Raw genomic sequence first — 45,871 nt, 5'->3', positions numbered from 1 at the left:
CATGCGGTTTTCCGCCTGGTCAAACACCACGCTATGGTCGGATTCAAACACCTCGTTGCTGACTTCCATGCCGTCGTGCAGACCATACTGTTCGGCCATCTGCCGTCCGAGCGTGGTTTGGTCATCATGAAACGCGGGCAGGCAGTGCAGGAATTTCACCTGCGGATTGCCGGTCAGCGCCAGCATCGCGCTGTTAACCTGATAAGGACGCAGCAGGGCGATGCGCTCTTCCCACACCGATTTCGCTTCGCCCATCGATACCCAGACGTCGGTATAGATGAAATCAGCACCCTGCACGCCTTCGGCAATCTCTTCTGTCAGGGTGATTTTGCCGCCGGTGTGCTGCGCTGCCGCGCGGCACTGCGCCACCAGCTCCTCTTCTGGCCAGCAGCCTTTCGGTGCCACCAGCCGCAGATCCAGCCCCACCAGCGCTGCCGCTTCCAGCATGCTGTTGCCCATGTTGTTGCGCGCATCGCCAACGTACACCAGCGTCATCTCGCTCAGCGCTTTGCCCGGCAGATGCTCCTGCATAGTCAGCAGGTCAGCCAGCAGCTGCGTCGGATGGAACTCGGTGGTCAGGCCGTTCCACACCGGCACGCCGGCATATTCGGCCAGCGTCTCTACCAGCGCCTGACCGTAGCCGCGATACTGAATGCCGTCATACATACGTCCCAGTACGCGCGCGGTGTCTTTCATCGACTCTTTATGGCCGATCTGGCTGCCACTCGGGCCGAGATACGTCACGTTAGCGCCCTGATCGTAGGCGGCAACTTCGAAAGAGCATCGGGTACGGGTCGAGTCTTTTTCGAAGATGAGCGCGATGTTTTTGCCTTTCAGGTACTGGGTTTCGCTGGCGTTTTTCTTTGCCTGTTTTAATTCACTGGCGAGTGATAACAAACCGGTTATTTCGGCTGGGGTGAAATCCAGCAATCTCAGGAAATGTCTCGAATACAGCTGACTCATACTGCGCTCCGCATTACATCAATAATGAATTAAAATTCAATCTAACCGTATGAATATGCATTTTCAACCCCAGCGATAAGAAACTTTCTGTTTTGTGTAGTGGCGCGCGAGGCAGTGTGGGAAAATAATTGCATTCACTGCCACCATTTTGAGGACACGCCCATGGCATACGAAGCATTGCTGGAAGAACAGCGCGAAGAGACGCGCCTGATCATTGAAGAGTTGCTGGAAGACGGCAGCGATCCGGATGCGCTTTACACCATCGAGCATCATCTCTCCTGCAACAACTTCGACTCGCTGGAAAAGGCCGCGGTTGACGCGTTCAAGCTGGGCTATGAAGTCACCGAGCCGGAAGAGCTGGAGCTGGAAGACGGCAGCACCGTGATGTGCGTCGACATCCTGAGCGAATCGGCGCTGAAGCCGGAGCTGATTGACGCGCAGGTCGAGCAGCTGGTGAATCTGGTCAGGAAATACAACGTCGATTACGACGGCTGGGGCACTTACTTTGAAGATCCGGATGCCGAAGATGAAGACGACGGCGAAGAGATCGACGACGAAGACGATGACGGTGTACGTCACTAAGCCCTGACGGGCGGCACATGCCGCCCGGTAATTTTCCTGCCAGCAAAGAATCTCCGATGAATTACGCTTCGCTATTAGACCCCATTCACCAGTTTTTACAGTGCCGCACGCCGCAGGCGTGGATTGATGAAGCGCGCAAGCCGGAAAATCTTACGCTGCTGCTTACCGATCACATGGTATGCGAGTTGAAAGCGGCGCAGACCGCAGTGTGGCTGATCCGCAAATACGTCGCGGATAAACCCAGTGGCGACGCGATTCTGGCGTGGCTGCAGCCGTACGAAGATTTTATTTTCGGCGAGAATCACGACAGCGATTTTATCAATGCCCACAAGAATCTCAGCAAAAGCATTATTGTGCGCAATGAACTGCCGTGGGCTGATGAGATGGTGGAAAAGATGGTGCTGCTGATCAAAGAGGAGCTGCACCACTTTTATCAGGTGTGGGAAATCATGCAGGCGCGCGGTTTGCCCTATCGCAAGATCACCGCCAGCCGCTACGCCAAAGGGCTGCTGCGTGAAGTGACTACCCATGAACCGGATACGCTGGTGGATAAACTGATTTGCGGGGCGTATATCGAAGCGCGTTCCTGCGAGCGCTTCGCCAGCCTGGCGCCGTACCTAGATGCGCAGCTGGAGAAGTTTTACATCTCGCTGCTGCGTTCCGAAGCGCGCCACTATCAGGATTACCTGACGCTGGCGGCACAGATTTCACCGAAGGATATCGCGCCGCGCGTGCGGGCGATTGGGGCAGCAGAAGCGCGCTTGATCAGCGAACCGGACGCTGAGCTGCGCTTTCACAGCGGCGTGCCAGCATTTTGATTTGGTGCGCGCGGCGAAACTTCCTGACCCAGCCTTCAGGCGTTGTCTTACTACCCTCTTTAGCTTCGCATACCCTCTGTATAAAGACGCTGGGGGTAGTAATTAAGCAGTGAGTCATCAAGGGCTTATAAATACCATGGAAGCAGGAATGAATTTGCCCGATCAGATCTTCGCGGCGCGCTGATGGCCCCAGGTCAGGTAGTAGACATCATAAAAATCCACTTCTCCTTTCTGCTGCATCAGGCGATCGATGCCGCTGCGCACGCGCTCGGGCGTGCCCGGATTCTCCAGGATCTTGTCCAGCGCCTGCTGTGAGACCGGCTGCACGTAATACCACTCGCCGTTATAGCACACGCGCAAATCCAGCGTATCGATGTCCTCGAAGCGGTATTTCGGGTTGATGTCCAGCAACATCAGAAAACTCATCACCAGCACGAACACCGTGGCGAACCAGAAGGCCGGCCAGCCGAGCATCTCGGTCGAGAAAATCAGCGCCACGCACAGGCCGTAGCACAGGTACATCACGCCCCACAGCCCCGGATGGGTTTTCAGGAAGTTAAAGCTAAAACGCGGCAGATTATCGCGCCGCTCTTCGCGGTTGAGCGTGTCGATTTCATCGATCAGAATTTGTTTAATCGCGTCCATTATTCACCTCTGAATATCACTGCCTGCCAGTAAACCACATAAGAGTGAAGGGCGGCAGAGACAGATCAGCGGTGTTTTTTTATAACAGTTTTCCGCAACGCATCAGCTTACCTGCCCGACAATCTGCAGATTGGCATCGTCCGGCACCTCGTTATACGACAGCACATTCAGCCCGCTGGCGAACAGCCGGGCGTAGCGCGCAATCAGCGGCCGCAGCTGCGGCGTCACCAGCAGCACCTGCGTCAGGTTCTGCGCTTTCAGCTGTTCCATCATCACCGGCAGCGTGCTCTGCAGCTGGGTGAGAATGTTAGGGTCGACCGGGAAGCTGTCCAGCGCCACTTTGCCGCCCTGCTGCGCCTGATTGAGCGCTGCCAGCAGCAGGTTTTCCAGGCTGTTATCCAGCGTATAGGCCGACAGTGGTTTGTTGTCCGGCGCAATCGCCGCCACCATGGCGCGGCGCAGCGCGTAGCGCACATCGGAGGTCAGCAGGATCGGATCTTTGGTGATCGCCACGCTCTCCAGCAGCGTGGTGGCAATGGTGGTGATGTCCTTGAGCGATACCTGATCGTTGAGCAGCAGACGATACACCTTGAGCTGCAGACTGTAGTTCACCGCGGCGTTGAGATCCTCTGACAGCTTCGGCGCCACGCTCGCAAGCCGCTGATGCAGCTGAGTAATATCATCGTAGTTGAACAGCTCCGGCAGGTTTTCGCGCACCACTTTGTTGACGTGCGTGGCCACCACGCTGGCGCAGTCGACTACCTGATATCCCAGATTCAGCGCTTTGGCTTTCTGCTCCGGCAGGATCCAGGTCACCGCCATACCGTACGCGGGATCGGTATCCAGCAGGCCGTCGATCTCACCGTACTGATCCGGCGTCGGCAGCGCCATCAGGCGGTCGGCGTGCACTTCGCCCACCGCGGTGCGAACGCCGTTGATCTTGATGGCGTACTGCGACGGCTTTAAGTGGAAATCTTCACGCAGGGCGATCTCCGGCAGCAGCACGCCGCTGGTTTCCGACACCACCTGGCGCACACCGCGCATACGCTGAGTCAGCGGCGCGCCTTTGCCTTTATCCACCAGCGTGACCAGCTTGTAGCCCAGGTTAAGGCCGATGGGCTCGACCAGCGGAATATTGTCCCAGCTGATGGTCGGCTGTTCGTCCGGCTGCGCCAGCGCCTGATTGATCGCCTCCATGTCGACATGGCTTTGCGTCGGCTTCTCCACCACGCGGCTCTGACGCCACGCGGCGAATAGCAGCAGGGCGGTGAAGACGAGGAACACCATGTGCGGCATGCCCGGCACGATGGCCAGCACAAACATCACGCCCGCGGCGGTATACAGCGTGGCCGGTTTCGCCAGCAGCTGCGACTTCACTTCCTCGCCCATGTCAGCGCCGTCGCTGATGCGCGTCACGATGATCGCCGCCGCCGTCGACAGCAACAGCGACGGGATCTGCGCCACCAGACCGTCACCGATGGTCAGCAGCACATACTGTTCGAACGCCTGGCCGGCCGGTAAACCGTGTTTGAATACGCCGATCAGGATGCCGCCCAGCACGTTGATCAGCAGGATCATAATGCCGGCAACGGCGTCACCGCGCACAAACTTGGAGGCGCCGTCCATCGCGCCGTAGAAGTCCGCCTCGTTGGCCACATCCTGACGCCGTACGCGCGCCTGTTCCTGATTAATCAGCCCGGCGTTGAGATCGGCGTCGATCGCCATCTGTTTGCCCGGCAGCGCGTCGAGGGTGAAGCGCGCCGACACTTCAGAAATACGCTCGGCCCCTTTGGTCACTACCACAAAGTTGATCATGGGCGCCGTCACCGAAGACGAGCGTAAAGAGATCGTCGCGCAGCTTAACGGCACCTCGGTGTTTAACGGTTCCGGCTTTAATCCGTTCGATGTCGAAACCGGACGCGGCTCCGCCATTATTGGTGAAACGCTGGCGATTGCGCCGCCGACCGAGGGTGCCACCGTCAGTGACACCAGCGCGGAAAACAGCGACAACAACGCCAATCAGCCTAAGGAAGATCTGGACAGCGTGCTGTCGCGCTCCGACGCCGAGCTGGCGCAGCTGCGTCAGCAGATCCAGAGCATCATCAACAGCTATCACGCCCAGAACCTGCTGACGCTGGAAACCCTGCCGCAGGGGCTGCGTATCCTGATTCAGGATGACCAGGATCGCATGATGTTTCCGCGCGGCAGCGCGGTGCTGACACCGTTTTACCAGCGCCTGCTGACCGAACTCGGTCCGGTGTTTAACCGCATCGACAACAAAATCATGATCAGCGGCCACACCGACGCCGCGCAGTACAGCGGCAACGCGGCGTACAACAACTGGAATCTCTCCGGTGACCGTGCGCTGGCGGCGCGGCGCGCGCTGGAGCGCGGCGGGCTGGAAAGCACGCGCGTGCTGCAGGTGAATGCCATGTCATCCCGTATGCCGCTGGACAAAGCCGATCCGCTCAGCGCACGTAACCGCCGCATTGAAATCATGGTGCTCACCGAGGCGGCAGCCGAGACGCTGTTTCAGTTTTATGGTCGCGAAGGGGAGAACGTGGTGAAACCCATCGCTGACCGCCTGCGATAACCTGTCAGTGCCTTTGAATCAACTGTTGATTCTACCGGTGGCGAAATCCACCGGTTTTTTTTGCCTGTTTTTTGCTGCGGCAGACGCCGGGTAAACGAGGCGCGCCACGGCATGCCACGAAATGTTAAATATGTTAATAAGTAATTTGGCTTTAGTAAGCTAAATCATTCTTTTATGTGAATTTTGCCGGTGTGCGCACATTGCAATGCCCGGTGGCTTTGCCACAATTAGGCAACGTGGCTATCCGGAGAAAGAGTATGTCTGCCCAATCTTCCAGTCTGCTGTTACTGATGTCTTTCGCCGCCGGTACCTTTTCCGCGGGATCGTCAGGTAACCCGCAGCATTTAATGTTATCGCTGCCGTCCGGCGGTGTACCCAATAATCCGCTGCCGCTGATCATCTGGCCGTGCGTGGTGCCGGAAGAGGAGGAGGACAGCGCGGCCTGGTTTGAAAAAACCTTTAGCGCCAGCGGCTGGCCTGCGGCGTGGCGCGCGCCGATTTTTCCTTACACCCACTATCATCCCAACACCCATGAGGTACTGGGCGTCGGTGCGGGCTGGGCGGAAGTGCTGTTTGGCGGCGACAGCGGCCGCATGGTGACGCTGCGTGAGGGGGATGCGGTACTGATCCCGGCTGGCGTGGGCCATAAACAGGTGTTTGCCTCCGACGACTTTTTCACCGTTGGCGCCTATCCTGAAGGAATGTCACCGGAAACCGTGCGCGACGAACCCTCCCGGCTGCGTGCGTCGAAAGAGCAGATCCAGCGCGTGCCGCTGCCGGATCGCGATCCGTTTACCGGCGGCGAAGGAGCAATGACCGAAATCTGGCTGCCAGTGGCGCAGCAGCTGATGCACCAGTAAGGTGCAAGGCAAGGATTATCCGGCGCGGCTCCGCTTTCGGGGCGCGCGTGCCGTTGCGGCGGCGGGCCTCTGGCACACTTTGTGCAGGAGAGAAGTCAGGTCCTCTGACAAGCGCCGGGTAAATCATGAAAGCACGCGACCAGATAGCATCAACCTTCTACGATGAGATGTTGCAGAGCGACGGTCAGCACCGCGCTCACTATCAGCATTACTGGGAATGGTTACAACAGGCGGACAAAGAGGCGGTGGCGCGCAAACGTGAAGAGGCAGAACTGCTGTTTCATCGCGTTGGCATCACCTTCAACGTCTACGGTGACGATGGCGGTGCCGAGCGGCTGATCCCGTTCGACAGCGTGCCGCGCATCATTCCTGCCAGCGAATGGGCGATGCTGGAACGCGGCATTCGCCAGCGCGTTCAGGCGCTCAACGCCTTCCTGCACGATATCTACCATCAGCAATATATTCTCAAAGCCGGCATCGTGCCGGCCGAGCAGGTGCTGGTTAACGATCAGTATCAGCCCTGTATGCAGGATGTCGATCTGCATCGCCAGATCTACGCGCACATTACCGGTGTCGATATGGTACGCAACAGCGACGGCGACTATTACGTGCTGGAGGATAATCTGCGCACGCCGTCCGGCGTCTCCTACATGCTGGAAAACCGCAAAATGATGATGCGCCTCTATCCGGAGCTGTTTGCCGCGCAGCATATCGCGCCGGTGGAGCGCTATCCCTCGCACCTGCTGCAGACGCTGCGCGAAAGCTCGCCGGTTAACGATCCGGTGGTGGTGGTGCTGACGCCGGGACGTTTCAACAGCGCCTACTTCGAACACAGTTTTCTCGCCCAGCAGATGGGCGTGGAGCTGGTGGAGAGCGCCGATCTGTTCGTCAAAGACGGCGCGGTGCTGATGCGTACCACCGCCGGGCCGTGCAAAGTGGATGTGATCTATCGCCGCGTGGATGACGCCTTTCTCGATCCGCTCGCCTTCCGGCCGGATTCGATGCTCGGCGTGCCGGGACTACTGTCGGTATACCGATCCGGCAATGTGGTGCTGGCGAATGCGATCGGCACCGGCGTCGCCGATGACAAGTCGATCTACCCGTACGTGCCGGAAATGATCCGCTACTACCTTGATGAAGATCCGATCCTCAATAATGTGCCCACCTGGCAGTGCCGCAAGCCGCAGGATCTGAGCTACGTGCTGGCCAATCTGGCGCAGATGGTGGTGAAAGAGGTGCACGGTGCCGGCGGTTACGGCATGTTGATTGGTCCGGTTGCCAGCCAGCAGCAGCTGAGCGAGTTCCGCGAACGGCTGCTGGCGCGGCCGGATAATTACATCGCGCAGGATACGCTGTCGCTCTCCACCTGCCCGACCTTTATCGACAACGGTCTGGCGCCGCGCCATATCGATCTGCGGCCTTTTGCGCTGTACGGCGCGGATATCCGGCTGGTGCCGGGCGGCCTGACGCGCGTGGCGCTGACCGAAGGCTCGCTGGTGGTGAACTCGTCGCAGGGCGGCGGCACCAAGGACACCTGGGTGCTGGAGGATGACACATCATGCTAAGCCGGACGGCCAGTGGCCTTTACTGGATGGCGCGCTATCTGGAGCGTGCAGAACAACTTGCCCGGGTATTGGATGTGACCCATCGCCTGTCGCTGATGCCGGTGCGCAATCGCCAGGGCGACGAACTGCTGTTGCCGCTCAACCTGACCGGTACGCGTCAGCTGTTTGAAACCCTCAACGGGCGCTGCACCATGCCGCAGCTGTTCAACTTCTTCGCGCTGGATGAGCGCAACCCGAGCAGTATTTTCAGCTGCTGGCAGGCGGCGTGGAACAACGCGCACGCGGTGCGCGGCAGCCTGTCATCCGAAGTGTGGGAGAGCATTAACTCGACGTGGATTGAGATGCGCAACACGCGCCGCCGCGGTATCTCGCCGGCCGGTGCCGACAGCTTCTTCGACTGGGTGAAAGAGCGTTCGCATCTGTTTCGCGGCGCGATGTCCGGCACGCTGCTGCGCGGCGATGCGCTGCGTTTTATCCGGCTTGGCACGCTGATGGAGCGCAGCGACGGCACCGCGCGGCTGCTGAGCGTTAACCAGCAACTGCTGGAGCAGCATCCCGACACGGTACGGGAATATTACTGCCTCGATAGCCTGCTGCGCGCGGTGTCGGCGCGCGAGGCCTACAACGCCATCTTTAAGCAGCAGCTGATGCCGCCGCTGGTCAACGAAATGCTGATCCTGCGCAGCGAAAGTCCGCGCTCGCTGCACTCCTGCATTGAAGAGATCGCCAGCCAGCTGGAGCAGATTGGCAGCAGCGGCGAAGATCGCCCGCGCTATCTCAGTACCGTCCTGCTGGCGGAGATGCGCTTCAGCACCTGGGAAAGCCTGACGCGCGACGGCCTGCAGCCGTGGCTGGACCATTTTCTCAGCCGCATCAACGCGCTGGCGGAGAGCATCAATCACACCTATCTGGAGGCGAAATGAGACTGAACATTGAGCATAAAACCTGGTACGCCTATGAGCAGCAGGTAAAACTCAGCACCCAGTATCTGCGCCTGACGCCGCAGAATTCGGTGCACCAGCAGGTGCTGTCGTGGCAGCTCGATCTGCCGTGTGAGGCGACGCGCACGCTGGATGCTTACGGCAACGTGCTGCACGTGCTGACGCTGGACAGGCCGCATCAGCTGCTGGAGATTGCCGCGCGCGGCGTGGTCGAGATTCTGGATGCCAGCGAGCTGGCGCCGGATCCGCAGTCGACGCTGTCGCCGCTGGTGTTTTTGCGCGCTACGCCGCTGACCCAGCCGGACGCGGCGATCCGCGACTTCGCCCGGCGCTACTGGCAGGCGGAAAAACCGCTCGCCAGCCTGGAGAGCTGATGGACGAGCTGCTGCTGAAGATGCCGTACCGGCCCGGCAGCACTGCGGTGAGCGACAGTGCGGCGAAAGTGTTTGCCGCCGGCAGCGGCGTTTGCCAGGATCACAGCCACGTGTTTCTCGCCTGCTGTCGCAGCCTGGGGATCCCGGCGCGCTACGTCAGTGGTTATCTGTATACTGACAACGTTGAACACGTTGCTACTCATGCCTGGGTTGAAGCCTGGCTGGATGGCAGTTGGCACAGCTTTGATATCACCAATAACACGCGCAGTACGCGGCAGCATTTGCGGCTGGCGGTGGGCGTCGACTATCTCGATGCCTGTCCGGTGCGCGGCATTCGTCTGGGCGGCGGCGGTGAAGATATGCTGGCGGTGGCTGCGGTGCAACAGGTGCACGGGCAGCAGTAATCGGAACAGGCGTAACTATGACTTATTGTGTGGCAATGCGTTTATCGGCCGGGATGATTTTTGTCTCGGATTCACGCACCAATGCGGGCGTGGATCATATCTCCTCGTTTCGCAAACTGCATGTGTTTCAGGTGGATGATGAGCGCACGCTGGTGCTGCAAAGCGCTGGCAATCTGGCGACGACGCAGAGCGTCATGAGCCTGCTGCGGCGCAACTGCAACGACAGCGAACAACCCAATCTGCTTAACGGGCGTTCGCTGTACGACATTGCGCTGCTGGTAGGCGCCACGCTGCGTGAAGTGATTGCGCGCGACGGCGAGGAGTTTGGCGGCACGCTGCTGCTGGGCGGGCAGATTCGCGGCGAAGAGCCGCGGCTGTTCCAGATCTATCCGCAGGGCAACTTTATTGAAGCCAGCGTCGACACGCCGTACTTCCAGATTGGTGAGAGCAAATACGGTAAGCCAATTATTGACCGCGTGCTGCGCTATGAGACCTCGCTCAGCCAGGCGATGCAGTGTGCGCTGATCTCCATGGATTCGACGCTGGCGAGTAACATCTCCGTCGGCCTGCCGCTCGACGCGATGGTTTACCACAGCGACAGCTTTAGCGACAGCGAGCAGTACCACATCACCGAACAGCATCCCTACTTTTCCCAGATCCGCCAGCTGTGGAGCAAAGGGTTGCTGAGCGTGTTCTCTCAGCTACCGCCGCTCAAGCTCTGACCTGCTGCCCGGTCGTCACGCTGGCGAACCGGGCCGGATTTGACTCACACCAGCTCATTGGCGCGCGCCGCCGTATTAATTCCGCTAATCCCTTTCAGGCCGAGCTTACGCAGAATTTTAATTTTATAAGTGCTGATGGTTTTACTGCTCAGCTGTAATTGTGAGGCGATCTCTTTATTACTCATCCCGGAGGCCAGTTTCACCAGCACAATCAATTCGCGGCGCGTTAAACTCATCAATTTCTCGCTTTCAATCAGCTCGGCGGCATCCGCTGCACTGTGCGTGACCGGATAAAAACGTTTTCCGCGCTCGACTTCTTTTATTGCTGTCAATAAAGTTTCCAAATCGCCGCGTTTACACACATAGCCTTCTACCCCTAACTGCAGGCAACAGCGTTGATAAAACAGGCTTTCTGAGGCGGTAAAAACAATGATTTTTTGCTGCGGCAAAATACGTTTAATGTCGGCAATCAGCGGAATACCCGCGCGGCCGGGCATGGTCAGGTCCAGCAGCACCACGTCTGGCTGCGCATGATGTAATTCGCTAATCAATAAATCGCCTTTGTTGGCAATGCCCGCAACCGAATAGTCATAAGCGTGCAGCAGTGCCTGAATACCCGCACAGATTAATGGGTGGTCATCAACTATAAATACCGAATGAATCATATGTGTAGTCCAAAAATAAACAAAAAAAGAACGCAAGGAATAAACACCGATGAAAATTCATTAGCAGAGGTGTGACCAGATTAATTCACGGGTCTTAAGAATAAGATTTAAGTCCTGTCTGGAAAATTTTCATTTAAGGTAAATTTGACTTTTTTATGCGCCAGCACAAAGCGCGCCGATACTTTTTCCTGTCCGCATCTGCCGTGGTCATAAATCTGAAAACAAGCCGTTTTAACGTCAGGGGAATAAACCGCTGCGTATAAAAAGGTGCACCATGTTTTCCGTTGATCAGCTTCTCAATACTTACTGGCCAGGCCAGCAGCCAGCGCACTGGCAGAAAAGCCTGCTGAAGTGGGCGGTGCGTGAACAGGAATTTCAGGACTTTGCCCAGCGCTATCCGCATCTGAAAGGGGTGGATATGGTGGAGCAGGTGCTGGAACACCTGGATGTGCGCTGTGAGCTCAGCGAACGCGACCTTGAACAGATCCCGACGCATGGGCCGGTGGTGATCGTCGCCAACCATCCGCTTGGCGCGCTGGACGGCCTGGCGCTGCTGGCGGCGGTATCGCAGGTGCGGCGCGACGTGAAAATCGTTGCCAACCGCATGCTGATGATGCTGGAACCCATCAACAACCTGATGCTGCCGGTGGATAACATGGGCAACCGCACCAGCCGCGAGCAGCTGACGCGCATGCAGCAGCATCTCGACAACCAGGGCGCGCTGATCATCTTCCCGGCCGGTGAAGTCTCGCGCCTGTCCAGCCGCGGCGTACGTGACCGTCACTGGCACCACAGCTTTCTGCGCCTCGCCGCCCGCGCCCGCGCGCCGCTGGTGCCGGTGCACGTAGTCGGACGTAACAGCCTGGCGTTTTACGCCGCGGCGAAGGTGGCGGCACCGCTGGCGCTGCTGATGCTGGTGCGCGAAATGTTCCGCCAGCGCGGCACGCGCATCAAACTGCATATCGGCGAACAGATTCCCTTCGCCAACTGGCACGATGGCCATACGCCGGGCAAAGAGCTGGCGAAGCGGCTGCGCAAGCATCTGTACCGCATCGGTCAGGGACGGCGCGGTCTGTTTCTTACCGAAGCCGCCATCGCCCGCCCGGAAGATCGCGCTGAGCTGAAAAAAGCGTTGCTGGAGAGTGAACGGCTCGGGACGCTGCCGGACGGCAAACAGATTTACCTGTGGCGGCGCAACGGGGCCAGCTGGGTGCCGCTGCTGCGTGAACTGGGCCGGCTGCGCGAAATCGCCTTCCGTGCGGTGGGCGAGGGCAGCGGCAGGCGGCGCGATCTCGACAAGTATGACGATGATTACTATCACCTGATTTTATGGGATGACGAGGCGCTGGAGATTGTCGGGGCCTACCGTTTTATTCCCGGCGCCGAGCAGCTGGCACGGCGCGGGCTGCAGGGCATCTACAGCGACAGCCTGTTCCACTATGACGAGCGCATGCTGCCGATTATTCAGCAGGGGCTGGAACTGGGGCGCAGCTTCATTCAGCCGGCCTACTGGGGCAAGCGCGGGCTGGATTATTTATGGATGGGCATCGGCGCTTACATTGCGCGCTATCCGCAGACGCGCTACCTGTTTGGCCCGGTATCAATCTCCGGCACCATGCCGCTGGCGGCGCGCGATCTGCTGGTGGCGTTTTACCGTCTCTACTTTCCGACCGATCTGCCGCTGGCGAAATCACGCCGCCCTTATCCGGCGTCGCTGCCGGAGGTGCTGGCGCAGTTCACCGGCGATAACTATGCCGACGATTTGCGGCGTCTCAAGCATTTGCTGGCTAATCTCGGTACCGCGATTCCGACGCTGTACAAACAGTATTCGGAAGTGTGCGAGCCGGGCGGCGTGCAGTTTATCGATTTCGGCAGCGATCCGGATTTCAATCACTGTATTGATGGCCTGGTGCTGGTCGATCTGTCACGCGTAAAACCCGCGCGTTATGAACGCTATATCGGCATGCATTTAACCTGAACGCGCCAGATGACGTCAGTTAATGCCACCTGACAGCACGCCGCCGGAAAATCTCCGCGCGGCGTGCTGTCAACTTTGCGCAATAAATCCACTATCCCACTGAACATTTTCTCGCCACTGCCGATAACCACACTACCAACTTTTGTCTGCGGATGATTTGCGCTTGTAAGCGATGCGCTTTTGCGTTTAAGTCTGCCTGAAGATTAAGAATTATCTTAACTGCGCATCGAGACCAGGCCAGCATAGGCGAACAACAATGAACAATAACTCTGACGTAATGTACCGGCTACTGGTGCAGAGCGTGGTGGATTACGCCATCTACATGATCAAGCCGGATGGCACGGTGGCTAACTGGAACACCGGGGCGCAACGCGCCAAAGGCTATACCCCCGAAGAGATCGTCGGGAAGAATTTTGCGCTGTTTTACAGTGAAGAGGATCGGCGCAACGGCGCGCCGCAGCGCGGTCTGGCCATCGCCACCGCCACCGGGCGCTATGAAACCGAAGGCTGGCGCTATCGCAAGGACGGCAGCGCCTTCTGGGCGCACGTGGTGATTGACGCCATCCGCGATGAGTACGGCGAACTGCTGGGCTTTGCCAAAATCACCCGCGACTGCACCGAACAGCAGGCGCAGCAGCGTAAACAACAGGAACAGGAGCAGCGTTTCCGTTTATTGGTTGAAGGCGTAACGGACTACGCCATCTACATGCTCGACCTTGACGGCAATGTCGAAAACTGGAACGCCGGCGCGCAGCGCGCCAAAGGCTACGTGGCCGAAGAGATTGTCGGTCAGCACTTCTCGCGCTTCTACAGCGCACAGGATCGCCTGAACCATATCCCGGAACGCAACCTGACCACCGCGTTTAAAACCGGTCGCTTTGAAGATGAAGGCTGGCGCTATCGCAAAGATGGCAGCGCCTTCTGGGCGCACGTGATCATCGATGCGATTCGCGATGACGCCGGCAAACTGATCGGCTATGCCAAAATCACCCGCGACTGCACCGAACAGCAGGCGCTGCTGCGCAAGCAGCGTGAATACGAGAAAACCTTCCGCCTGTTAGTTGAAGGCGTGACGGATTACGCCATCTACATGCTGGATTTACAGGGCCGGGTGGTGAACTGGAACGCCGGCGCGCAGCGCGCCAAAGGCTATATGGCTGACGAGATCGTGGGCCAGCACTTCTCCGTGTTCTACGGCTCACCGGAACGTCAGGCGCGTACGCCGGATGCCAATCTGGGCATCGCGCTGAAAACCGGTCGCTTTGAGGACGAGGGCTGGCGCTACCGCAAAGACGGCTCCGCCTTCTGGGCGCATGTGGTGATTGACGCGATTCATGATGAAGAGGGCAAAATGATCGGCTTCGCCAAGATCACCCGCGACGTCACCGAGCGGCGTGAGCACGAGCAGCAGCTGCTGCGTGCGCGCGATCTGGCGCAGGCGCAGAGCGCCAAAATGTCGGAGCTTTCCGGCTTCCTCGACACCATCATCAGCAACATTCCCTCCTGCGTGATCGTCGAAGACGCCATCAGCCGCGAAATCCTGATGGTCAATGACAAAGCCGAGCAGCTGTTTGGCTTCAGTAAGTCGCTGATTATGCATAAGCGGCCACACGAATGTATGTCGGCGGAACTGAGTGATTACTTCAACAGCCTGGCGGATATCGCGCTGCGCAGCGAGGGCATCCACGCGCGCGAGCAGCTGTTACTGACCGCTGGCGGTGAGCGGGTGCTGCACACGCGCGCCACCACCATCAGCGGCAAAGACATGCGGCAGAATTACGTGATGCTGATTGTGGAAGACGTCACCGATCAGCGCGAAGCCGATGCGCGCATTCGTCACATGGCGCATCACGATAATCTTACCAGCCTGCCGAACCGCATCCTGTTTCGCCAGAAGCTGAGCGAGGCGCTGCGTGTCGATCAGCAGCAGGGCCAGACCAGCGCCACGCTGTGCCTCGATCTGGATAACTTCAAGAACGTGAACGATGCGCTGGGGCATCAAATCGGTGACGATCTGCTGCGGGTGGTGGCGAAGCGGCTGCGCAGCGTACTGCGCGATCAGGACACGCTGGCGCGCATCGGCGGCGATGAGTTTGCCATCGTGCTGCCCAACGTGCGGAATGCCGATGAGGCTGCGATTGTGGCGCAGCGCCTGATCGAGGCGATCCGCCCGCCGGTGAATGTTGAAGGCCACAACCTGTCGGTCGGGCTGAGCGTCGGCATCGCGCTGACTTCGCAGGCCACCAATACGCCGGAACACATGCTGCGCTGCGCCGACATGGCGCTGTATGAAGCCAAGCGTAACGGCCGTAACCGCTATGAGCACTTTACGCTGGAGATGGATAATGTGGCGCGCAGCCGCCGGGTGATCGAGAACGATCTGCGCGAGGCGATCACCGGACGGCAGCTCAAGCTCTACTATCAGCCGATCACCAACGAGACCGGCATCATTGGCTATGAGGCGCTGATGCGCTGGCATCATCCGATCAAAGGGTTGATCATGCCGAATGACTTCATTCCGATTGCCGAAGAGACCGGGCTGATCCATATGCTCGGCGCCTATGCGCTGTACGAAGCCTGCCGCGAGGCGCAGAGCTGGGAAACCGAACAGTCGGTGTCGGTCAACCTGTCGCCGCTGCAGTTTAAGAACAGCTCGCTGGTATCTGTGGTGGAGGGCGCGCTGCGCGAATCCGGCCTGGCGCCGCATCGGCTGGAGGTGGAGATCACCGAATCGGTGCTGCTGGATGATACGCTCGGCAATATCCGTACGCTGCAGAGCCTGAAAACGCTGGGCGTGCAGATTGCGCTCGACGACTTCGGCACCGGCTACTCGTCGCTCAGCTATCTGCGTTCGTTCCCGTTCGATAAGATCAAAATCGACAAGTCATTTATCAATGATATGGGCGACAGCCGCGAGGCGCTGGCGATCATCCGCGCGATTACCGGCATGAGCCGCAGCCTGGATATTCAGATCACCGCAGAGGGCGTGGAGAGTAATGAGCAGTTTGTCCGCCTGCGCGAAGAGGGCTGTACGCTGTTCCAGGGCTACCTGTTTGGCCGGCCACAGCCGTCGGAGCTTAGGCTAAAAGCGCTGGAGTAAGCACAAAAAAACGCCCGACAGAGTCGGGCGTTGTGCATGCTGCTGTGCATAATCTTTATTATTTTTACTGGCCGTGGCCTTCGACGTTCATGCGGCCCAGATCTTTGTCCACCAGGAACAGACCTTCGCCTTTGTTGCCCACCAGCGCCAGCTTGTCCAGCACGGTTTTGAACAGCTTCTCTTCTTCGTGCTGCTCGGCAACGTACCACTGCAGGAAGTTAAAGGTGGAGTAATCCTGCGAAGTCAGCGCGGCGTGCACCAGCTCGTTAATTTTGCTGGTGATCAGCTGCTCGTGCTTCAGTGCTTCTTCCAGTACGTCATTCAGCGAGGTCCAGCTCACCGCCGGCGCGGCGATGCTGCCCAGCACCGGCAGTGAACCGGCATCGCTGACGTAGTCAAACAGCTTCTGCATATGCTGCATCTCTTCGCGCGAGTGCATTTTCAGGAACGAGGCGGCACCTTCGAAGCCTTTGTCGCTGCACCAGGCACTCATCTGCAGATAGAGGTTGGCGGAGAAGAATTCGAGATTGAGCTGGTCGTTCAGGCGTGAGGTCATTTCAGCGGTTAACATGGCTGAGTCCTTTTTAATTTGTCAGGTGAAGTACGGCGAATTATGCATCAATCTATACTTTTTTGTGAAGGTTTTTTCGTAAAAAAGTTGAATTTATCTTATTGATTATAAATGGAATTATTCCGCTAGTTGAATGCGAAGAATTCTCAACTTTGACTAATTTTCATTCACAGTCCGCAGCACTGTTTTAGTGCAGCTGCGTTGCCTGCTGGCGGTGCAGCGTACAACTGCACCGATCACTTCTTCGCCAGTCAACCCGCCGATAAAATAAGCACTGGCGCGACCAGCAATAAAGCTGGCACGGCGATATAAACGCTTATTCCGGCTGCTGCTTGTTACTGAACAAAATTAGCCATAGCGAAATTAAAGAAAGTGCGCGTTGGCATAAATCCTGCTTGGTAAATAGTTCCGTATATTGCAACCACGTCTGGCAGAAATAGGGCCAGCAGGAGAAAAGATGTCTGAAGAAAAAATCATGGCCGCGCCACAAACGGTCACGGCAAGCGCCGGAAATTATCTCGCGCTGATACTGGCAATACTGTTTTTTTCCGGTTTGCTTTATAAGGTCGAAGGCTTTAGCTGGCTGGGCGCGTTTGATTTCACCACGCTGGGCGGCAGCTTTGGCACCATCAAAGAATCAGGTTCCACCTTTCTCGGCGCCGGCGGCATCAGCGCTAAAGCCGGCTTCCTGTTCGCGCTGTCGCTGGCACCCACTGTGATGCTGGCGCTGGGCGTGCTGGAGATTTTCACCCACTACGGCGCGATTCGTGCCGCCCACACGCTGCTGACGCCACTGCTGAAACCGCTGATGGGGTTGCCGGGACGCTGCGGCCTGGCGCTGATTACCGATCTGCAAAGTACCGATGCCGGCGCGGCGCTCACCAAAGAGATGGCGGATCAGCAGCAAATTGGTAAAAAAGAGCTGGTGGTGATGAGCGCCTGGCAATATTCCGGTGCCGGACTGATCAATAATTATTTTGCCATTGGCTCGGCGCTATTTGCGTCCATGAGTGCACCAATCATTATTCCGCTGCTGCTGATGTTTGTGCTGAAATTCGTCGGTGCGGCATTTGTCCGTTTTGTGTTAAACAGTGTTTATAAGAAGGATTTTGCTGATGTCAAATAACGTACAGACGCGGGTCAATAATAATCCGTTTGATATTTTTATTGTCGGCGCGCGTAAAGGCTTCCATATTGCTATTCACAATCTGATGCCCAATGTGGTGATGGCCTACGTACTGGCGGAAGTGCTGAATCTGCTCGGCATCATGCAGTTTCTTGGCCACGCGTTTGCGCCGCTGATGGGAATTTTCGGTTTGCCCGGCGAGGCGATCACCGTGCTGCTGACTGCGTGGCTGTCATCCTCGGCCAGCGTCGGGGTGGCGGTGAGCCTGATGGCCAAAGGTCTGCTGAGCGGTACCGACATCACTATCCTCGCGCCGGCGATTTTTCTCATGGGTTCGCAGTTGCAGTACATGGGCCGCCTGCTGGGTGTCGCCGATGTGCCAAAAAAATACTGGCCGCTGCTGATGCTCACCAGCATTATCAATGCGGTTATCGCAATGTTCGTGATGCGTTTTTTTGTTTAGGAGCGAAACGGTGTCCAGAGTTCTCGATCACTACCATTTTCTGCATGAAATCCCCGAGCTGGGGTTTCAGGAAGTTAAAACTTCGGCCTACATCGCCGGCCAGCTGGAACAGGCTGGCATTAAGGTCACGCGCGGCATCAACCAGACCACCGGCATCGTGGCGGAGATCGACAGCGGCGTGCCGGGCCCGGTGCTGGCATTGCGCGCCGACATGGATGCGCTCGGGCATGTGATCGACGGCGTTGCCTGCGCCCGCCATACCTGCGGCCATGACGGCCACTCGTCGGTGGTGCTGACCGCCGCGCAGGAGTTGCTGCAGGAAGGCGCTATTAAAAAAGGGCGGCTGAAGCTGCTGTTCCAGCCGGCTGAAGAGCTGGGGGCCGGCGCGCTGGCGATGATTGAGGGCGGCGCGCTGGATGACGTGGAGATGATCCTCGGCTTCCATTTGCGCCCGCTGGAGGAGTGCCAGGTCGGGCAGGCGACGCCTGCGGTGATCTATTCAGCGTGCAGCACGCTGGAGGCCACCATTAAAGGTGTCCCGGCCCATGCCGCGCGACCGCATCTTGGCGTCAACGCGCTTGATGCGGCAGTCCAGGCGGTGCAGGCGGTGAATAGCATTCATCTGGCACCGGGCCTCACCTGGAGCGTAAAAGCGACGCGCTTCCTGTGCGACGCCGGCGTGACCAACTCGGTGCCGGACGAGGCGCGCGTGGTGTGGGATCTGCGTTCGCAGGAGAACGCGCCGATGGAACTGCTTAAAGAGAAAGTCAGCCAGGCGATTCAGCACAGCGTGGCCGCGCTGGGCGCAACCGCTGAAGTGGTGGTGCTGAAAGAGATGCCGGCGGCGGAAATTGATGCCGATGCCACCGCGCTGCTGAGCGCCGCGATTGTCGATGTGCTCGGCGAGCAGGGATTACTGGCGGCGAAAACCACGCCGGGCAGCGAGGATTTCTTCTACTATCCGGTGAAAAATCCGCAGGTGAAAGCCGGTTTCTGGGGGCTGGGAACCAATCTGGTGCCGGGACTGCATCACCCGCAGATGCGCTTTGAGCTGAATTCGCTGGAGATCGGTGTGAAAATCTTCAAGGCGGCAGTGGTGCGCATGCTGGGGTAACGCGCCTCAGCGCGCGCCCACGCCCACGGTCTGATTCCACACCATCTCATCGAGCAAAATCGAGCTGTGCTGGCTGGTCTCAATCACCAGTGAGACCGGCTTCATGCCAGCGAAGCAGAATACTTCGTGGCGCTTTTTGCTGGCGTTCAGGCGACGAAACGCCACGATGCGTCCGGCACGGTTGTAGAAGCGCACTTCGCTAAAGTAGGTGTTGAGACCGATGTAGCTCAGCACCAAATCGTGTAGCGGCGGCAGATCAAACTTCACCAGCGTCTGCCGCTCAATCACCAGCGCGCACTTGTCGCTGTCGGCGTGATACGGTGCTAACGACACCGCGCCCCGGCGGGCAGTGACCGACAGCGCGGCGTCCAGCATGTACGGATACTCCGGGACAAAATGCTGACCGGCAGAAAAACCGGGACGCGGCGTGAGCAGATAATGCAGGTGCGCCGGCAGGCTGCTGCGGGAAAAATCAGCGCGACCGATGGCTGGCACGGCGGCGTTATCCGGCGCGTTGATCAGCAGCATCTCGCCGGGTTTGCGGTACATCTGCGCGGGCGACGACAGGGCGGCGTTTCGGTGCGACGGGCTGTAGGTATGTGGGTTAAGCTGTAGAGTCATTTTGCTGTCCTTGCCGGGGTGACGGTTCCGGAGAGGCATTCTCAGCCAGACATCGCTTAGTGTTTACAAGACATGTCCTGAACTGCGCGAGCATCGTCTCATCCTGCCGCAGATTCCCCCGCCTGCTGAAATATTGTATGCTATGCCGCCTCAATGCTGATGGGATAACCGGACTGCCGCCAATGTAGATCGCACACACCCTGCTGTGACCCGACGCGCATGCGTCGCCGTTGGCACCGTTATCCGCCGGACTGGCTCCGGAATGATTTATTCGCAGCGCGCCGCTCGCGCGTTGCCCTGAAGAAGAATTCACTCATGTCTATTGCTCCCTTTTTAGAAGAAGTGGCGCGCCGTCGTACCTTTGCGATCATCTCGCACCCGGACGCCGGTAAAACCACAATCACCGAAAAAGTCCTGCTGTTCGGACAGGCGATCCAGACCGCCGGTACCGTTAAAGGTCGCGGCTCCAGCCAGCATGCCAAATCAGACTGGATGGAGATGGAGAAGCAGCGCGGTATCTCCATCACCACCTCGGTGATGCAGTTCCCGTATCGCGACAGCCTGGTTAACCTGCTGGATACCCCCGGGCACGAAGACTTCTCGGAAGATACCTACCGTACGCTGACGGCGGTGGATTGCTGCCTGATGGTGATCGACGCCGCGAAAGGGGTTGAGGATCGTACCCGCAAGCTGATGGAAGTGACCCGTCTGCGCGACACGCCGATCATCACCTTTATGAACAAACTGGACCGCGACATTCGCGATCCGATGGAACTGCTGGATGAGGTTGAGAGCGAGCTGAAAATCGCCTGTGCGCCGATCACCTGGCCGATTGGCTGCGGCAAGCTGTTCAAAGGCGTGTATCACCTCTACAACGACGAAACTTACCTGTATCAGAGCGGCAAAGGCCACACGATTCAGGAAGTGCGCGTGGTAAAAGGGCTGGCGAACCCGGAACTGGACGCGGCCGTCGGCGAAGAGCTGGCGCAGCAGCTGCGCGACGAGCTGGAGCTGGTGCAGGGTGCATCGCACGAGTTCGACAAAGAGCTGTTCCTGAGCGGCGAAATTACGCCGGTGTTCTTTGGTACCGCGCTGGGCAACTTTGGTGTCGATCACATGCTGGATGGTCTGGTTGCCTGGGCGCCGGCGCCCATGCCGCGCCAGACTGATACCCGCAAAGTCGAAGCCAAAGAGGAGAAGTTCAGCGGCTTCGTGTTTAAGATTCAGGCCAACATGGACCCGAAACACCGTGACCGCGTGGCCTTTATGCGCGTGGTGTCCGGCAAATATGAGAAGGGCATGAAACTGCGTCAGGTGCGCACCGGTAAAGATGTGGTGATCTCCGATGCGCTGACCTTCATGGCGGGCGACCGTTCGCACGTTGAAGAAGCTTATCCGGGCGATATCATCGGCCTGCATAACCACGGCACCATCCAGATTGGCGACACCTTCACCCAGGGCGAAACCATGAAGTTCACCGGTATTCCGAACTTCGCCCCGGAACTGTTCCGTCGCATTCGCCTGCGCGATCCGCTGAAGCAGAAACAGCTGCTGAAAGGGCTGGTCCAGCTGTCGGAAGAGGGCGCCGTGCAGGTGTTCCGTCCGGTGCACAACAACGATCTGATCGTGGGTGCGGTGGGCGTGCTGCAGTTTGATGTGGTCGTGGCGCGTCTCAAGAGCGAGTACAACGTTGAGGCGATTTACGAGGCCATCAACGTGTCGACTGCCCGCTGGGTTGAATGCAGCGATGCGAAGAAGTTCGACGATTTCCAGCGCAAAAACGAGATCAACCTGGCGCTCGATGGCGGTGACAACCTCACCTATATCGCCCCGACCATGGTCAACCTCAACATCACGCAGGAGCGCTATCCTGACGTGACCTTCCGTAAAACGCGCGAACACTAAGTTCGCCGTCTTCACCGGGCTGCTGCTTTCTGCCGCCCGGTTTTCTCCGATACAGACTCCTCTTAATTGCGCTGCGGTTATCGCTTTTTGGCGAGATATCAACCACAAAAGCCAGCAAAAGCTGTAATCCCTACTATGATTATTCTGTCGGACGAGAAAACGGACCTGTGGGTCTGATTACGTCCATCACGCAGCAACGTGGTGTGTTGCTGGCGCATTCGCGGTTGCGAGTGGGTTAACTGATTGAAGGATGATATCGATGAATAAGACTAAGATTGCTAAAACCCTGATTGCTGCACTGGCCGGTACTGCGCTGTTAAGCGGCGCGGCAATGGCGGCTGATACCAGCAGCAGCGCGGGTTCCAAAATCGATAGTTCTATGAAAAAAGTCGATGGCTTTATGGATGACAGCGGCATCACCGCCAAAGCCAAAGCCGCGCTGGTGGACGATGAAGCGATTAAAAGTACGGATATCTCCGTCAAAACGCAGCAAGGTGTCGTGACGCTGAGCGGTTTTGTCACCTCGCAGGACCAGGCCGAGAAGGCTGTGGCGCTGGTGCAGAAGGTGGAAGGGGTTAAATCCGTCAGCGACAAACTACACGTCAGAGACAGCAAACAGAGTTCATTGAAAGGTTATGCAGGTGATGCAGCAACCACCAGTGAAATAAAAGCTAAACTTTTAGCAGATGACATTGTGCCATCGCGCAACGTGAAGGTGGAAACCACCGATGGCGTGGTACAGCTGTCCGGGGAAGTGGCGAATCAGGCCCAGTCCGATCGGGCTGAGAAGATCGCCAAAGCCATTGAAGGCGTGAAAAGCGTGAAGAATGACCTCAAGGTGAAATCTTAACGCAACCGGAACGGCATCACCAACGGTGCCGTTCCGTATTAAAAACAGTGATGTGAAGAATAAGCAGTTCGATTTTCACTATGGTAAAGGAGAGGCTTATGTTTCGTTGGGGTATTATCTTTCTGGTCATCGCTCTGATTGCTGCAGCATTAGGTTTTGGCGGTCTGGCGGGTACGGCAGCATGGGCAGCTAAAATTGTCTTTATTGTCGGTATTATTCTGTTCCTCGTGAGCCTGTTTACCGGGCGCAAACGACCCTGACCCACTGCGTTAACCATGTTAACCCGCTAGTCACATAAAGCGGAGGCCAGTCATTGCCACCATTGAAGGTGCGCCGCGACGATTGCAGGATGCGGTTGGTCAGGGAACGACAATGACTGGTTCTCCGGGATGCTGATTAAGCGCCTCCCTCAGAGCAGCAAACACTGAGGGACATCCATTGGGAATACGCATCCCGGTGTCGCTGGACACCTTTGAGCCACTGGCACTCACGCCATTCAAATCCAAAAAGATCGCACTGGTCTGCGAAGGCGGCGGGCAACGCGGCATCTTCACGGCGGGCGTACTGGATGAATTTCAGCGCGCAGGCTTTAACCCCTTTCAGTTAATGCTCGGCACGTCGGCCGGTGCACAAAACCTCTCAGCTTTTGTCTGTGCTCAGCCCGGTTATGCGCGGCGCGTGATTACCCGTTACACCACCAGTAAACTGTTTTTCGATCCGCTGCGTTTTGTACGCGGTGGCCACCTGATCGATCTTGACTGGTTAGTGGATATCACTAAACAGGAGTTCCCGCTGGCGCTGAGCAGCGCCGAAAGCCTGTTTGCCAAAGGCAGCGAATTTTACATGTGCGCCTGCCGCAGCGATGATTACAGCGCGCAGTATTTCAATCCCACCAACCTGACCTGGCATGACATCATTAAGGCTTCCAGCGCGATCCCCGGTTTCTACCGCAGCGGCGTGCTGATGGATGGCGTGAGCTATCTCGACGGCGGCATCAGCGACGCCATTCCGGTGCGCGAAGCGGCGCGGCGTGGCGCCGATACCATTGTGGTGATCCGTACCGTGCCGTCACAGATGGCGTATACGCCGAAGTGGTTTAAACGCATGGAGCGCTGGCTGAGCGACAGCGCCCTGCAGCCGATGATCAATATCCTGCATCAGCACGAAGAGAGCTACCGCCAGATTCAGCAGTTTATTGAACAGCCGCCGGATAATCTGCGCATCATTGAAATCTTTCCGCCCAAGCCGCTGGCCAGCATGGCGCTGGGCAGTCGTCTGGCGTCACTGAATCAGGATTATCATCTGGGCCGCCGCAGCGGGCGCTATTTCCTGGCGACGCTGGGCCAGTGGCTGAGCGATGCTGAACCGCTGGCGCGACCGATTGCCGTGACGCCGCCTGCCGCCGTCGCCAACGCGCCGGATAACCGGCCGGTCAGCACGCCGCCGCTGGCGGGCAATGACGCCGACTACGATGCAGGATCGCTGGCATGAGATTTATCGACACCCACTGCCACTTTGATTTTCCGCCATTTGTCACCGCTGCCGAACACAGTATCGCGCAGGCGGCGCAGGCGGGTGTGGAACGCATCATCGTGCCGTGCGTGGATGCCAGCCGTTTTGCCGTGGTGAGCCAGCTGGCACAGCAGCATCCGGCGCTGTATAGCGCGCTCGGGCTGCACCCGATCAATATTGCACAACATCAGGATGACGATCTCGATCGCCTTGAGCAGCACCTGCAAACGCCGGATGTAAAACGCGTGGCGATCGGGGAGATCGGGCTGGATCTGTATATGGAAGCGCCGGATTTTGCGCGGCAAACCCGGCTGCTGGAGGCGCAGCTGAAGCTGGCAAAGCGCTATGATTTGCCGGTGATCCTGCATTCGCGACGTACGCACGATCAGCTGGCGCAGTATCTGCGCCGTCACGACGTGCCGCGACGCGGCGTGGTGCACGGCTTTGCCGGCAGCCAGCAGCAGGCGGAGCGTTTCATCGCCCTTGGCTACGCGATTGGTGTCGGCGGCACTATCACTTATGCGCGCGCCAGCAAAACCCGCCACACCATCGCCAGCCTGCCATTGCAGGCGCTGCTGCTGGAAACCGATGCGCCGGATATGCCGCTGCACGGTTTTCAGGGCCAGCCAAATCGCCCGGAGCGCGCGCGTAATGTGTTCGAAGTATTGTGCCAGCTGCGCCCGGAACCGCCCGATGAGATCGCCGACGCGCTGTGGCACAACAGCCTGCGTTTGTTCGCGCTGCCGGATTGAGTATTGATCCTGCGCCTGCCGCCCCTTCACTTCATCTAATAGCGCCGTCACGGTTAATCGCCGTTGCAGTTTTGCCAGCGGCACAATTTATTGCGCGATGAATCGCGTCGCTGCAACGCCTCTGCCACTTCTGATGATGTGCTGACAACTCCCGCTCTGTCGCAAATTAACTACGCTTTAACGATATCCGATACCTTTTTGCGGCAACATTTGTGATAATAATCACAATCGCATCATGCCGCGCTGTTCGGCAAAATAGCGATTTAATGTGATTAAAATCGCTAAATGCATGTATATCAGAGCGCGGTTTCCTTTTCCTTGTGACAAACCTCGCAATTCCACGCGGCGTGGGTTGTTATAATTATCACATTCTCCGGTGAGCAGATTTCACCGGCCTGACTTTGGAGAGCACCATGACCGATCTGAACGCGGCCGCGCAGCGCGCGCTGCAACTGATGGACCTGACCACCCTGAATGAAGACGACACCGATGAAAAAGTGATCGCGCTGTGCCATCAGGCGAAATCACCGGCCGGTAACACGGCGGCGATCTGTATCTATCCGCGCTTTATCCCGATTGCACGTAAAACGCTGCGCGAGCAGGGCACGCCGGAACTCCGCATCGCGACCGTCACTAACTTCCCGCACGGTAACGACGACATCGACATCGCGCTGGCGGAAACCCGTGCGGCAATCGCCTATGGCGCGGATGAAGTTGACGTGGTGTTCCCGTACCGTGCGCTGATTGCCGGTAATCGTGACGTCGGCTTTGCGCTGGTAAAAGCCTGTAAAGAGGCCTGCGCGGCGGCGAACGTGCTGCTGAAAGTGATCATTGAAACCGGCGAGCTGAAAGAGGAGGCGCTGATTCGTGCAGCGTCCGAAATCGCGATCGATGCCGGTGCGGATTTCATCAAAACCTCTACCGGTAAAGTGCCGGTCAACGCCACGCCAGAGGTAGCGGCGATCATGATGCAGGTAATCCGTGACAAAGGCGTGCAGCAGCAGGTGGGCTTCAAACCGGCTGGCGGCGTGCGCACGGCGGAAGATGCCGCTATCTACCTGCAGCTGGCCGACGACATCCTCGGCAGCGGCTGGGCGGATGCGCGTCATTTCCGCTTCGGCGCTTCCAGCCTGTTAGCCAGCCTGCTGAATACCCTGGGTCACGCTACGGCGACCAGCAAAGCCGGTTATTGATCCACGCGGTCGCCACAATGGCGGCCCACGATGTTACTGCCGTCAGGTGCGCATTGCTGCGCAGCTGGCGGCTGTCATTCAGCGATACATCGCTTTTCCGGGGAGGCAACCTTGTTCCTGCCACAAGAAATTATTCGTAAAAAACGCGACGGCCAGCCGCTGAGCGAAGCGGAAATCCGCTTTTTCATCAATGGTGTGCGTGATAACAGCGTGTCTGAAGGGCAAATCGCCGCGCTGGCGATGACGATTTATTTTCACGACATGAGCCTGGAAGAGCGCGTGGCGCTGACCATGGCGATGCGCGATTCCGGCACGGTACTCAACTGGCAGGCGCTGAATCTCAATGGACCGATTGTTGATAAACACTCGACCGGCGGCGTGGGCGATGTCACTTCGCTGATGCTGGGTCCGATGGTGGCGGCCTGCGGCGGCTACGTGCCAATGATTTCCGGGCGCGGCCTCGGTCACACCGGCGGCACGCTGGATAAGCTGGAAGCCATTCCCGGCTTCGATATCTTCCCCAGCGACGATCGCTTCCGCCAGATCATCAAACAGGTCGGCGTTGCCATTATCGGTCAGACTAATTCGCTGGCGCCGGCGGACAAGCGGTTCTACGCCACGCGCGATATCACCGCTACCGTGGATTCTATTCCGCTGATCACCGCCTCGATCCTCGCCAAAAAATTAGCCGAAGGATTAGACGCGCTGGTGATGGATGTCAAAGTCGGATCCGGGGCGTTTATGCCAACCTTTGAGGCCTCGCAGCAGCTGGCGCAGGCGATTGTCGGCGTCGCCAACGGCGCGGGATGCAAAACCACCGCGCTGCTCACCGACATGAACCAGGTGCTGGCGTCGAGCGCCGGTAATGCGCTGGAAGTGCGCGAAGCGGTGCATTTCCTCACCGGCGAGGCGCGCAATCCGCGGCTGCTGGAGGTCACGCTGGCGCTGTGCGCTGAGATGCTGATCTCCGGCAAACTGGCGGCGAACGAAGCCGAAGCGCGGCAAAAACTGCAGCAGGTGCTGGATAACGGTAAAGCGGCTGAGGTGTTTGCCCGCATGGTGGCGGCGCAGAACGGCCCGACGGATTTCATCGAGCAGATGGACCGCTACCTGCCGGCACCGATGCTGAGCAAAGCGGTGTACGCCGATCGTCCCGGCATCGTCAGCACCATGGACACGCGGGCGCTGGGCATGGCGGTGGTGGCGCTGGGCGGTGGCCGTCAGCGCGCCAGCGACAGCATTGATTACAGCGTGGGCCTCAGCGACATGATCACGCTGGGCAGTGAAGTCAATGCGCAGCAGCCGCTGGCGGTGATTCATGCCGCGTCGGAAGCACAGTGGCAGCAGGCCGCTGCGGCAGTGAAAGCGGCGATAACGCTCAGCGACCACGCTCCGGAGGCCATGCCGGTGGTGTATCGCCGCATCAGCGAATAGTGGCGTAACTGCGTGCCAGGCAGCGGCCGTTCGGGTATACTGATCTGATCGCTTTTTTTTGACTTGTCATCGCGCTATGGCGCAGGAGACTTGCATGAAACGTGCTTTTATTATGGTTCTCGACTCCTTCGGGATTGGTTCCAGCAAAGACGCCGATAAATTCGGTGATGAAGGATCGGATACGCTCGGCCATATCGCCGAAGCGTGCTTTGAAGGCCGCGCCAATGAAGGCCGCGAAGGTCCGCTGCATCTGCCCAACATGACCGCGCTCGGCCTTGGCAAAGCGGCGGAACTCTCTACCGGCCGCTTCCCGCCGGGACTGGATCCGCAGGCGGAAATTATCGGCGCTTACGCCTATGCCAGCGAACTCTCTTCGGGCAAAGATACGCCGTCCGGCCACTGGGAAATCGCCGGGGTGCCGGTGCTGTTTGACTGGGGCTACTTCAGCGACAAAGAGAACAGCTTCCCGCAGGAGCTGCTGGATACGCTGGTAAAACGCGCCGATCTGCCGGGCTATCTTGGCAACTGCCACTCCTCCGGCACGGTAATTCTCGACCAGCTGGGCGAGGAGCATATGAAAAGCGGCAAGCCGATTTTCTACACCTCGGCAGATTCGGTGTTCCAGATTGCCTGTCATGAAGAGACCTTTGGCCTCGATCGCCTGTACGCGCTGTGTGAAATTGCGCGTGAAGAGCTGACCAACGGCGGCTATAACATTGGCCGCGTAATCGCGCGTCCGTTTGTCGGCGATAAAGCCGGTAACTTCCAGCGCACCGGTAACCGTCACGATCTGGCGGTCGAACCACCGGCACCGACCATGCTGAAAAAGCTGGTGGATGAGAAGGGCGGCGAAGTGATTTCAGTGGGTAAAATCGCTGATATCTACGCGGAGCAGGGCATCACGCAAAAAGTTAAAGCCACCGGTCTGGATGCGCTGTTTGACGCCACCATTGAGCAGATGAAGAAGGCGCCGGACAACTCGATAGTGTTCACCAACTTCGTCGATTTTGACTCGACCTGGGGCCATCGCCGCGATATCGCCGGTTATGCCGGTGGGCTGGAGCTGTTTGACCGTCGTCTGCCGGAGCTGATGGCGCTGGTGAAAGAGGGCGATATCCTGATCCTCACCGCTGACCACGGCTGCGATCCGAGCTGGCATGGCACCGAGCACACGCGCGAGCACATCCCGATTCTGATCTACGGTCCAGAAGTAAAACCGGGCTCGCTGGGTTACCGCGATACCTTCGCCGATATCGGCCAGACCATCGCCAGCTATTTTGGCCTGTCCAGCATGGACTACGGCAAAAGCTTGCTGTAAAACAGCCACCACTTTTTGATAAGGAAGAACAACAATGGCAACTCCTCATATTAATGCCGAAATGGGCGATTTCGCGGACGTGGTGCTGATGCCAGGCGATCCGCTGCGTGCAAAACACATTGCCGAGACTTTCCTCGACGATGTGGTCGAAGTGAACAACGTGCGCGGCATGCTGGGCTTCACCGGGACTTACAAAGGCCGCAAAATCTCCGTGATGGGCCACGGTATGGGTATTCCATCCTGCTCGATCTACACCAAAGAGCTGATCACCGATTTCGGCGTGAAGAAGATCATTCGTGTGGGTTCCTGCGGTGCAGTGCGTGCAGACGTGAAACTGCGTGATGTGGTGATTGGTATGGGTGCCTGCACCGACTCAAAAGTTAACCGCATGCGTTTCAAGGATCACGATTTTGCCGCCATCGCGGATTTCGATATGGTGCGTAACGCGGTTGACGCGGCTAAAGCGCTGGGCGTGGACGCGCGCGTCGGTAACATCTTCTCCGCTGATTTGTTCTATACGCCGGACCCGCAGATGTTCGACGTGATGGAGAAGTACGGCATCCTCGGTGTGGAGATGGAAGCGGCCGGCATCTATGGTGTGGCGGCAGAGTTTGGTGCCAAAGCGCTGACCATCTGTACCGTGTCGGATCATATCCGTACGCACGAGCAAACCACCGCGGCAGAGCGTCAGACGACGTTCAACGATATGATTAAGATCGCGCTGGAGTCGGTGCTGCTGGGGGATTGATTTTCCTGGGTTTTTCTTCGCCCTCACCCTAACCCTCTCCCGCCCGCGGGAGAGGGGACTGATCGAGCAACGTTTATTAGCCGGTCAACGCCCTGTCCCGCATTCCTGACGCAGCCGCTCCACCGTAAACATCTGACACACTTTTACCCAGGCTTGTGCATCTTCCTGCTGGCTCTGCGGCGATCTCTCCCTATCATTAGCGTGATAATGAAGAGACTAAGCCCCTGATGAATTTCCGCAATTTCGAAGCCGAAGAGAAACTGTTTGTGCGCCGCGCGCTGGTGGCGTTTGCCCTGGTTGTTATCTGCTTCACCATTCTTGGCATCAACCTGTATCGCTTACAGGTGGATCAGCACAGCTATTACCAGACGCGTTCCAACGAGAACGACATCAAAATGATCCCCATCGCGCCGACGCGCGGGCTGATCTTCGATCGCAACGGCATCCCGCTGGTGCGCAACGTTACCTGGTACGACATCCTCGTCACGCCGTACAAAATCGACAACATGCAGGCGACGCTGAAGGCGCTGACGCCTATCGTCGATCTGACACCGGATGATATCGAAACCTTTGAGCATGAACTGAAGCAGAGCAGCCGCTATAAACCGGTGGAGCTGAAGGCCGAGCTCACCGACGAAGAGGTGGCGCGCTTCTCGGTCAATCAGTTCCGCTTCACCGGCGTCACCATCGATACCTATCAGGATCGGGAATACCCGTACGGCGCCGATCTGGCGCACGTGGTCGGCTACGTGTCGAAGATTAACGATAACGATTACAAGCGGCTCAATGCCGAGGGCGTCGGGGAGAATTACGCCGCCGACCACAACATCGGTAAGCAGGGCATTGAGGGCTACTACGAATCTCTGCTGCACGGCAAAACCGGCTATCAGGAAGTGGAAGTGGATAACCACGGCCGCATCGTGCGCGTGCTGAAAGAGGTGCCGCCGGTAGCAGGCAAAAACATCTGGCTGACGCTGGATCTGCATCTGCAGCAGTATGTGGAGAGCCAGCTGGCCGGGCAGCGTGCGGCGGTGCTGATTGAGGATCCGCACGATGGCGGCGTGCTGGCGATGGTCTCCAGCCCGAGCTACGATCCCAACCCGTTCGTGAAGGGCATTAGCTACAAAGCCTATAAAACGCTGCTGCAGGATAAAAACCTGCCGCTGATCAATCGCGTCACCCAGGGGCTGTATCCACCGGCATCGACGGTAAAACCCTACATGGCGATGTCGGCGCTGCTGAGCAAAGTGATTACGCCGGGCACCACCTTCTTTGGCGCGCCGACCTGGACGCTGCCGGGCACCGATCGCAAATACCGCGACTGGAAAAAGTCCGGCCACGGCATGCTCGACGTCACCAAAGCGATTGAAGAGTCCGCCGACACTTTCTTCTATCAGGTGGCGTTCATGATGGGCATCGACCGCATCCACAGCATGCTCAGCCAGTTCGGCTACGGCAAACCTACCGGTATCGATTTGAATGAAGAGTACGCCGGGCTGCTGCCAAGCCGCGAATGGAAGCAGAAAGTGCATAAACATACGTGGTATCAGGGCGATACGGTATCGGTGGGCATCGGCCAGGGCTACTGGATTGCCACGCCGATTCAGATGGTGAAAGCCATGGTAGCGCTGATCAATAACGGCCGGGTGATTAATCCGCACCTGCTGGCTAAAGCACAGCGCGGCACCTGGCAGCAGCTTTATCAGCCGACCGCGCCGCAGCCGCAGATTGGCGATGCGAAATCACCGTACTGGTCGCTGGTGCGGCACGCCATGTTTGGTATGGCTAACGCGCCTAACGGCACCGGTTATAAATATTTCCATACCGCGCCGTACGGCATCGCCGCCAAGTCCGGTACGTCGCAGGTGTTTAGCCTGAAGCAGAACCAGACTTACAACGCGAAGATGATTCCGGTGCGCCTGCGCGACCACATTTTCTATACCGCCTTTGCGCCGTTTAACAACCCGCAGGTGGCGGTGGCGCTGATTCTGGAAAACGGCGGTAACGAAGGCATTACGGCCGCGCCGGTGATGCGCAATATCCTCGACCATATCTTCCTGCCGCCGCCGGATAGCAGCGTGCCGATGCAGACAGCCAGCACCGCGCAGGTGCATTGATCAGCGGAAAAATACCCGGTTGCGGCCGTGGTGTTTGGCATCGTAGAGCGCGGCATCGGCATTGCTGTATAGCGTGTCGAAATCGGAGCCCGGCTTACCGTAGCTCACGCCGAGGCTGGCGGTCACCAGTTGCTGCGGCAGCACCGCCAGCGGCGAGGCGTTAAGCGAGGCGTGGATCGCACCGGCGACAATCACCGCGTCGGACAGGCGATAGTGCGGCAGCAGCACGGTAAACTCTTCGCCGCCGATGCGGCCAATGCTGGCGCCGGCCGGGCAGTGCGCCTGAATGCGCGTCACCAGCCCGCAAATCACCTTATCGCCCATCGGATGGCCGTATTCGTCGTTGATTTTTTTGAAGTGGTCGATATCCAGAATGATCAACGCCGCCGGACCGCTCTCCAGCGTCTGGCTGATGCGCTGAATAATCGCGCCGCGATTCCACACTGCCGTCAGCGGATCGTGGCTGGCTTTGTACTCCAGCTCCTGCGCCAGCTGGTTCAACTGCTCATTCACGCGGTTTAGTTCGCGCTCCGCGCGATCGCTGCGGGAGATCAGCCGCCAGGTTTCGCGCATCAGGCGCTGATAGTGGTGATTCAGATGCAGCAGCGCCTCGCGGTAATCCTGCGCGCTCAGCGTGTTTTGCGCCGCCACATGTTGTGAGCGATTCAGCACCTCGCTCTCTTCACGGAACAGCTCATTGAGGTCCATCATGACGCCAGTTCCGCCTGCAGATTAACCTGCAGATCGGTAAAATCCAGCGCCAGTTCCTGACCAAACTCTTCCGCGATGTCATCTTCCGCATCAAACAGCCAGTTCAGCGTGACGCGCTGACCGCGCTGCGCCAGCTGGTTGAACAGATCGAACAGGCTGAACAGCATTTTGGTGCTGGAGCTGTTGAAGTAGCGCAGCGCGATAGTGACGACCACGGCGTCGTTGTCGGTGGGTTGCCACTGCTCAAGGGCATCCAGCAGCGGGCGATAAAACGCCGCCGCGTTCTCCGGCCACGACTCGCCGCGCAGCGCAAACTGGCGGGTGGCAAAATCAAAACTCACTTCGGGCGTGCTCTCAGTGGCAGCGATAATCAGGTTTTGCATACAACCTCAATCCTGGTGAATGGTGGCTTTAAGCCAAAACGTGGCGTAGCCGCTGGCGGGCAGCGGACGCAGTTCATACTCCAGCGGTTCACTGACATCACGGGCAAGCGTCAGCAAACCGATATTGGCCCCTTTGCTGGTGGCGGGGCTCTCGGTGCGCAGACCGACACGGTAGGCCTGCTTAATTTCGTCGTTACTCATGGTACGCAGCAGATCGAGCCAGTCGCGCAGCTGCTCGCAGGCGGCCTGTTCGACCTGATTACTGCTCTCCAGCACGTAGTTATCGCCATCCACGTGCAGCGTTACGGTGCCAAAGCGAAAGTGCTGTTCGGCGTGGCTCAGGGTACGGCTGTCCTGCGAATAGCGCAGGATATTCTGCACAATCTCGACAAAGCTGGAGAACAGCCGGCGGCGCACTTTCAGCGGGGCCTGCTGGTTTTCCAGAAACACTTTGATCACTTCACCCATCGCGGTGATGTTCTGCGGCGAAAAGAAGCCGGTATAGTGCAGCGCAACGCTGTCGGGCGGCAGGTGCGTGCCGGTGGAAGCTGGATGCATAAGAGGCTCGTTAATAACGCAGGCCAAACCAGGTGACGTCATCGCGTCGCGGCTGGTTGCCCTGCCAGTGAAGAAATGCCTGCGCAAACGCCGTGGAGAGCTCGGCCATCGGCAGGGTTTTATGTTGTGCAATGACCGTCTGAATCCGCTTTTTACCGAACATAATCTGCCGCGCGCCGCCGGGTTGATCGGTCACGCCGTCGCTCATCACCAGCAGCACATCGCCGGGCTGCAGTGTGCGCTGCTGCTGCGGCCAGCAATAGTCGTGCGGTGTATCGGTATAGCCAACGCCGACGCGATCGGCCTGCAGCGCGGCGGCTTCACCCTGTACCGGCTGCAGCACCGCGTGCATGCGCGCGCTGGCCCAGCTCAGCTGATGGCTGGCCGTCTCCAGCCGCAGCGCAATCGCATCGCAGCCGTCGTTGGACAGCGAAGTCTGCTGCGAGGCGTTAAGCTGGCCCAGGGTTTGTTTGATGTGGCGGTTAAGCGCCTGCAGCAGGGCAGACGGCGTACGATGGTTGTGCTGCAGCGCACGCTCCAGCGCCGCATGCAGAATCACCGTCATAAACGCGCCGGGAATGCCGTGACCGGTGCAGTCGGCAATCAGCGCCAGCCAGCCGTGCTCGTCGCGGTGAAAGGCGTAATAGTCGCCGCCCACGCCATCGCGCGGCTGCCAGTGCAGGCACCAGTCGCTCAGCTGCTGCGCCATCTGCTGCCGCGAGCGGTCCAGCATCGCGTCCTGAATCACCCGCGCGTAATCGATGCTCTGTAAAATTTGCTGATGCTGCTGCGCCTGCAAATCGGAGACGGTACGAATCAGGTCGATACCCAGACCGATGCCAATATAGCGGCCCTGTTCAGTCACGATAAAACCATCGGTTACTGATTTATCCCCGCTGGCGACCACCTGCTGCGCGACCCGATCGAGTTCGGTTTCGGCATCGATCACCAGCGGTTGTTTATCCATAAAGGCGATACAGCTTTTACGATCGTACAGCTCGCGGAAGAACGGGCGCGTCATTTGCGACAGAAAGATGTGGCGGTTGATCATGCCGAACGGCGTGCCGTTTTCCACCACCGGCAGGCCAATCAAATCTTTGTGTTCGCTAAACAGCGCCATTACCGCCGTGTTGTCCATCGCTGGCGTGACGAACGGCACCGCAATACACAGCGAACGCGCGCGGGCACGACCCGTCAGGGCGCTAAGCCCGGTGCGGAAATCAGGCTGCTGCATGAGAAAGAGTCTGGCGTTGATTAGGAATAATCTTAGGTTACGGCACGGCGATGACACTTTTATGTCACCGCCGGCCAGTGCACGCTACGGCGCTTACTGCGGGGCTTTTAGTGCATCGGCGACGTGGCTGATGGCGCGCACCACCTCACTGGAGCTGCCGCGAATTTCGGCAATCACACCGCCCGCCTGCTGCGCGAGCACTACGCCCTGATCGGCACGTTTCAGGTTCGACGCGATGCCTTTCTGCGCCTTATCCGCCAGCAGATGGTTATGCCTCACCCGATTCTCGATTTCGCTGGTGGCGCGATTGATGTTCGCTGCGAGGGTGCGTACTTCACTGGCAACCACGGCAAAGCTGCGGCCATGCTGACCGGCGCGCGCGGCTTCCACTGCCGCATTGAGCGCCAGCAGATTGGTTTGGTCGGCAATACGGCGGATGCTTTCCACGATGGCGCCGATGCGATCGGAGGAGTCGCTCAGATCATTGATATCACCAGAAATACCGTGCAGTTCGCTGGCCAGCGCATTGATATTCTGCACGCTGTTCTCAATGACCGCCGCACCCTGTTGTGTGCTTTCGCTGGTATGCAGCGCGGTTTGCCAGGCCTGCTGCGCTGCTTCGCGCTCCAGCTGGTTTTTTTCCACCTGCGCGGTAACGTCGGTGGCGAACTTCACCACTTTGTACAGCTCGCCGGCGCTGTTAAACACCGGATTATAGGTGGCGCGCAGCCAGACGGTATTGCCCTGCTTATTGACGCGCTCGAACTGGCCGGAAATGTATTCACCCTGATTGAGCTTGTGCCAGAAGCGGCGATAGGCCTCGCTGGTGCGCATTTCGGGCGGACAGAACAGGCTGTGATGGCGACCGATAATCTCATCAGCGCGATAGCCCATGGTATTGAAGAAGTTATCGTTGGCCATCAGCACTTCACCTTTGAGGTTGAAGGCAATCACCGCCATCGAGCGCTCAATGGCGGTGGTCATGGCGCGCTGCTCCTGCGCATCCATGATGCGCGCGGTGATATCACTCGCCAGCTTGACGATTTTGATCACCCGGCCGTGGCGATCCTGCACCGGTACGTAGTTGGCTTCCAGCCAGATCGGACGGCTGTGCTTCGCCACGCGCAAAAACTTATCGCTGAAGCCTTCGCCGCGATTCAGACGCTGCCAGAACTCGCGATACTGCGGTGACTGCACCATATCCGGCGTGCAGAACAGGCTGTGATGCTGGCCGACAATTTCTGCCAGCGTGTAGCCCATGCGCTCCAGAAACAGCGTGTTAGCGGTGAGGATGTGACCATCAGGCGTAAACTCAACCATAGCGATGGCCTCCTGCAGCGAACTAAGCGTTGCGCTGCTGTGACTGCGTTTCTGCCACGCGAGGCGCGACAGGATTCCCGATGTAATCGTGCTGAACATGGTGGACCTTATTATGGTTATGGGATGTCAGCACGGTTATCGGCGTGGGTGGCTAAAAATTCATCACTAAATAACGCGGTTGCGCAGGTTTTTACCATCGGGTCCGGCGGTTGCTGCAAAAGGCAGCAGTCAGCTGATTTTTACCGAAAAGCGTTTGACGGTACGGCGCGAGTAAGGTTTAATGCGCCCCGTTGCCCGGATAGCTCAGTCGGTAGAGCAGGGGATTGAAAATCCCCGTGTCCGTGGTTCGATTCCGCGTCCGGGCACCACTCACATCAAGGCACTGGTCAGAAAGACATTTTCTGACGGGTGACTGAAAGAAGGTGGCGTTCCAGCAACGGTGAGTGCAGAGTAAATGCACCATCCTGGTTTAAAGCCAACCTTCTGAAAGGGTATCAGTTAGCGCTGATACCCTTTTTTTATTGGCACTAACAATAATTGCCGTACTGTTGCCTTATGTTAATTACAAACGCCTTTATGAGTTTTTAAAGGTAATGCTTACAGTTATGGACGATCCCATTTCCCATTGTATTACTCGAAAATTCTCTTCTATTGTTTCTGCATAATTACAGTATATGACATCAATTAATTAAGAAAGCATGGATGTTATTTTTATTAATCAAATATGATTTTCAAGGTTTTCGGTAATACAATTAAACCAGCAGCAGAATTGTAACACGCGCGATTTAATTCAACTTAAGTCACATGCATGCTGGGAGTGTTTAGCATTTCCAGTGTCTGACCGCGCCTATCAGCACAAAGCCCGCCATTAATCTGATAATTCGGATGTGGCAGATGTTTGTGACAGGACTGAAAATCTTGCTCCTCGGTTACTAACCATAACAGCGTGATATTTACTCCGTAGTAGTGGCGGCGGGTCGGCGCGTTGAATAGGATCGGAGATTCAGCGGGACGCTTACTGTCTCGCCTGGGTTTACACCAGGATAAAACTTCTCGCTCGATCGACGCTACGATTTTGCCGATGACTTGCTGGTAGAGATCAGCTTAGTCGGTTTGGGATTTAGGTTTTATGTGTTTGGTCTGCGTGGGATACTCCTTACGTGGCGTATCCCTTCACGTAATGGCGAAATGATACGCCACTGGGCAGGTTGAAATTGAGGGTGGTTACTCGAGGTTATGAAGGATTGCTTCAGGTCTTGGCCATTGGCCACCAAAGTGCTTTGTAAGCCACTTCTGAACATCAAGCCATTCAGAAAGCGTGCCATCTGATGAGAAATCATAGCAGCCGACGCAAAATCGATGCGTCAGAAGTAGTGTGGCTTGCACCATGGAGTCACAAGGCCGGTCTGGTGACCAGTTGAACGATGTCTTGCAGAATTCACTGCCAGACGAATGTTGGCCAGGGAAGAAACTTTCATACTCAAGATCTTCCTTCTCTTCGCCGTTAAAAGAGATAGCGGGTTATAGAATACCGCTTTGTACTATCAGGACAGCGGGCTGCCGCAGTGGGTAGCGGCCATCGCATGTGCAAAGCACTAACGGTGGCTTATGGCCAGGAACAAGCCGGTTTTGTATTATCGAAAACACGTTTGAAAGTTGTACGGTGAACAGTAACCACTGGTCGTCAGGTACTGATTTCAGTTGGGTGAAGCAATGGCAATAGCCCATGGGTAAATCCTCCAGATGTGAAAAGAGGGGGATTTATCCGCTAACGGGATTAAATCCCCGTTAGGGTGGGTACTGCGTGCCGTGCGGCGAAGTGATGAGGGAACCTTGACCATCGTAGATGGCACCCGCTCTAAAGGTGTGCGGGTATAGGGACCGCCAGTTGGCGCTTCTTTCAGGTCCGTGAAGCTTAGCTGTCATTCGTAAACGTAATGAAAATATCTAATACAAAATCTTTTATAATGCAAGTTTTTAGGAGCTGTAATGATCTCTAACATTTCATTTAATAATAAGGAAATAAAACTTTATGATGAAGGCGGTCTTGGAGCATCAATATTTGATATTGACTCAATCTCACTTTTAATCGGTGAGAATGGCAGCGGAAAGACCCAATTTTTAAAGGCAATTGTCAACGAAATTACCTCTAAATTGGGTGGGAGTTTCTCTACTGGATGCCATATTAGCTACACAACTGATGAGACTTTAAAAGGCAAAGACTGGGGGTGTATATACTTTACACCGGTGCCATTCAGGCCTGACTTCCCGCGAAGGAAAAGCTTTCAGGATGCATCATCTTTAAAACCAAATCTTGATGTGAAAAAAATAATTGATTACGCCTATATTTTAGAGTTATATGGCATAGAGTTAAATATTGTTGCCGCGTCGAATAACAACATAAAAAAAATTCTATATTCACTGTTAACAAACTTGATAGCAAATTATAAATCTTCAATTTCCGGAAGCTCAGACACACCCATATTTTTCCAGAGATTTAATAGAATGCAACAGATTATTGATTCTATATCTGCTCCCTCCAACCCGTTTACAAAAGATTTGACAAGATTAGGGGTTGATAGAGTGGATTTATTCAATTTACTTGAAGATATACTGCAATATTTATCGTCAAATCATTCACCGAGTAAAGTTTTTGCCACTTTCATTTATATCTCATCAACTTTAAAAGGACGGGACTCCGAGAAGACAAGAAGAGCCATGAATATATTTCTATCTCAATTTGATTCAGAAAGAAATAACATCCCCCTAGCTGATGAAGAACAAGCGGAAATTGAAAGGATAGAGAGATTTCTTAGTTTCCATGAAGAGTCATTAAATGTTTTCAGCGATGATGATTTAAAATTACCGATGTCACTACCTAAAGATGAAAACGTACTAGATAGGTATCAGGTAAGTAATTTCTTTAAGCTGGAAGTGAATAACCTAAGCTCTGGACAATTAGCAGTAATAAACCAGGTTATTTCATTATCAATGAAGTTAGAAACATTAAAGAAAGATAAATTTAAAAAAATAGTAATACTGATAGATGAAGGAGATGCATTTCTTCATCTTGAATGGCAACGACTATATGTGTACCAATTAAATCTCGTATTGAAAGACTTTAAAATCAGGTTCGGCTTTGAAGTAATTCAATTGATATTATCAACTCACTCACCTCTGTTAGCTACGGATATACCTAGCGATTTCATATGCAGACTTGATTCAGGAAAAGACGCAAGTGTAGCATTTGCATCTCCAATACACTCATTGCTGAGTAATTCTTTCGGTGCAAAAACTATTGGTGAGTTTGCTTCATCACGAATCAATGAAGTTGTCAGAAATATGAAGTCAGGTAGAACTTCAGAGAAAGATAAATATATTATAAGTTGCATTGACAACCCAGTATTGAAAAAAGAAATACTACGCCTTGAGAGGGAGTGAATAGTATGATTATCTCTATAATAGGCAGTTGGAAAAACATAGAAGCTGAACATGCCAAATTTCTTGAAAGTGTATTGAGTGACTTTTATACAAAACAAGAGAAGGGTAAGATCGCTTTACCCCTAGCCTATGATTTTCTAAAGATTGTTCATGGCGATATCATTTCAAATGAACATAACCGGATTTTGAATAGTATTCAGTTATATAAACGGAGTGTGGCTGATAATGCTCACATTCCAAAGTATGAAGAGTCTCTGAGAAATGAAGTAAAAAAAGTATTAAATTACAATAAGTTTGTTAGAAAAAGTGGCGCTTATAATGCGTATTCTCTGTGTGGAGCATCAACTGCTCGTACTTGCCCATATTGTAACCATGCATTTTCTTTTACATTCATAAAAAGAGGAAAAGGAATGCGGCCAACACTTGACCATTATTATGATAAGGATTCATATCCTCACTTAGCCCTGACTTTGTATAACCTTATTCCATCTTGTTATAGCTGCAACTCAAACCTGAAGGGTAGAAAGGACTTTAGTGAAAATAAACATTTACACCCGTTGTTTGATAGCGAAGTAATATCATTTAGCTTGCGTAATGAAAAGGATATAGTGATCGATACTTTAGAAATGATTGATCAATCTCGGAGTAAAATAAAAATAGAGCTAAAAGCAGACAATCAGGAAGCAAAATCATCAATTAAAACTTTTTTATTGAGTGAAAGATATGCCAATTTTGTTGATGCAGCAATAAACTTCTCACGAGCAAAATATTACTTTGATGAACTGAAAAACAATAATCAATTAGACATAATTGATGATATTAAAGAAGAGGTGGTTTTAAGGTTCGATAAGACAGATTATCAAAATGAACTTCTTGGGAGATTGTTTTTTGATATGTATAATCAATTTAACCTTATGAAATGAGGTTGTACACTTTATTAACGAAGTCCCCTCTTCCATCCCCATGCCCCAAATCCATCGATACCATCGCCTCAGCTTCTTTCCTGCTGAGGCCTTTATCCATATGCCATTCTGTAGCTTCTCGCGAATACGCATATCTCAAACTATGCGGCGCTTCTTTCCCAGAAAGTCCTGCATCTTTAGCCACATTTCGGTAGCGTTCGATCGCGCTCCTAAGCCCAACTTTATCAACCAACTTACCGTTATGTTCTGATGAATAAGCCACTGCAGCATTCAAGCTATGAATCAGGTCTTCACGCCTAACGACCGTTGTGTCTCTCGGTCTGCCGCCTTTAGTGCCGAACACTACACGTAACCTTTCATCCCCTCGCGCCAGCGCCTGCTGCCACGTTTTGAGCGATTTGGCCGACTGTACCGCTTCCTCCGTTCGCAACCCTAGATAACGCGCAATCTCCATTGCCAGCGCTACACCTTCGTCTTTACTGCGTACAAGGGCGAGCGCCTCGTGAAAGCGCTCGTCCGTAATAGCCGTCTTTGATCCGGCTCGGCTGGCACCAGACAGTTTGAGAGCATCGTTACTCAACTTCTCATGCTTCGGATCGGCCAGCTTTGTTCTGCCTGCAGTAGTCAGAATCGCGCGCAGCGCCGCCATCTCATTTTGCAGCGTGCGCTTTGAAATATCTTCCGCCAAGCGGCTTCTAACGTAATTCTCGATGTGATGCGTCTTAATATGATTCACGTCCCTGATCTGGATGTTGAGTTTCAGCATCTGCTCAGCCAGCCGTGCGGCTATACGCGAACGATCGGCAACGGTTTTAAAGCTGCCGCCAGATTGTCTGGCCAGCGTTACCAACTGCTTGCTGAACTGCTTGTTTCCGCGTGACATACATCCTCCAAAACATCTCTACCCCGACGGCACGGTTTCAGGTTGCGCTTCCTGCGTCTCAGCGGATATCTGTGCATCGGGGCGGCGAAATGTTAAGCTGTTGCGAGGTCCCCACAGCTCTCAGGGCTGATCGCGGCTAATGCCGGTTCCTGATTTCTCAGGACGCCCCCGTCCGTCAGGTTTGCTGATGTCGCCTTGATATCGCGTTGATTTCCTCCTCAGATAAGTTGCTAACGTTCACTGAATGTTGGAGTGGTTGATGGTTGTAATAACGGACTACGTGTTGGTCAGACGGTAAGCGTCGTCGCAGAAGGTCGTATTACGTGGTGTTGACGTATACGCGCTGCGCGCGTCACTTGGTTGTTGCTACGCGCCAACGCAAGTGACGCCGCGCAGCTTCTGCCTGTAATTGCGAGGTTCGTTCGTCGCCAAATGTTCCAAATGGCGGAAACGATCACGCAAACTGGCTGTGCGCAGTAGCTTGTATCGATGAGATGAAGTTGATTGAACCGTAGTGATGTAGTGGAAACCTTGGGCGTTGCTTTTGCCCGCTACTTGGAAAGGTTGAGTAGCTTTGCCGGTTATCCCGGATGCAGCCGCCATATGGCGTTTCTCACAGGCTGCTGAAACTTTCGCTGATGACCGCCGCTGTGGTGCCCCTTTCAGGCCATGAGGGCTTTGTTGGTTGCGTAAACAATGGCAACGAACAAAATTTAGCGAGCCTGATTTTCTGCGTCAAATTGTTGGACACAATTTAGTTGAAAAAATGATCATAAGGGTTAATGCTTATTGTATATTTATGAATTAATTGAGACGACAGAATGAACAACAACGCTACCATAACGGTAAAGTTGCTGGCACAATCGTAAAAGCGACTGCAACCATCTTCTCTAAGTTTAGATTCAAAATGCTAGCTCATGCTGGCGGCTCTAGAATTAAAATAGTTATAGCTAATGCGGGATTTATTAGCATGGTCTTCATTGCATTAATATTAGTTGCATTCGTCTTCTACAACACAGCGGGACTTATTGGGCTGGGGATTTTGGCTTTACTGGCACTTCTGCTACCAAAATCATACTCAATTCCTGTCGAAGAAGTTGAGTATGATTTCAATGATGGTTATAGAAATGGCCCTGAAGGATATGGCTATTATTCAGGAGGTTATAAAATAGATGAATGATAACTCTTAATTTCAATCACTCATCACAATAGATTAAAGGTATTGCACTTGTTTCCTTTACCGCATGTGAAAAAGAGGAAAGTATCCATAACAACTGAGTAATGTGACCACTTACTTTTTCACCCCTCTGAATTTTTCCAAATTCCGCTGCTATTAACTTTTTAGATATAAATGAGCAGCTCAATATACATTTTCTGTGGAGCTTATAGTCTTTTAGTAATTCAGTGAGATATTTATCTAAATTGGTAGCATTGCCCTTTCTAACCCTCTTGATTCGAGTAGGGCCAGAATAGGAGTTGTAATCTGAAGAGAATTTATCATGCATTTTTTTAGTTAAATCTGACTGACTAAAATTAAGATAGCCTAAGTTTTTAACTGCCTGACCAATAACATCATGAAGATTACTTGCGGAAGTACTCTGCGGGCCATGTTTAGAATGGATGAAATTGATGCAAGAATCTTTTTTATTAAATGTTATGTGGTCAGCCCATTCAGTCCCCAAGTCGTCACAAAAAACATAGTCGTCGCGTTTGTGCTCATTCTCAACTAAATAAAACATTGAGTCACGTGAGAAATTAACACTGTTTTTTCTAAATGCCCCTTTTCGCTCTTAACTAAAGACATGTTTTTTATTGGATGTAACATTTCTAATATGCTTTCTATTTCAGCCACTCCAGAATCATCCTGAAAGCAATTGCCTATGAAATACATATATCTCGGATCATTAAATGTGATGCTATAAAATCCATTTTTTATTATATAGCTTTGTAGTGTTACATCACTGCCAGAAATATTTACTTTTAATGATCTTAAAAACGACGAGTCAAATGTCATTGTTTTATTATTGAAACGAATGATTGCTTTTCCTACAACCTTCTCAATGCTATTAGCTGAATCAATAGTGTAAACTCTTTCAAGATGTCTAAATAATTTATCCATCTCTTTGGTATTCAGCGCTACATCATTTCCTTTTTTATTAACATACTTAATCGGAATGCTGTCTTCATTGAGTTGATCATATAATGATGAACTCTCGATCAATATTGCATTTGGGGATGTAACAGCCAATACTTCTTGGAGTTTTTTTTGCTTTGCGAAGGCATCTAGAAAATCTTTTTCACCGCCGCCACTTTTAATTAGAGATAGCTGGTTATAAGCCCATAAGGCTAAATCATCAAAGTTTATTCTATGAGAAGATTCAACTAATCTTCCTGTACCCGATATAGTTCTTGTAATTAAACCTTGGCGATACTTTAAGAACAAAGGAATAGACCTGCCAGCAGCATGAGTTGAAAAAGTTCCCTTAAGATCTGCTGCTTCATAGGAGCGATTCCTGATTGCTTTGTCGGAGACAGTCATATTTCGCATGGAAATCCTCTGAAATGACACATCCGAATCATTGAAAGTATCAGCAATCATTGCATTCGTAATAAGGTCGAAATTATCTTCGATACTGTCAGAAATACTTGCACAGCTCTTTTTAACTATGCAAATATAGTTCTCAAATTCAAATATTATTATGAATGCATGTATTCGGTCGTATAAACCATCTTCCTCTTCATCTTTGCCTATGAAATAAACAGGTCTTATTGTTGGGAATATCTTAATTGAGTAGCGATATTGAATGTCTTGATCTATTAAAATTCCGACGTCTCGGAATGTATTTAAGATGTATTCTTGGTCCGGCTCTATATTATCATCAGCAGCATTAAGAATACGTGAAATAAAATCCTCATTAATATCTTGTAATCCAATATCATTCTTGAGGACGTAAAATTGGGCATTTTTCGTTAATTCTAATTTTTCAAGCATTGCTGCATCCTTACAAGCAAAGTTCATTAAGTCAAATTATCTTCGTGGGTCAATATTTAATCTAACCCATTAGCATTACTTGATCAATGATCATGATTTATTAATATCCTCCCGACTATGAATAAACTCTTACATTGTGATTTTATTGACTATTTTTTGATGGCGCCGCTTATAGTCTCACCTGCTTTTCCTGCAGCTCCTTGCACATTCTTGTCCCCATTTGAAAACATCTCAGCCATCCGGCCAACTCTGATCCCAGCCCAGCCAAACGCCGCCATCCACAACGCGGTCAGCACAATAAACATCGCCCCATAACAAAGTTCATAATAAAATCATCAGAGCTGTTCTGGAACCCAGCAGCATTCCTGCGGCTATGCGTATCAGAACTATAAAGCGCTTCCATCAACCAGCTGTCCAGCCAACGCGCCAGTTCCCACCAGAACGTCAGAAAATTAAGCGCGAACACCACAAAGCTGACAGTAATAACGGTTTTGAACTCATAACTGCCGAACGCCAATATCAATGGAAGCATCACATATATCGCCATCAACAATAATGCCTGCACCATCGGTAATGCCTGGCGCATAGCATCAAACGCTGGGAACGCAGCCAAACTTATCCAATGACATTCCCGTAATACCGCCAATGCGGCTGGCGGTGTTATCCAGCGTGAAATCAACATTTCCGCCATAACCGGCTTAGGTTCGACCATTCTCAGAAACGGTCAAACTCTCCGGGCTCACCAGGCGGCGAACAATGCTCTCTTTATGTTCAGCGTTATCTTTGCCCATCATTTTTAATGCTGCTGACATACATAGCCACATTCCCTGCGATGCCTGATCGACCACTCGCGCCTCAAGGCCGGTATCGCCGCTTGACCACCATTCGCGGCAGGTTGGATAACCACCGCGACCGGAGTCTGGTCTGCCGCTGTCGCGGCTTTCGTTCCACCAGAATGAGGTGTGCGGTGTCTTGGATTGCAGCTGATCATAATAGCCGCTGCCGTTCAAGGAGGTGCTGCTGCACAGCCATTCAACATCGCGAAGCGCGTCTTCTTCTTTAGTTTGTCCCTGATCCTGTTGTTTCTAAAGGTAAAGCGCTAGCGCATAGCAATCATTGGTAAAGTCTTGCGGAAGCGTGAGTTAAGTGCCGTTCGTACCCGTAGCCAGTTTGAATGCATACCCCGAGGGCACTCACCTCACAACGCCAGCTGCACTGCCGCGTCCCCGTCTTCGACTTGCGCCGGCACCGCGCAGCAGAGCAGCACCTCATCCTGCGCCAGCGTGATGTCTGGCCGGGAAGGGTAAGTCACCGCACCTTTCACCAGTTTTGTCTTACAGCTGCCGCAATGTCCGGCGCGACAGCTGTAAGCCGGGCTCAGGCCGCGCGCTTCGGCCAGCTCCAGTAGCGTGCCGGCCTGCGGCGTCCAGCGCGCTTCTTTCAGCGACTCTGTAAACACCACCGGCACCGCTTCGGTCGCCACCGGCGGCAG

The 45,871-nt window shown here is 54.9% G+C and carries 39 protein-coding genes, 1 tRNA gene and 4 pseudogenes; 27 read left to right on the top strand and 17 right to left on the bottom strand.

Annotation, left to right across the window (positions count from 1 at the left end; all coding sequences use genetic code 11):
* Positions 1 to 963: ornithine carbamoyltransferase (argF, locus tag FT726_RS15175; protein WP_346302986.1), on the bottom strand; the 963-nt coding region annotated here is incomplete at its 3' end.
* A 162-nt stretch (positions 964 to 1,125) separates the two neighbouring features.
* Between argF and rraB the strand changes: the two genes are divergently transcribed.
* Together rraB and miaE are read left to right on the top strand one after the other, a co-directional pair.
* Positions 1,126 to 1,545 carry a ribonuclease E inhibitor RraB gene (gene rraB / locus FT726_RS15170; protein WP_282995852.1) on the top strand — a complete coding sequence of 140 codons (420 nt, stop codon included), beginning with the start codon at positions 1,126 to 1,128 and terminating at the stop codon, positions 1,543 to 1,545.
* A 56-nt stretch (positions 1,546 to 1,601) separates the two neighbouring features.
* On the top strand, positions 1,602 to 2,363 hold the full coding sequence (gene miaE / locus FT726_RS15165) for a tRNA isopentenyl-2-thiomethyl-A-37 hydroxylase MiaE (RefSeq protein WP_088516037.1): 762 nt from the start codon (positions 1,602 to 1,604) through the stop codon (positions 2,361 to 2,363).
* A 162-nt stretch (positions 2,364 to 2,525) separates the two neighbouring features.
* Here the strand turns inward: miaE and FT726_RS15160 are convergent, their stop codons facing one another.
* Both FT726_RS15160 and FT726_RS15155 read right to left on the bottom strand, forming a co-directional pair.
* Entirely contained in the window at positions 2,526 to 3,008 is a 483-nt protein-coding gene (locus FT726_RS15160; RefSeq protein WP_021507677.1) for a YlaC family protein, read from the bottom strand.
* A gap of 102 nt (positions 3,009 to 3,110) precedes the next feature.
* Positions 3,111 to 4,823, bottom strand: a pseudogene (locus FT726_RS15155) (flagellar biosynthesis protein FlhA); the annotation flags it as partial.
* On the opposite strand from FT726_RS15155, the gene FT726_RS15150 reads away from it, so the two are divergent.
* The 6 genes and pseudogenes from FT726_RS15150 (at position 4,822) to FT726_RS15125 (ending at position 10,467) form a co-directional block, all read left to right on the top strand.
* Positions 4,822 to 5,601, top strand: coding sequence for an OmpA family protein (locus tag FT726_RS15150; protein WP_058770671.1), 780 nt, complete (start codon positions 4,822 to 4,824; stop codon positions 5,599 to 5,601). The pseudogene FT726_RS15155 and the gene FT726_RS15150 overlap by 2 nt on opposite strands.
* A 257-nt stretch (positions 5,602 to 5,858) precedes the next feature.
* Positions 5,859 to 6,461: a hypothetical protein gene (locus tag FT726_RS15145; RefSeq protein WP_021507674.1), complete on the top strand. Its 603-nt coding sequence runs from the start codon at positions 5,859 to 5,861 to the stop codon at positions 6,459 to 6,461.
* 125 nt (positions 6,462 to 6,586) lie between these two features.
* The gene (locus FT726_RS15140; RefSeq protein ID WP_058770669.1) at positions 6,587 to 8,026 is read left to right on the top strand and encodes a circularly permuted type 2 ATP-grasp protein; all 1,440 of its coding nucleotides are present in this window, start codon (positions 6,587 to 6,589) and stop codon (positions 8,024 to 8,026) included.
* A complete protein-coding gene (locus tag FT726_RS15135) occupies positions 8,020 to 8,949 on the top strand; it encodes an alpha-E domain-containing protein (protein WP_021507672.1) in 930 nt (309 codons plus the stop codon). Before FT726_RS15140 ends, FT726_RS15135 begins: the two co-directional genes overlap by 7 nt.
* Positions 8,946 to 9,745 (top strand): annotated as a pseudogene (locus FT726_RS15130) (transglutaminase domain-containing protein). Before FT726_RS15135 ends, FT726_RS15130 begins: the two are co-directional and overlap by 4 nt.
* Positions 9,746 to 9,762: 17 nt before the next feature.
* Complete coding sequence (locus FT726_RS15125; RefSeq protein WP_031279727.1) at positions 9,763 to 10,467, top strand: proteasome-type protease; 705 nt, start codon at positions 9,763 to 9,765, stop codon at positions 10,465 to 10,467.
* A 44-nt stretch (positions 10,468 to 10,511) separates the two neighbouring features.
* Here the strand turns inward: FT726_RS15125 and FT726_RS15120 are convergent, their stop codons facing one another.
* Positions 10,512 to 11,132 carry a response regulator transcription factor gene (locus FT726_RS15120; RefSeq protein WP_021507669.1) on the bottom strand — a complete coding sequence of 207 codons (621 nt, stop codon included), beginning with the start codon at positions 11,130 to 11,132 and terminating at the stop codon, positions 10,512 to 10,514.
* A 274-nt stretch (positions 11,133 to 11,406) separates the two neighbouring features.
* Between FT726_RS15120 and FT726_RS15115 the strand changes: the two genes are divergently transcribed.
* Together FT726_RS15115 and FT726_RS15110 are read left to right on the top strand one after the other, a co-directional pair.
* Positions 11,407 to 13,110 (top strand): lysophospholipid acyltransferase family protein, encoded by a 1,704-nt coding sequence (locus tag FT726_RS15115; RefSeq protein WP_021507668.1) that lies wholly within the window; start codon positions 11,407 to 11,409, stop codon positions 13,108 to 13,110.
* A 256-nt stretch (positions 13,111 to 13,366) separates the two neighbouring features.
* Positions 13,367 to 16,210: a bifunctional diguanylate cyclase/phosphodiesterase gene (locus FT726_RS15110; RefSeq protein ID WP_346302985.1), complete on the top strand. Its 2,844-nt coding sequence runs from the start codon at positions 13,367 to 13,369 to the stop codon at positions 16,208 to 16,210.
* 64 nt (positions 16,211 to 16,274) lie between these two features.
* Here the strand turns inward: FT726_RS15110 and ftnA are convergent, their stop codons facing one another.
* A complete protein-coding gene (gene ftnA, locus FT726_RS15105; RefSeq protein WP_058759556.1) occupies positions 16,275 to 16,781 on the bottom strand; it encodes a non-heme ferritin in 507 nt (168 codons plus the stop codon).
* 457 nt (positions 16,782 to 17,238) lie between these two features.
* Here ftnA and FT726_RS15100 point away from each other — a divergent pair, with 457 nt between their 5' ends.
* The 3 genes from FT726_RS15100 to FT726_RS15090 are packed head-to-tail and all read left to right on the top strand — an operon-like array spanning position 17,239 to position 19,484.
* The gene (locus tag FT726_RS15100) at positions 17,239 to 17,907 is read left to right on the top strand and encodes a nucleoside recognition domain-containing protein (RefSeq protein WP_021507665.1); all 669 of its coding nucleotides are present in this window, start codon (positions 17,239 to 17,241) and stop codon (positions 17,905 to 17,907) included.
* Positions 17,897 to 18,370, top strand: a complete 474-nt coding sequence (locus FT726_RS15095) for a YjiG family protein (protein WP_021507664.1) — start codon at positions 17,897 to 17,899, stop codon at positions 18,368 to 18,370. The genes FT726_RS15100 and FT726_RS15095 overlap by 11 nt, the downstream gene beginning before the upstream one ends.
* 10 nt (positions 18,371 to 18,380) lie before the next feature.
* The gene (locus FT726_RS15090; protein WP_288423150.1) at positions 18,381 to 19,484 is read left to right on the top strand and encodes a M20 peptidase aminoacylase family protein; all 1,104 of its coding nucleotides are present in this window, start codon (positions 18,381 to 18,383) and stop codon (positions 19,482 to 19,484) included.
* Between the two features lie 6 nt (positions 19,485 to 19,490).
* Here FT726_RS15090 and FT726_RS15085 read toward each other — a convergent pair whose 3' ends face one another.
* Complete coding sequence (locus FT726_RS15085; protein WP_346302984.1) at positions 19,491 to 20,105, bottom strand: hypothetical protein; 615 nt, start codon at positions 20,103 to 20,105, stop codon at positions 19,491 to 19,493.
* A 315-nt stretch (positions 20,106 to 20,420) separates the two neighbouring features.
* On the opposite strand from FT726_RS15085, the gene prfC reads away from it, so the two are divergent.
* The 10 genes from prfC to mrdA all read left to right on the top strand — a co-directional run bounded on the left by prfC (position 20,421) and on the right by mrdA (position 31,934).
* Positions 20,421 to 22,010 (top strand): peptide chain release factor 3, encoded by a 1,590-nt coding sequence (prfC, locus tag FT726_RS15080; protein WP_021507661.1) that lies wholly within the window; start codon positions 20,421 to 20,423, stop codon positions 22,008 to 22,010.
* 259 nt (positions 22,011 to 22,269) lie between these two features.
* Entirely contained in the window at positions 22,270 to 22,860 is a 591-nt protein-coding gene (osmY, locus tag FT726_RS15075) for a molecular chaperone OsmY (RefSeq protein WP_021507660.1), read from the top strand.
* A gap of 98 nt (positions 22,861 to 22,958) precedes the next feature.
* Positions 22,959 to 23,120, top strand: a complete 162-nt coding sequence (locus tag FT726_RS15070; RefSeq protein WP_007893192.1) for a DUF1328 domain-containing protein — start codon at positions 22,959 to 22,961, stop codon at positions 23,118 to 23,120.
* A gap of 178 nt (positions 23,121 to 23,298) precedes the next feature.
* Positions 23,299 to 24,351: a patatin family protein gene (locus FT726_RS15065; RefSeq protein WP_031279725.1), complete on the top strand. Its 1,053-nt coding sequence runs from the start codon at positions 23,299 to 23,301 to the stop codon at positions 24,349 to 24,351.
* Complete coding sequence (locus FT726_RS15060) at positions 24,348 to 25,124, top strand: TatD family hydrolase (protein ID WP_346302983.1); 777 nt, start codon at positions 24,348 to 24,350, stop codon at positions 25,122 to 25,124. The genes FT726_RS15065 and FT726_RS15060 overlap by 4 nt, the downstream gene beginning before the upstream one ends.
* 413 nt (positions 25,125 to 25,537) lie before the next feature.
* Positions 25,538 to 26,317 (top strand): deoxyribose-phosphate aldolase, encoded by a 780-nt coding sequence (deoC, locus tag FT726_RS15055; RefSeq protein WP_288423168.1) that lies wholly within the window; start codon positions 25,538 to 25,540, stop codon positions 26,315 to 26,317.
* Positions 26,318 to 26,428: 111 nt separating this feature from the next.
* The gene (gene deoA / locus FT726_RS15050) at positions 26,429 to 27,751 is read left to right on the top strand and encodes a thymidine phosphorylase (RefSeq protein ID WP_346302982.1); all 1,323 of its coding nucleotides are present in this window, start codon (positions 26,429 to 26,431) and stop codon (positions 27,749 to 27,751) included.
* 94 nt (positions 27,752 to 27,845) lie between these two features.
* On the top strand, positions 27,846 to 29,069 hold the full coding sequence (gene deoB, locus FT726_RS15045) for a phosphopentomutase (protein WP_021507655.1): 1,224 nt from the start codon (positions 27,846 to 27,848) through the stop codon (positions 29,067 to 29,069).
* 34 nt (positions 29,070 to 29,103) lie between these two features.
* Positions 29,104 to 29,817, top strand: coding sequence for a purine-nucleoside phosphorylase (gene deoD / locus FT726_RS15040; protein WP_021507654.1), 714 nt, complete (start codon positions 29,104 to 29,106; stop codon positions 29,815 to 29,817).
* Positions 29,818 to 30,044: 227 nt separating this feature from the next.
* On the top strand, positions 30,045 to 31,934 hold the full coding sequence (mrdA, locus tag FT726_RS15035) for a penicillin-binding protein 2 (protein WP_288423174.1): 1,890 nt from the start codon (positions 30,045 to 30,047) through the stop codon (positions 31,932 to 31,934).
* Here mrdA and FT726_RS15030 read toward each other — a convergent pair whose 3' ends face one another.
* The 5 genes from FT726_RS15030 to FT726_RS15010 form a co-directional block, all read right to left on the bottom strand.
* Complete coding sequence (locus tag FT726_RS15030; protein WP_346302981.1) at positions 31,935 to 32,645, bottom strand: diguanylate cyclase; 711 nt, start codon at positions 32,643 to 32,645, stop codon at positions 31,935 to 31,937.
* The gene (locus FT726_RS15025) at positions 32,642 to 33,028 is read right to left on the bottom strand and encodes a DUF1987 domain-containing protein (protein WP_021507651.1); all 387 of its coding nucleotides are present in this window, start codon (positions 33,026 to 33,028) and stop codon (positions 32,642 to 32,644) included. Before FT726_RS15025 ends, FT726_RS15030 begins: the two co-directional genes overlap by 4 nt.
* 6 nt (positions 33,029 to 33,034) lie before the next feature.
* Positions 33,035 to 33,586 carry a SiaB family protein kinase gene (locus tag FT726_RS15020; protein WP_058774864.1) on the bottom strand — a complete coding sequence of 184 codons (552 nt, stop codon included), beginning with the start codon at positions 33,584 to 33,586 and terminating at the stop codon, positions 33,035 to 33,037.
* Between the two features lie 10 nt (positions 33,587 to 33,596).
* Positions 33,597 to 34,820, bottom strand: a complete 1,224-nt coding sequence (locus FT726_RS15015; protein ID WP_141496221.1) for a SpoIIE family protein phosphatase — start codon at positions 34,818 to 34,820, stop codon at positions 33,597 to 33,599.
* Between the two features lie 93 nt (positions 34,821 to 34,913).
* Positions 34,914 to 36,239 (bottom strand): PAS domain-containing methyl-accepting chemotaxis protein, encoded by a 1,326-nt coding sequence (locus tag FT726_RS15010; RefSeq protein WP_282996806.1) that lies wholly within the window; start codon positions 36,237 to 36,239, stop codon positions 34,914 to 34,916.
* Positions 36,240 to 36,432: 193 nt separating this feature from the next.
* Between FT726_RS15010 and FT726_RS15005 the strand changes: the two genes are divergently transcribed.
* A tRNA-Phe gene (locus tag FT726_RS15005) sits at positions 36,433 to 36,508 on the top strand.
* Positions 36,509 to 36,935: 427 nt separating this feature from the next.
* Here the strand turns inward: FT726_RS15005 and FT726_RS15000 are convergent.
* A pseudogene (locus tag FT726_RS15000) lies at positions 36,936 to 37,229 on the bottom strand (ArdC-like ssDNA-binding domain-containing protein); the annotation flags it as partial.
* A 900-nt stretch (positions 37,230 to 38,129) separates the two neighbouring features.
* On the opposite strand from FT726_RS15000, the gene FT726_RS14995 reads away from it, so the two are divergent.
* On the top strand, positions 38,130 to 39,581 hold the full coding sequence (locus tag FT726_RS14995; protein WP_275026455.1) for an AAA family ATPase: 1,452 nt from the start codon (positions 38,130 to 38,132) through the stop codon (positions 39,579 to 39,581).
* Between the two features lie 5 nt (positions 39,582 to 39,586).
* The gene (locus FT726_RS14990) at positions 39,587 to 40,504 is read left to right on the top strand and encodes a hypothetical protein (protein WP_275026453.1); all 918 of its coding nucleotides are present in this window, start codon (positions 39,587 to 39,589) and stop codon (positions 40,502 to 40,504) included.
* Here FT726_RS14990 and FT726_RS14985 read toward each other — a convergent pair.
* The gene (locus FT726_RS14985; protein WP_275026451.1) at positions 40,494 to 41,387 is read right to left on the bottom strand and encodes an integrase domain-containing protein; all 894 of its coding nucleotides are present in this window, start codon (positions 41,385 to 41,387) and stop codon (positions 40,494 to 40,496) included. The genes FT726_RS14990 and FT726_RS14985 overlap by 11 nt on opposite strands.
* Positions 41,388 to 42,195: 808 nt before the next feature.
* Between FT726_RS14985 and FT726_RS14980 the strand changes: the two genes are divergently transcribed.
* On the top strand, positions 42,196 to 42,567 hold the full coding sequence (locus FT726_RS14980) for a hypothetical protein (protein ID WP_275026449.1): 372 nt from the start codon (positions 42,196 to 42,198) through the stop codon (positions 42,565 to 42,567).
* A 16-nt stretch (positions 42,568 to 42,583) separates the two neighbouring features.
* On the opposite strand, the gene FT726_RS14975 is transcribed toward FT726_RS14980, so the two are convergent.
* The 4 genes and pseudogenes from FT726_RS14975 to FT726_RS14960 form a co-directional block, all read right to left on the bottom strand.
* Positions 42,584 to 43,126 carry a hypothetical protein gene (locus FT726_RS14975; protein ID WP_346302980.1) on the bottom strand — a complete coding sequence of 181 codons (543 nt, stop codon included), beginning with the start codon at positions 43,124 to 43,126 and terminating at the stop codon, positions 42,584 to 42,586.
* Positions 43,114 to 44,379, bottom strand: a complete 1,266-nt coding sequence (locus FT726_RS14970) for a hypothetical protein (protein WP_346302979.1) — start codon at positions 44,377 to 44,379, stop codon at positions 43,114 to 43,116. The genes FT726_RS14975 and FT726_RS14970 overlap by 13 nt, the downstream gene beginning before the upstream one ends.
* A gap of 149 nt (positions 44,380 to 44,528) precedes the next feature.
* Positions 44,529 to 45,509: pseudogene (locus FT726_RS14965) on the bottom strand (conjugal transfer protein TraG N-terminal domain-containing protein); the annotation flags it as partial.
* Between the two features lie 68 nt (positions 45,510 to 45,577).
* The coding region (locus FT726_RS14960; protein WP_346302978.1) for a 2Fe-2S iron-sulfur cluster-binding protein at positions 45,578 to 45,871 on the bottom strand (294 nt) is incomplete at its 5' end.

This window comes from Pantoea sp. Morm (assembly GCF_016643525.1).
Lineage (GTDB): Bacteria > Pseudomonadota > Gammaproteobacteria > Enterobacterales > Enterobacteriaceae > Pantoea > Pantoea dispersa.
This window is presented reverse-complemented; position numbering and strand designations above follow the sequence as displayed.

What these genes read in the sequence shown, in the direction of transcription:
- rraB (WP_282995852.1), top strand. Translation starts at nt 1,126, where the DNA reads ATGGCATACGAAGCATTGCTGGAAGAACAGCGCGAAGAGACGCGCCTG.
- miaE (WP_088516037.1), top strand. Translation starts at nt 1,602, where the DNA reads ATGAATTACGCTTCGCTATTAGACCCCATTCACCAGTTTTTACAGTGC.
- FT726_RS15160 (WP_021507677.1), bottom strand. Translation starts at nt 3,008, where the DNA reads ATGGACGCGATTAAACAAATTCTGATCGATGAAATCGACACGCTCAAC.
- FT726_RS15150 (WP_058770671.1), top strand. Translation starts at nt 4,822, where the DNA reads ATGGGCGCCGTCACCGAAGACGAGCGTAAAGAGATCGTCGCGCAGCTT.
- FT726_RS15145 (WP_021507674.1), top strand. Translation starts at nt 5,859, where the DNA reads ATGTCTGCCCAATCTTCCAGTCTGCTGTTACTGATGTCTTTCGCCGCC.
- FT726_RS15140 (WP_058770669.1), top strand. Translation starts at nt 6,587, where the DNA reads ATGAAAGCACGCGACCAGATAGCATCAACCTTCTACGATGAGATGTTG.
- FT726_RS15135 (WP_021507672.1), top strand. Translation starts at nt 8,020, where the DNA reads ATGCTAAGCCGGACGGCCAGTGGCCTTTACTGGATGGCGCGCTATCTG.
- FT726_RS15125 (WP_031279727.1), top strand. Translation starts at nt 9,763, where the DNA reads ATGACTTATTGTGTGGCAATGCGTTTATCGGCCGGGATGATTTTTGTC.
- FT726_RS15120 (WP_021507669.1), bottom strand. Translation starts at nt 11,132, where the DNA reads ATGATTCATTCGGTATTTATAGTTGATGACCACCCATTAATCTGTGCG.
- FT726_RS15115 (WP_021507668.1), top strand. Translation starts at nt 11,407, where the DNA reads ATGTTTTCCGTTGATCAGCTTCTCAATACTTACTGGCCAGGCCAGCAG.
- FT726_RS15110 (WP_346302985.1), top strand. Translation starts at nt 13,367, where the DNA reads ATGAACAATAACTCTGACGTAATGTACCGGCTACTGGTGCAGAGCGTG.
- ftnA (WP_058759556.1), bottom strand. Translation starts at nt 16,781, where the DNA reads ATGTTAACCGCTGAAATGACCTCACGCCTGAACGACCAGCTCAATCTC.
- FT726_RS15100 (WP_021507665.1), top strand. Translation starts at nt 17,239, where the DNA reads ATGTCTGAAGAAAAAATCATGGCCGCGCCACAAACGGTCACGGCAAGC.
- FT726_RS15095 (WP_021507664.1), top strand. Translation starts at nt 17,897, where the DNA reads ATGTCAAATAACGTACAGACGCGGGTCAATAATAATCCGTTTGATATT.
- FT726_RS15085 (WP_346302984.1), bottom strand. Translation starts at nt 20,105, where the DNA reads ATGACTCTACAGCTTAACCCACATACCTACAGCCCGTCGCACCGAAAC.
- prfC (WP_021507661.1), top strand. Translation starts at nt 20,421, where the DNA reads ATGTCTATTGCTCCCTTTTTAGAAGAAGTGGCGCGCCGTCGTACCTTT.
- osmY (WP_021507660.1), top strand. Translation starts at nt 22,270, where the DNA reads ATGAATAAGACTAAGATTGCTAAAACCCTGATTGCTGCACTGGCCGGT.
- FT726_RS15070 (WP_007893192.1), top strand. Translation starts at nt 22,959, where the DNA reads ATGTTTCGTTGGGGTATTATCTTTCTGGTCATCGCTCTGATTGCTGCA.
- FT726_RS15060 (WP_346302983.1), top strand. Translation starts at nt 24,348, where the DNA reads ATGAGATTTATCGACACCCACTGCCACTTTGATTTTCCGCCATTTGTC.
- deoC (WP_288423168.1), top strand. Translation starts at nt 25,538, where the DNA reads ATGACCGATCTGAACGCGGCCGCGCAGCGCGCGCTGCAACTGATGGAC.
- deoB (WP_021507655.1), top strand. Translation starts at nt 27,846, where the DNA reads ATGAAACGTGCTTTTATTATGGTTCTCGACTCCTTCGGGATTGGTTCC.
- deoD (WP_021507654.1), top strand. Translation starts at nt 29,104, where the DNA reads ATGGCAACTCCTCATATTAATGCCGAAATGGGCGATTTCGCGGACGTG.
- mrdA (WP_288423174.1), top strand. Translation starts at nt 30,045, where the DNA reads ATGAATTTCCGCAATTTCGAAGCCGAAGAGAAACTGTTTGTGCGCCGC.
- FT726_RS15030 (WP_346302981.1), bottom strand. Translation starts at nt 32,645, where the DNA reads ATGATGGACCTCAATGAGCTGTTCCGTGAAGAGAGCGAGGTGCTGAAT.
- FT726_RS15025 (WP_021507651.1), bottom strand. Translation starts at nt 33,028, where the DNA reads ATGCAAAACCTGATTATCGCTGCCACTGAGAGCACGCCCGAAGTGAGT.
- FT726_RS15020 (WP_058774864.1), bottom strand. Translation starts at nt 33,586, where the DNA reads ATGCATCCAGCTTCCACCGGCACGCACCTGCCGCCCGACAGCGTTGCG.
- FT726_RS15015 (WP_141496221.1), bottom strand. Translation starts at nt 34,820, where the DNA reads ATGCAGCAGCCTGATTTCCGCACCGGGCTTAGCGCCCTGACGGGTCGT.
- FT726_RS15010 (WP_282996806.1), bottom strand. Translation starts at nt 36,239, where the DNA reads ATGTTCAGCACGATTACATCGGGAATCCTGTCGCGCCTCGCGTGGCAG.
- FT726_RS14995 (WP_275026455.1), top strand. Translation starts at nt 38,130, where the DNA reads ATGATCTCTAACATTTCATTTAATAATAAGGAAATAAAACTTTATGAT.
- FT726_RS14990 (WP_275026453.1), top strand. Translation starts at nt 39,587, where the DNA reads ATGATTATCTCTATAATAGGCAGTTGGAAAAACATAGAAGCTGAACAT.
- FT726_RS14985 (WP_275026451.1), bottom strand. Translation starts at nt 41,387, where the DNA reads ATGTCACGCGGAAACAAGCAGTTCAGCAAGCAGTTGGTAACGCTGGCC.
- FT726_RS14975 (WP_346302980.1), bottom strand. Translation starts at nt 43,126, where the DNA reads ATGTTTTATTTAGTTGAGAATGAGCACAAACGCGACGACTATGTTTTT.
- FT726_RS14970 (WP_346302979.1), bottom strand. Translation starts at nt 44,379, where the DNA reads ATGCTTGAAAAATTAGAATTAACGAAAAATGCCCAATTTTACGTCCTC.